The following is a 56,457-nucleotide window of genomic DNA, read 5'->3' on the forward strand; positions in this document are numbered from 1 at the left end:
GGCATCGATGCGCGATCCGTCCCCTTCCACCCGTTCCGGGGTGGCCACCCCGGAACGGGCATCTCATCCTGACCCAAACGGACAACAATGTCATAAGACAAGCATCGAGCGCAAAAGTGGGAACCGGTTTTGCGCCAAGAACGATGCGACAACAAAGAACTAGAGCGTTTTCTAAGCAGATAGAAACGGCAGTTCGGCGAAGCCAATCATCTGCTGACTCGGAAAACGCGGCAAAACAAAGGTCTAGAGCAGCCGATCCGATGCAATCGGGTCGGATTCTGCTCTAGAAAAGCGCATCCCGGACGATGGCCTGACGCGTGCAGTTCATCCGACCGCCGCCCGGGATGACAGCCGTTGCCTTGCTTGGAGAGTATGACAACGTTGTCTCAACGCTCTAACCTTTTGCCGAGGGTCGATCAAGGCCTTTCTTTCCATGCGCCTCGCGAGCATTTTCTGGGATGCTGCGATATTTACGCTTCCCGCACGAAATAGGAGGAGCGGGCAGGGCGCTGTCGCGGGTAAACGTTGTTTCCTTGCCCAGCCTTCCATGGCAAGAGCGGCGGATGCTCGTCCTTCGCTCCCCGCATCGCCGCTGATGCCCAGCATCCATGACGTCGCGGCGCTGGCCGGCGTATCGATCAAGACCGTGTCCCGCGTGGTCAACAAGGCGCCCAATGTCAGCGAGGAGCTGCGGGAGCGGGTGACAGCCGCGATCCGCCAGCTCGGATACCGGCCCAACCAGTCGGCGCGGCGGCTGGCGGGCGGCCGCTCCTTCATGATCGCCTTCCTCTACAACAACCCGGCCCCCTCCTATAATAGCGGCATCCAGTCGGGCGCGGCGAGCCGGTGCCGGGATCTGGGCTATCATCTGGTGGTCGAACCGATGCCGCTGGCGGGCGAGGAGCGGTTCGCCATTCTCGACCGGCTGGTCGCAGCGCTGCGGCCCGATGGCGTCTTCCTGGTGCCGCCGCTGTCCGACGACGCGCCCTTGCTCCAGCGCCTGTCCGAACTGAAGCTGCCCTGCGCCCGCATCGCCGGATCGGTGATGGCGGAAAGCTTCAACATCCCGACGCCCGAACGCGCGGGGGGGCGGATGATCGCGGATCATCTGATCGGCCTTGGCCATCGCCGCGTCGGCGTTATCACCCCGCCCGCCAGCCACAAGGCCGCCATGCAGCGTGTCGAGGGCTTTCGCGACGGTCTGGCCGCGGCGGACCTGCCGCTGGATGAAGCATTGTTCGTGGAAGGCGCGTTCGATTTCGAGTCAGGGATCAAGGCAGGCGAGCATCTGCTGATCCGAAGCGACCGCCCGACCGCTATCTTCGCCACCAATGACGATATGGCGCTCGGCGCGCTGACCGTCGCGCATCGGCTGAAATTGCGCGTGCCGGCAGAGCTGTCGGTCGTCGGTTTCGACGACACGCCCGCCGGCCTCACCGCCTGGCCGCCGCTCACCACCGTCAGCCAGCCGCTGGAGGCGATGGGCAGCGCGGTGATCGATGCCTTGGCAGGCGGCCCGGCAGATGCGCCGCAGTTCGACTTTACTCTGGTGCGGCGGGATAGTTCTGGGCCGGCGCCGGTTTAGGGTGGATTTCGGAAAGTCGGATTCGCGGTCGGCAGGATAAATAGCCGACATCGAATTGAGATGTATCTACCGCGCGTTCAAGGTGATAGCATCAATGAATGGCTGACTGGTTGGGTCCTGCACTTTCTGGAATATTCGAACTGGCTGGTTCGTTAATTCCTACAAGAAGAGGCGATCCCTTTTTCCGATCTGCACCACTTTGGAAACGTATTTCGGTTCTGATTTTGGTAGGCATATTTGCAGCCTTGGGATCGGTTTTAGTTTCTTATTTGATTTTCGCGTTTCTGGCTTTCATCTTAAAAGCGTTAGGCGTCGGAACTTAGAGATCAGCCCATGTCGTCCGTCGCTATTGCGGAATGGCCGTTTTAGGGACAGAAACGAGAAGCTGCCGAGCCGGTCCTAGAAAGGAAAAATTGGAGCCTAAGAGGCAACAAATGGTCGTCTGCTGCCCTGCCGATAAGCGAGCTTGGCGTTGCCGAAAACACGGGGTGCCGCGCCGATAGCTGGGGGCACGGAAATCAAGTGTTTTTCGTCAGCGTCCGCTTAAAGGTACAGCATGAAACTTACAGATGATCGGCTGTGATCGTTAGTGCCGCCTCGCCGTTGGTGCGAACCTAAGCAAGATCAATCCCGCTAATACTAACAGGCCGATCACCTGCTTTTCGTATCCAGCGAACAGGCGCCAACCCGCATATTCACTGCAAACGGCAGCAAGGAGTACCGCCACAAAAACGCCTGCAATGAGCCGATCACGTAAATTTGGCGGGCGAGGATGCCATTCGTATTGAGGGTCGCTCATGGCGGTGAATTTGCTGTAATGCATCAGACGACGCAACGCCTAATCTATCGTCCTCTTAACCGGAATATTTTGGCCAACAACGCTAGGATAGCGAACGACAGGAAGCAGAAATAGATCAACGCCGCACGAATGGTTTTACCGTCCAGCACATTTTCGGCGCACCACTTCCAATAGAAATAGGATATCGCCAGAAATATTACCCATACGGCTGTTATCCGTGCGCGCCTCACCCTCTTCTCCACTCTGTTCATTGATCTTATTCATTTCTTTGACTTGAAATCAAATGAGATTCGAGAGTCCGGTTTTGAGACGGCCGAATTCGCTGCCAAATGTCTCAAACTGGTCGCTAGCAGCCTGCACCTAACCCGCATATGGATAAGTCGGCAGGCCCTGCACGCGGGGGAAGACCTCAAAAAACGCCCCATCATATTCGCTCTCGGGCAAGCCGGTCGCCGCCGAGCTGACGAACATCCGGTCCAGCCTCTCCCCGGCGAAGCAGATGTTCGTCACCTGCTTGGCGGGTAGGGCGATCGACCGGTCCAGCTTCCCTTCGGGCGTGAAGCGGCTGATCCGTCCGCCGCCCCAATGCGCGACCCAGAGATGCCCTTGCGCATCCACGGTCATGCCGTCGGGATAGCCGTCTTCTTCGGCAAAGCGGATGAAAGGCTGGCGATCGGTCAAGCCACCCTCGGCCGTCCGGGCGAAGCGGTACATCTGCCGCCTGGCCGTATCGCTATGGTAGAGCCACTGGCCGCAGGGCGAGAAAGCCGGTCCATTGGGCACGCGATAGCCGCTGTCCATCACCGCCCAGTTCCCATCGGGATCGAGCCGGTAAAGCGCCCCCACATCCCGCTCTTCCGCCATATCCATGGTGCCGCACCAGATGGCGCCGCTGGCGTCCGCCTTGCCGTCATTCATGCGGCTGCCGGGCAGATGCGGCTCTGGGTCGCCCAGGGGCGTGATCGCCAGCGGATCGAGCGCGATCCGGGCAAAGCCGCTCTGGAACCCGCCGATGAAGCCGCCGCCCGCTCGCTCGACCACCCAGCCGAGCGGTTCGGGCATGGCCCAGCGCTGAATGGCGCCATCATCAAGCGACAGCCGGTTGAGCGCTTTGCCAAGAATATCGGTCCAGTAGACCGCATTCTCCCGCGCGGACCACAGCGTCCCTTCGCCCAGCGTGTCTCGCGCCTCGCGCTCGATCTTACGCCATTCAGCCATGGTCAGCCCCTCAGCGCTGGACCGACAGGCGATAGATCATCTGGTGATGATAAGGTTTGCCGGGGTCGACCCGCGCCGACAGGAATTGCGGCTGGTTGGGCGAGTTCGGGAATTTCTGCGGCTCCAGCGCGATGCCGTCGCCCATGCGGTAAAGGTGCCCCTGCTTGCCGACCAGCGTGCCGTCGAGGAAATTGCCTGCGTAGAATTGCACGCCGGGTTCCGTGGTCAGCACCTCCAGCACGCGGCCCGAAGCCGGGTCTTCCAGCCGCGCCGCCAATCCGGGCGTTTTGGTCGCGCCCTTGTCCAGCGCGAAATTATGGTCATAGCCGCGCCCGGCGACGATCTGCGCATCGCGGCCGTCGCGAATGCCGTCCGCCACGCGGCGGGGTGCGCGGAAATCGAATACGCTTCCTTCCACCGGCTGCAATTCGCCGGTCGGGATCAGGTTCGCGTCGACCGGGGTGAAGGCCTTGGCCGGGATGGTCAGCATATGGCCGAGCGCCCCATCCGCCGATCCTTCGCCCGCCAGATTGAAGATGGCGTGGTTGGTCATGTTGACGATGGTCGGCTTGCTGGTCTTCGCGTCGAAGGCGATGCCCAGATTGCCCGCCTCGTCCAGCGTATAGGTGACGGTGGCGTCGAGCTGCCCCGGATAGCCCGAATCGCCGTCCGGGCTGGTCAGCGACAGGACCAGCGTGGCGGTCGGCCCGCTTTTCAGCGACACGACCTTCCACGCCTGCTTGTCGAAACCCTTGCCGCCGCCGTGCAGTGAATTGACCTTGTCGTTGAGCGGCAACTGATAGCTCTTGCCGTCCAGCGTGAACTTGCCGCCCGCGATGCGATTGGCATAACGGCCCACGGTGACGCCGAAATAATTGGGATGGTCGACATAGCCGGCCAGATCGTCATAGCCCAGCAGCACGTCGGCCACTTTCCCGCTGCGGTCCGGCCCGGCCAGCTTCTGCAACGTCGCGCCATAGGTCAGAATGGTGGCCGACACGCCCTGCGCATTTTTGAGCGTGATCGCCTCGATCGCGGTGCCGTCGGCCAGCTTGCCGGCGGGGGCGCGGCCCGCTTCCGCCGCAAGAGCCGCGGTGCTTGTCATCATGAGGAGGCTGCCGTATGACAACGTTGCCAAGACTGATCTTTTCATAAAGGCCTTTCGCATGCAGTTCCTCCCCGACGCCATTGACGCGCCGCGGACGGGGATATACTCCTACATAATAATCGGACGCAACCCTGTTCCGGCGGCGCTCCGTTTCGACACTTCCGGAGAAGGATGAATGGCAGGACCCGTTTCCTCTGCAGCCGCGCCCACCGCGGCCTATAATCCCGGCACGCGCTACGGCCCTGCCCTGACGCTGCTCGCCAGCCTCTTCTTCATGTGGGGCTTCATCACCGTCATCAACAACACGCTGCTGCCGCATCTGCGCAGCGTGTTCGAACTCAGCTACACCCAGACGACGCTGATCGAATCGGTGTGGTTCATCGCTTATTTCTTCGCCTCCATCCCGTCGGCCAAGCTGATCGAGCGGATCGGTTACAAGAGGTCGATGGTGACGGGCCTGCTGATCATGGCGGCGGGCGCGCTGGGCATGATGCTGGCCGCGTCCATCCCCTCCTATGGCGTGACTTTGGTCATGCTGTTCGTCATCGCCAGCGGCATCACGCTGCTCCAGGTCGCGGCGAACCCCTATGTCGCGGTGGTCGGCAAGCCCGAAACCGCCTCCTCGCGGCTCAATCTGGTGCAGGCGATGAACTCTGCGGGCACCATGCTGGCTCCGATGTTCGGCGCCTATCTGATCCTCGGCCGGTCGAAGGGCGGCACGGCGCAGGGCGAAATCGTGCTGACCCAGGCCGAACGCCTGGCCGACGCCCAGTCCGTGGTCCTGCCCTATGCGCTGGTGGCCGTCGTGCTGGTCGTGCTGGCCGTGGTGATCGCGCGCTTCCCGCTGCCCGACATGGGCACCTCCACCTCGCGGCTTGCCAAGGAGGAACGCAAGCGTCTCTCGCTCTGGTCGCATCGCAATCTGGTGTTCGGCATTCCCGCGATCTTCATCTATCTGATCGCGGAAATCGGCGTTGCCAATCTGTTCGTGAACTTCGTCAGCCAGCCCAGCATCGCCAACCTCACCCATGAGCAGGCGGGCCGTTACCTGACCTTCCTCTGGGGCGGGATGATGGTCGGCCGCTTTGCCGGCAGCGCGATCATGCAGCGCTTCGACGCGGGCAAGGTGCTGGCGGCTTTCTCGATCGGCGCGTTCATCGTGATGATAACCACCGTCTTTGCCCATGGGCCGGTCGCCATGTGGTCGCTGATCCTGGTGGGCCTGTTCCACTCGATCATGTTCCCGACGATCTTCACCCTTGGCATCAAGGGGCTGGGGCCGCTGACGGAAGAAGGATCGGGCCTGTTGATCATGGCGATCGCCGGGGGCGCGCTGGTGGTGGTGCAGGGGTATCTGGCCGACCATTTCGGGTTGCAGACCAGCTTCCTGCTGACGGCGGTGTGCGAGCTTTACATCCTGTTCTACGCGCTGTGGGGGTCGAAGCCGACCCACGCGCTGCCGGATCAGCATTTGGCTTGAAGCTGTCTTGAGCCAATGGAAAAGGCCGGAGCGGACACCCTGCTCCGGTTTTTTTAAGCTCCGTGCTCCTGCGACGGCAGAAGCATGGCGGCCTGTTTCACCGCGCCATCGCGCTCGCCGTATCCTCCAGCGCGAGGTCGACCAGCACCCCCATCGCCTCGGCCGCCGCCGCCGCGTCGCCCGCCGCGATGGCGTCGAACACGCGCACATGGTCGGGGATCGGATTGCGCGGCAGGGCGCGGGAGCGTTGCTTGAACTGGGTCGTCCAGTTGACCGCGGCGCCGATGCTGGCCGACAGCGTCTGCAGCGCATCATTGCCGGTCGCGTTCAATATCGCATTGTGGAAATCGCGGTCCGCCGCCCGCCCGGCCTCGGTCGCCAGCGTATGGCGGCGCATCGCGGCCAGCGCGTCCTTCATCAGCCTGATGTCATCCTTGGTCCGCCGCGTCGCCGCCAGCCGCGCCGCCGCCGGTTCGACAATGGCGCGCAATTCGAACAGGTCGCGGACGAACTGCACATCCGGCTCACCGGCAAAGGCCCAGGCCAGCACTTCGGGATCGAGCAGGTTCCAGCGGTTGCGCGGCAACACCCGCGTCCCCGCTTTGGGCCGGCTTTCCACCAGCCCCTTGGCGGTCAGCACCTGAATCGCCTCGCGATAGGCGCTGCGCGACACTTCCAGTTCCTCGGCAAAGGCGACTTCGCCCGAGAGCACGTCGCCCGGCGCATATTGGCCGGACAAGATCGCCGTCCCCAACTTGTGCGCAATGGCGCCATGCAGCCGCCTGCCGGGCCCACGAGCCTCCTTGGCTGTACCCGCTTCGCCCCCGCCAGCTCCCTTCAAGAGCCGCTTTTCATCAGCCATTCTTGCTCCTCCGACCGCCTTCTTAGCAGTCGATCGGGCAAGGCGAAACACAATCATTGCCTTCCCCGACTTCCTGTAATATGTCGGAGTAATAAGGAGATTCACAGGACGGATAAAGCCCCGTCTTTCGAACCGCCGGGGCAGGCGGGATGGCGCGTGACAATCTTGCGCGCATGAAATGACTGACAATTCGACCTTTTGATGAAATTTAGCCAGCGCCGGCAGAGGCGCGCGGGAGGAGATTTTTTCATGACTTTGCGCCTGTTGCAGCACCGTGCCGACAGCGGTGCCCGTTCCGTCATCGCTGCCCAAGGCGATGCGGCGCATTTTCTTGTCGGTGTTGAGACCATCCGCGCCCTGGCGCTGGACGCCATCGCCAAGGGCGTTTCGCTGACCGAAATCGTCGCCGCCACCGCCAAGGGCGACGCCGTCGACATCGCCGCGGAATATGAGGCTGGCCGCCTGCTCGCGCCGATCGACCATGAGGACGCCGCGCATGTGCAACTGACCGGGACCGGCCTGACGCACCTCGGTTCCGCCGAAGGCCGCGACAAGATGCACCGCGAGGCCGCCTCCGCCGAGACCAAGACCGATTCGATGCGCATGTTCCTGGAAGGTCTGGAAGGCGGCAAGCCCACCCCCGGCGCCGTCGGTCAGCAACCCGAATGGTTCTACAAGGGCGACGGTTCGCAGCTTGTCGGCCCGACCGATCCGCTGACCATGCCCGCCTTCGCCCAGGATGGCGGCGAGGAGCCGGAAATCGCGGGCATCTACATCATCGGTCCTAATGGCCAACCCTATCGCCTCGGCCTCGCGCTCGCCAATGAGTTCAGCGACCATGTGACCGAGCGGCACAATTATCTCTGGCTTGCCCACTCCAAATTGCGTCAGGCGTCGCTTGGCCCGGAACTGCTGGTCGGCCCCGCGCCGGAGCATATCGAGGGCAGCAGCCGCATCCTGCGCAATGGCGAAACGATCTGGGAAAAGCCCTTCCTCTCGGGCGAGGGCAATATGTCGCACAGCCTGAGCAACCTCGAACATCATCATTTCAAATATGAGCTGTTCCGCCGCCCCGGTGATGTGCATGTCCATTTCTTCGGCACGGCTACCCTGTCCTTCACCGACGGCGTGGCGACACAGGAAGGCGATGTGTTCGAAATCCTCGCCGCGCCCTTCACCCTGCCGGTGCGTAATCCGCTCAAGCGCGCCGCGCCGGTCGAAGTGACGGTCCAAGTCCTCTAAGGCGATGGATCCGATCCGCATCGCTATCGTCGGCATCGGCAAGATCGCGCGGGACCAGCATGTCCCCGCGATCCGGGGCAACAGTGCCTTCAGCCTCGCCGCGACCGTCAGCCCGCAGGATGCGGGGCTCGACGGCGTGCCGCATCTCGCCAGCCTCGACGCTTTGCTGGCGGAGGGACCGGCGGTCGACGCCATCGCGCTCTGCACCCCGCCGCAGGTTCGGTACGAGCTGGCGTCGCAGGCCTTGGCGCGGGGCATCCACCTGTTCCTCGAAAAGCCGCCCGGCGCCACGCTGGCCGAAGTGGCCGCGCTCGAAGCACAGGCGGACAAGGTTGGCGTCAGCCTGTTCGCGGCGTGGCATTCGCGCTTTGCTGCGGGCGTAGCTCCGGCTCGCGCATGGCTGGCCGAACGGAAGATCGAAAAAGTGTCCATTGTCTGGCGCGAGGATGTGCGCGTCTGGCATCCGGGGCAGGCATGGATCTGGGAACCGGGCGGGTTGGGCGTATTCGATCCGGGGATCAATGCGCTCTCCATCGTCACCCATATCCTGCCGCGCCCCTTCTTTCTGAGGCAGGCGACGCTGGTGCTGCCCGAAAATCGCGCCGCGCCGATCGCCGCCGATATCGTCTTTCGCGACACGGCGGGCGCGGACATCCACATGGACCTCGACTGGCGCCAGACCGGCCCACAAAGCTGGGACATCATCGTCGAAACCGATGCAGGCATGCTGAAGCTGAGCCAAGGCGGCGCCGTGCTGTCGCTGCCCAGCGGCACCGAGCATGGCGAGGATATCGAATATGCGGGCCTCTACAGCCGCTTCGCCACGCTGATTCGGGGCGGACGGAGCGATGTGGACACAGCCCCGCTGCGGCTGGTTGCCGATGCCTTCCTGCGCGGTCGGCGCGAAACGACCAACGCCTTTTACGACTAATCTCAAGGGAGAGAGGAATGTTGAAAGCCCTGCGCCGCACGACTGCCGCGCTTCTGCTCTGCGCCACCGCGCTCACCGGCGCACAGGCCCAGACCGATGGCAAGCCGACGATGGCGACGATCCATGCCGACAAGCCCGGCCCAACCTATGACAAGGCGATCTTCACCCAGTTTGCCGAGCATCTGGGCAACGGCATTTATGGCGGCCTGTGGGTCGGCAATGACAGGTCGATCCCCAACACCAACGGCTTCCGCAACGATGTGGTCGCGGCGCTGCGCAATCTGTCCGTGCCGATCATCCGCTGGCCGGGCGGCTGTTTTGCCGACGAATATCATTGGCGCGAGGGCATCGGCCCCAAGAAGGACCGCCCGGTCAAGGTCAACACCCATTGGGGCGGCGTGACCGAGCCGAACTCGGTCGGCACCCATGAGTTTTTCGAACTGCTCCGTCAGGTCGGCGCGCAGGCCTATATTGCGGGCAATGTCGGCAACGGCACGCCGCAGGAAATGGCCGAGTGGGTCGAATATATGACCGCGCCCGCAGGCAGCCTAGCCGACCTGCGCGCCAAAAACGGGCATAAGGAGCCGTGGGCCGTCCCCTATTTCGGCGTCGGCAATGAGCTGTGGGGCTGCGGCGGCAATATGCGGCCGGAATTCGCGGCGGACGAAACCCGCCGCTATGCGACCTTCGTGAAGGCGCCGCGCGGCACGAAAATCATGAAGATCGCCTCGGGCGCCAATGTCGACGACTATAACTGGACCGAGACGATGATGCGGGTGGCGGGCGACCGGCTCGATGGCCTGTCATTGCATTATTATGTCCACCCAGCGGGCGGCTGGCCGCCGCGTGCGCCTGCGGTCGATTTTGACGAAACCGGCTGGGCGGATGCTTTGGCGGGCGCGCTCAAGATGGACGAGCTGATCACCAGGCACAGCGCGATCATGGACAAATATGATCCGAACAAGCGCGTCTTCCTGGCGGTCGATGAATGGGGCGCCTGGTATACGCAGGATCCCGGCACGCATCCGGGCTTCCTGCGCCAGCAGAACACGCTGCGCGATGCGCTGATTGCCTCGATCCACCTCGATCTCTTTGCCAAACATGCCGATCGAGTGCGCATGACCGCGATCGCGCAGATGGTGAATGTGCTTCAGGCGATGATCCTGACCGAAGGCAAGAAGATGGTGCTCACCCCCACCTATCATGTCTTCGAAATGTACAAGCCCTGGCAGGACGCCACGGTGCTGCCGATCGACATCGACACGCCCTGGTATCACAAGGACAAGTTCGTGATGCCCGCCGTCAGCGGCTCGGCGGTCAAGGGGAAGGACGGCAAGGTCCATGTCGGCCTGTCGAACCTCGACCCCAGCCAGACCAACATGGTGACGGTGAAGCTGGATGGGTTGAACGCGGCGAGCGTGTCGGGCCGCATCCTGACGGCCCCGGCGATCAATGCGCACAACAGTTTCGACGATCCGCAAGTGGTGAAGCCCGCCGCCTTCACCGGCGCGCAGGTGAACGGCGGCACGCTGACCGTCGCCTTGCCGCCCAAATCGGTGGTGGTGCTGGAACTGCAATAAAGCCCTTGGAGCGGGCGGAGGGTGGAATGGCCGCCCGCTCCATCCTTTTTAGGGGTTCCGTGTTCCTGCGAAGGCAGGAACCCAGTTGAAACGGCGGAACTGGGCTCCTGCCTTCGCAGGAGCACATGACGCCCAGAACCGCTGTCGAAGAGAGTCCGCATGGCGCTGTCAAATATGTTGAAAATGGCGAGCCTCGCCCTCCTCGCCTGCGCGAGCATCGCGGGGGCTGAGACGCTAAACAGCCGCCTTACGGGCGACCTGACGCCGACCCACGACCCCGTCATCATCCGCGAGGGCGACAGCTATCACGTCTTCAGCACCGGCCACGGCCAGCGCCTGATCGAAACCCGCACCTCGCCGGATCTGATCTACTGGACAGCGGGCGATCCGGTCTTCACCGCGCTTCCGGCATGGGCGACCAGAGCGATCCCCAGCAGCGACGGCATGTGGGCGCCCGACATCAGTTTCGTGAACGGCCGCTACCGGCTCTATTATTCGGTTTCGACCTTCGGTTCGAACCGTTCCGCCATCGGCCTCGCCACCAGTCCGACGCTCGATCCAAAGGCGCCGAACTATGGCTGGCGCGACGAGGGGCTGGTGGTGATGTCGACCAAAGCGGACGATTATAACGCCATCGACCCCAATTTCGTCATCGACCGCGAAGGCCGCCACTGGCTGACGCTTGGCAGCTTCTGGACCGGCATCAAGCTGTTCGAACTGAACAGGAAAACGGGGAAACCGTTGCATCCCGGCGAAAAGCCGATCTCCATCGCCCGCCGCCCCGCGCCAGCAGGCGGTCCGGCTCCGGTCGAGGCGCCGTTCATCGTTGATCACGGGGGCTATTATTGGCTGATGGCGTCCTACGACTATTGCTGCAAGGGCGTGAACAGCAGCTATTATACCGTGATCGGCCGGTCGAAGGCGATCACCGGCCCCTATCTGGGCAAGGATGGCAGCCCGATGATGCAGGGCGGCGGCACCATCTTCCTGCGCGCCGACCTTCAGGAACAGCAGCGCTGGCGCGGCCCCGGCCATGCGGGCTGGCTGCATGACCGGGATGGCAAGGAGTATGTCGTCTACCACGCCTATGACAAGCAGGCGAACGGCGCGCCCACGCTCAGGATCGCGCCGGTTCGCTGGGGTGCGGATGGCTGGCCCGTTGCAGATTATTGACAACTCGCCCTCACCCTTTCCCTCTCCCAGCGGGAGAGGGAGGGAGGCGCGAAGCGCCGGAAGGGTGAGGGCGACCCAAGAGGAGAGCTTTGAATGAACCCCATGAACCGCCGCCACTTCCTCGCTGGAACAGCCGCGTTGTCCGCAACACCACTCATTGCGCGCGCCGCCCAGCCAGCGCAACCTGCCCCGGTCCCGGTCAACCCGCTGGTGAAGCAGCGCGCCGACGCGCAGGTCTTCCGCCATGAAGACGGCTATTATTATCTCACCGGCTCCGTCCCCGAATATGACCGGCTGGTCCTGCGCCGATCGAAGACCCTGGCGGGCCTGACCACCGCCGAGGAACGCGTCCTCTGGCGCCATGAGAAGACCGGCCCGCTGTCGGGCTTCATCTGGGCGCCCGAACTGCACAGGATCGACGGGAGGTGGACCCTATATTTCGCCGCCGGTCCCAGCGGCGGCGGAGAGGATGTGTTCCGTATCCGCACCTATGCCGTGGTCTGCGATGGCCCCGACCCGATGACCGGCAAATGGACCGTCCTTGGCCAGTTCCAGGCGCCCTGGGACAGCTTCAACCTCGACTCCACCAGCTTCGTCCATTGCGGCCAGCGCTATTTAGCCTGGGCGCAGCGCGAGCCGGGGATCGAGACCAACTCCAACCTCTATATCGCCCCGCTGGCATCACCGCTGAAACTGGCGGCCAAGGCCACGCGCCTCACCATTCCGACGCTCGACTGGGAAATAGGCGGCTACAAGGTGGCCGAAGCCCCCGCCGTCCTCCACCGCAACGGCCGCCTGTTCATGACCTATTCGGCCAGCGCCACCGATGCGCGTTATTGCCTCGGCCTGCTCACGGCGGACGAAAATGCCGACATCATGGACCCCAATGTCTGGGTGAAGTCGCCGCAGCCGGTGTTCACCACCTGCAAGGAAACCAGCGTCTACGGCCCCGGCCACAACAGCTTCACCGTGGACGAAAAAGGCCGCGACATCCTCGTCTATCATGGCCGCGACTATGCGGCGATCAAGGGCGATCCGCTGTTCAACCCCGACCGCCATACCCGCATCCAACGCCTCTATTACAAGGCCGACGGCGCGCCCGATTTCGGCGTCCCCGTCGGCAACGGCCCACTGCCCGAGCGCTTTGCCTCCGCCGCCGATCCGAAGCTGCTGCTCGCCCATGAGGGCACCCGCCTGATCGCGGGCAATCCGTCTTTGCCCGCCACCCAGTTCCGCCAGACCGCAGGCCGTGCGGGGCCGCAGAGTGTGATGTTGTCCCCCATATTGCTGCCCGATCATTATCTGGTCGCGGCCAGGGACGGTTCCGTCGCCCTTACCAGGGACGACCGCAGCGCCGACTTCGCGATGCGCAGCCAGTTCGTCCGATTCCCCGACGACAAATCGGGCACGGTCCGCTTCGTATCGATCGCCGTCACCGGCAAGGCGCTCGGCTTGGCGAATGGGCAGGTCCGCCTCGTCGGCAGCCGCGACGCTGCTGCGCGTTGGATTGCCGACTGACCCACTTCTAAGTCTGACAAATAAAAGGAATAAATCTGTCTCCCTTCTCGGGGGACGGCTTCTTCATGCTGGCGCCATCCCGCATGAACCTCCATTTTTCGGGCTGAGACAAATTTGCCACAAGCGGATATTTTTTCTTAAGCAGCGGCACAGATTCCCTCTTGCCTTCTATTACTCCGAGAAATAATTAGTCTGAGTAATTCCAGTGCCCAACGCACCCAAATCTCCAAGGGGAGGATCAACCATGGCCATGAAGCCAGTCGCTTTCACGTCTGCATCCCTGCTCGCCCTTATGCTGGCGGGCGCCGCCCACGCCCAGTCTGAGGCCGCACCGCAGGCCGTCCCGCAGCAGGACGAAACCAATGACATCGTCGTCACCGGCGTCCGCGCCTCGATCGTCGGCGCGCTCAACGTCCGCAAGGAATCGACCCAGATCGTCGATTCGATCGTTGCGGAAGATGTCGGCAAACTGCCGGACAATAATGTGGTCGAGGCGCTCCAGCGCGTCACCGGCATTCAAGTCACCAACCGCACCGGCGGCGAAGCGGCGGCGATCTCGATCCGCGGCCTGCCCGATGCGCTGACCACCCTCAACGGCCGCAACATCTTCACCGCCGCCGGCCAGTCCTTCCAGTTGCAGGATGTGTCGGCCAACCTCGTCAAGCGCGTCGACGTGTTCAAGACCCGCTCCGCCGACCAGATCGAAACCGGCCTTGCGGGGCAGGTCGATGTCGAAACCCGGCGCCCGTTCGACTTTAACGGCTTCGCCATTTCCGGCCTTGCCCGCGGCATCTACAATGAGCAAGCCGACAGCTATAATCCGAACGTGGCGCTGCTGGTCAGCGACCGCTGGGAAACCGGCATTGGCGACATCGGCCTATTGGTGAACGGCAGCTACAGCCGCACCAAATATCGCGACCAGACCGTAACGGCAGGCGCCTTCGTGCCCTTCGCGACGATGACGCCGCCCGCCGGAACGGGCCTGACGGCTTTCCAGCGCATCTTCCCGGTCGGCCGCGACCCGATCACCGGAGAATTCGGCCGGGCGCCGGCGCTGGGCGCGTGGGATCCCGGCCTCAACAGCGGCCTTTCGACGGCGGCCGGCGCGACGATGGACGTCAACGGCGTCGAAACGCCCTATTATCTGTCGCGCGACGCGGCCTTCAGCTCCGATCTCTACGGCAAGCGCGAGCGCCCCTCCTTCAACATCGCGCTGCAATGGGCGCCCAACAGCAGCTCGGTCTACACCGCCGAGGTCTTCTATGCGGGATTCCGGGGCGAGACGTTCAACAGCTTGCAATTCAGCTTCGTCGACTATTGGGCCAACCCGCAAGCGCCCACGCTCTATGACGGCACCAACATCGTCAAGGCGCGCACCGCGAACAGCGTCTATGGCTTCAACAGCGGCGACTTCACCAAGACCAGCACCGACAGCTTCGTCTATGCGTTGAACGGCAAATGGGATCTGGGCGATCGCGGCAAGATCATCGGTGACATCGCCTATCAGACCAGCAAGGTGAAGACCTCCTTCCTCGCCATGCGGACGGATCGCGTCGCGAACTCGATCGACGTGGATTTCAACGCGGGCGGCGGCATCCCTTCCTATCATTTCGACGATGACAGCCTGCTGGCCGATCCCGGCGTCTGGAACGTCGCCCAGCTTTACGACAATGCCAATCGCGACAAGGGCAGCGCCATCACCGGCACGCTCGACGGCTATTATAGCTGGGACGAAGGCTTTCTGCGCCAGATCAAGGCAGGCATCCGCATCGACCAGCGCAAGGCGTCGACCGCCGTGCGTACCCAGGATGCCGGTGGCCCGCTGGTCCGGACCACGCTGACCGGGCTGGGCGAAGGCGCCGCCTTCACCAATTCCGACTTCTATCAGGGCCGCGCCGATGTGCCGTCCAGTTGGACCCTGGCCAATGGCTATTGGCTGTATGACAATGCCGACACCGTCCGCGGCCTTTATGGCCTGAAGACATCCGACCAGCTCGCGCTGCAAAAGACGTTCGACATCGATGAAAGCACCATCGCCATGTATCTGCAGGCCGATGGCGAGGTGTCGATCTTCGGCCGCCCGCTGAAATTGCAGGCGGGCGTGCGCTATGTGACGGTCGACACCGATTATAATTTCTTCGACCGTTACAATGGCGGCGCACAGACCCGCGTGTCGTCTGGGTCGGACCGCTTCCTGCCCAGCTTCACCGCGCGCTACGAGATTTTCGACAATCTGCGCCTGCGCTTCAACTATGGCGAAACCCTGCGCCGTCCGAATTTCAGCGACATCAACCCCAATTACAACCTGACCGGCGACCTCACCAATGTCGGCTATGGCAGCGGCACGGCGGGCACGGCGACGCTCAAACCCACCCATTCGAAGAATTTCGACGTGGCGCTGGAATGGTATTTCGAACGCAACAGCGCCATCACGCTGACCGGCTTCCGTCGCGAGATTCAGGGTCTGGTCGTGCCGCTGACGGTTCAGGAATATATTCCGAACAACGGCATCGTCGCCGGCGCGACGAACAATTTCGCCATCACCCGTCCGGTCAACGCATCGAACGGCGTGCTGAAGGGGCTGGAACTGGGCCTGACCTATTTCCCCAGCTACCTGCCGGGACCGCTCAATGGCCTGGGCTTCGTGGGCAGCGTCACCGTACTGGATTCCAAGCAGAATATTCCGGAAACCAACTCGGCGGGCGTCGTCACCGGCGAATCCACCTCATCCTTCTTCGGCGTGTCGGACCTCAGCTACAACGCGACGCTCGCCTATGATAACGGCCCGATCGGCGCGCGCCTGTCCTATATCTGGCGCAAGGAGTTTCTGGCGAACAACGAAGCCCGCCTGTTCGCCAACCCGATCGGCGTGTGGCGCAACCCCGAAAAGAGCCTGGACCTTCAGCTCACCTGGAACGTCAACGACCGTCTGGGCGTGACCTTCGACGCGGTGAACCTGACCAAGTCGAAGCAGCAGACCTATTACAAGTTCGAGGATGTCGGCGGCCCCGATCAGTTCAACCTCGGCACCACTCTGCTGGCGCGCACCTTCGCGCTGGGCGTCCGCTACACGTTCAAGTGAGAGCGGCCGATAAATGAGTGCCCGATGGGATGCGGTGTCTCCTCACCGCATCCCATTTCCATGGCGGCCGATCCGGGACCCTCTCCATCCCCGGACCGGCCGCCATTTTGTTTGTGACGACAGGGGGAGTGGAAAGATACGCGCTTTGGCGAAAGCCCTGCTGGCAGGGCGCGACGCTGATCGCGACCGGAGCCGCCCTGCCCCCTCCCGCGATGGACAATCACCGCATCGCCGTCCAGCGCTTCGGCAACGACGCGCCCTGGTATGAGCGGCGCATCCCCTTCTTCGAATCCGCCGACCCCGGGATCGACGCGGTCCATTATTATCGCTGGACCCTCTTCCGGGCGCACCAGCGCGACCTGGGCGAAGAAGGCTTCATCTCCACCGAGTTCCTGCGATGTCGACTGGCAACGGCATCCCTATGCCCGTCTGAACGACGCCACCGGCTTCCATCTGGCCGAGGGGCGCTGGCCCGCCGTCCGCACCGGCAAGGTCTGCCTGCTCCTGACCCAGCCAAGCGGCAAGGCGACCCGGCTTGTCGAGTTCAAGCTGTTCCCGGACTAGGCGCCGGCTTTAGGAAATTACTCAGGAAAGTGGCGGAGAGGGAGGGATTCGAACCCTCGGTACCGTTGCCGGCACGCCGCATTTCGAGTGCGGTGCATTCGACCACTCTGCCACCTCTCCGCAGAAGGTCCAGCGCATGCCGTCCCGGTCGAGCGGCGGCCATTAGCGAATGATTTCACCCTTGCCAAGCAGCGACGAGCATTTTTCTTGTTTCGCACCACAAGCATCCTAAATTGCGTCATATGAACGACATGAATCAGATTTTCGGACCCGATGTTACCGCCCCGCCGATCGTCCACGCCCGCTTCAGCATCGGTGACGTGGTGCAGCACCTGCGCTTCGGTTTTCGCGGCGTGGTGTTCGATATCGATCCGGTTTTCGCCAATAGCGACGAATGGTATCAGGCCATTCCCGAAGAGGCGCGGCCGGACAAGGACCAGCCCTTCTACCATCTGCTCGCTGAGAATGACGAAAGCAGCTATGTCGCCTATGTCAGCCAGCAGAATCTGATCGCGGACGACAGCGAGGAACCTGTCGACCATCCCGCCATTTCCGACATGTTCGGCACCTATGCGAACGGCAAATATCAGCTACGCCCGCTCCATCGCCATTAAGGGCGGCATCAAGGCGGGCCGGGCGCTGCTCGGGCTCGCCCTGCTGCTCGCGCCGGGCGGACTGGTGCAGGCCGCACCGCCGCTTCCAGCATCGGCGCTCAAGGTCAATCCCGATCCCGCCTTCCCCTTTTCGCGAGAGATCGAGGCCTTCGCCAAGGCCAATGAGGCGGGACCGGCCGTCACCGACGCCACGCTGTTCCTGGGTAGTTCCAGCATCCGCCTGTGGGACATAAGCGGCAGTTTTCCGGATGTCGGCACGGTCAATCGCGGCTTTGGCGGCGCGACCACGCCGGATGTGCTGCGTTATTACAAGCGCCTGCTGCCCAAGGCCAAGCCGCGCTCCATCCTGGTCTATGTCGGGGAAAATGATCTGGCCGCCGGAGCCGCCCCGGCCGAGGTCGCGAACAATATCCTGACCCTGCTGAGGCAGCTTCGCACCGATTATCCCAAGGCGCATATCGCCTATCTGTCGCTCAAGCCCAGCCCGATCCGCTGGACGCTCTGGCCGAAAATGGCGGCGGTCAACATGACGGTGGCGGCGCGGGCGCGCGTGACCCGCTTCGATTATCTGGATGTCGGCCGCGTGCTGCTGGCGGCTGACGGCCTGCCCGATGCATCCCTGTTCCGCCCCGACGGGTTGCATATGAACCCACGCGGCTACACGCTCTGGACCAAGCTGGTCGACGCCTATCTGGACGAGGCCGCCGCCGCCGACCTCAGGCCCATTTCTCCCTCCTGAGCACTTTCCGATTGATCCACGCTCAAGCAACATTATTACCGGACGTTGATAAAACAGCCGCAGGCAAGGGGACAGACCAGTGACAAGTGATTCGGCCAAGGCGGCCCCGATGGCGGAGCTGACGCTTCGCGGCGTCATATTGGGCGCGCTGATCACCTTGCTGTTCACCGCGGCGAACGTCTATCTGGGGCTGAAGATCGGCCTGACCTTCGCCACGTCCATCCCGGCGGCCGTCATTTCCATGGCGGTGCTGCGGCTGTTCGCGACCGGCACGATCCTGGAAAACAACATCGTCCAGACCATTGCCTCGGCCGCCGGCACGCTGTCCGCGATCATCTTCGTGCTGCCGGGGCTGGTGATCATCGGCTGGTGGCAGGGTTTCCCCTATTGGCTCAGCGCCTTCACCATCGCGCTGGGCGGCATATTGGGCGTCATGTATTCGGTGCCGCTTCGCCGCGCGCTCGTTACCGGCTCCGACCTGCCCTATCCCGAGGGCGTGGCCGCTGCCGAAGTGCTGAAAGTGGGCGCAGGCTCCCGCGAAGGGCTGGAGGAGAATAAGCGCGGCCTTGCCGCCATCATCGCCAGTTCGGTCGCTGCCGCCGCCTTCGCGATCCTCGCCAAGACCAGGCTGATCGCGGAGGAAGCCGCCACCTTCTTCAAATTCGGCGCGGGCGCCTCCAGTGTCTCCACTAGCTTTTCCATGGCGCTGATCGGCGTCGGCCATCTGGTCGGCCTGTCGGTGGGCGTCGCCATGTTCTTCGGCCTGCTGATAAGCTGGGTCGGCCTCGTCCCCTATCTCACCGCCCCGCTTCCCGCGGGCGCGGACCTTTCGGAACTGGTCGGCACCACCTTCCGCATGAAGGCGCGCTTCATCGGCGCGGGCACGATCGGCGTGGCGGCGATCTGGACCCTGCTCAAGATCCTTGGCCCCATCATCAGCGGCATCCGCTCCGCCCTCGCCGCCGCCAAGGTCCGCAAGGCGGGCAATGCAGGCCTGCTCGACATCACCGAGCGCGATCTGCCGATCGGCATTGTCGGCGGCACCATTCTCGCCTCGCTCATCCCCATCGCCATCCTGCTCTGGGTGTTCGCGCAGGGCGGGCCGATCGCACTCAACCCCGTGCCGATCATTGCGCTGACGCTGGCCTATATATTGGTCGCGGGCATCGTCATCGCTTCGGTCTGCGGCTATATGGCGGGCCTGATCGGCGCGTCGAACAGCCCGATCTCGGGCGTCGGCATCCTCGCCGTGCTGGGCGCATCGCTGATCCTCGCGGCGATCTACGGCTCGGGCGGCGACCCCAAGCAAAGCCAGGCGCTCATCGCCTATGCCCTGTTCACGACCGCGATCGTCTTCGGCGTCGCGACCATCTCCAACGACAATTTGCAGGACTTGAAGACCGGCCAGCTTGTCGGCGCGACCCCCTGGAAACAGCAGGTCGCTCTGGTCCTTGGCGTGATCTTCGGCGCCCTGGTGATCCCGCCGGTGCTGGACCTGCTCAACAGCGCCTTCGGCTTCGCAGGCGCGCCGGGCGCCAAGGCGAGCGCCCTCCCCGCCCCGCAGGCGGCGCTGATCTCGGCTCTGGCCAAGGGCGTGCTGGGCGGCGATCTCGACTGGAAGCTGATCGGCTTCGGCGCGGGGATCGGCGTGGTCGTCGTCGCCATCGATGAGCTGCTGGGCAAGGCGGGCAAGCTGCGCCTGCCGCCGCTCGCCGTCGGCATGGGCATCTACCTGCCCATGGCGCTGACCCTGCTGATCCCGGTCGGCGCGGCGATTGGGCATTTCTACAACCGCTGGGCGCTGCGCCAGTCCAACCCCGAATTTGCCGAGCGCATGGGCGTGCTGATGGCGACCGGCTTCATCGTGGGCGAAAGCCTGTTCGGCGTCGCCTTCGCCGGGATCGTCGCGGCGACAGACAGCGACGCGCCGCTGGCACTGGTGGCGGAGAACCCCTGGGCTGTGGTGCTTTCGGTGATCGCCTTCTTTGGCGTGATTGCGACGCTTTACGGGAGGCTAAGGCATTGGGCTAGCGCCCCGCTGGGGTGAAGCTGCCATTAAGCCCCTCCCCTTCAGGGGAGCGGTTGGGGTGGGGGAGTGCCCCATAGGCCGAGTTTGCGCGTGGAGCACGCCCCCACCCCTCAATCCCCTCCCCTGAAGGGGAGGGGAGGACTCACGCATCCGCAACTGACGATTTTCGGCCAAATCCTATGCGTCCTGGAATCCAACAAAAAGGGGGCCGCCCCAAGGCAGCCCCCTTCTCAATCCCATTCCGCCGGATCAGAAGTTGAACCGGATGCCGCCCGTATAGCGGCGGCCAAAGCGCTCCCACTCGATCGTTTGGTTGCTGGTGTTGGGCGCCTGCACACCGCTTGCGCGCAGCAGGCTGCCCGGATCGGAGAAGCGGCGGCCCGGATGGTTGAGCAGGTTCGACGCGTCGAAATAAATTTCGAAATTCTTCGTCACCGCATAGCGCGCCGAGAAATCCAGCTCGTCGTCCGAGTCCCAATAAGTGTCGCCGCCATCGGCCAGCGAACCGACCGTATCCAGCCATTTGCTGCGGTTCTGATATTGCAGGCGGATCGACAGGCCATATTTCTCGTAATAGCCGCCGATATTGTAGACGAAGTCCGACGTGCCGGGCAGGCGGAGCGTGCGGCCGGGCAGATTCACCTTGCTATTGTTAAGCGTAACATTGGCCGACACGCCGAAGCCGCCGAGGAATTCGGGCAGGCCCAGGCTGTCCGTCCATGGCTCAAGCTGCAACTGCGCGGCCGCTTCCAGGCCGTAGATGCGGCCCGAACCGCCGTTGACCAGGCCGCTGAACCTGTAGCCCGAACGATCGATGCCATTGCTGTTGAGCGCGCTCGAATTGAAAGTGCGTGAAGAGGTGTAGAGGAAATCCTCGATCTTCTTGTAGAAGGTGCCGATCATCAGATAGCCCTGCGGACGCAGATACCACTCGAAATAGGCGTCGACGCCATAGGCGCGCTCGGGCTTGATCGCCGGATTGCCGCCGGAAATCGTCTCGTTGCTGTCGTTGACGACGACATTGGGACGCAACTGGTCATAGTCTGCGCGGGCGGCGCCGCTGTTGAAGGAGAGGCGCAGCTTCTTCGTGTCGTCGATATTATAATTGATGTGCAGGCTGGGGAAGGCCAGCGTCTGCGTGGCTTCCGCCGTGACGAGACCGCTGACGCCCGCAACGGTGCCGACGGCCGAACCACGGTTCTTGATATGCTCGACGCGCACACCGCCGATGACCGAACCCCAGTCGTACCGGAATGTGCCCATCAGGAAGCCGGCAAGGATTTCCTCCCGCACGTCATAATTATTGCCGGTGTTCGGCGCGAAGGAGAAGGCAGCCTGGGCCGCTTTCGATGCGGCGCGCATCTTGTCCGTGTCGAAATAATGGAAGGTGTAGCCCATCGGGATCTCGCCCAGGAATTTCTGGTCGAGCGAGAACTGGTTATAGTCGGTGGGCATGATCGTCGCGGCCTGCGCGGCGGTCAGCGTGATCTGCTGTTCGTCGGCTATTTTGGTGCGGCGGTCATACTGGATGCCCGCCTTCAGCGTGGCATGCTCCAGCTCGCGCGCCAGCACCAAGCGACCGGTATAGGCCTTGGTCGTGTCGACCGCGTCCAGCACGGTGAAGCCCGAGAGCGGCTTGGTGAAGCTGTCGACGTCCGTGACCTGCGCACCGGCGGTGTAGCGTGTCGGGCTGGCGAGTTGCAGCGTGCGGTAAAGCGTCAGGCGCGACAGGTTCGGGTCGGAAAAATCATAGGCGACGGTCGGCCGCAGGTTGCGCGTGCTGGGGCTGTCCCAGGTCGCTTCACCGACGACCGAGCGGTCATCCTTCGATTCGGTGTAGTTGCCGACCCAGCTCAGCTTCCAGCCGTCGGCAAATTCATGGTCGCCCGCCAGCGTGTTGGTGAAGACCGACTGGCGGAAGGCACGCAGGGTCGAGCGCTGACGGATGTCGATGCCGTAGACCGTGCCCTGTTGCGGCGTGTTGCCGATGCAGATGTCGGCATAGCCGCTGTTGGTCGGCGTCGCGTTCGGCGTGATCGCGCAGGCCGCCGAGGAGGTCGAGCCGTCGCTCTGGCGGTCGTCCAGATCGAAGCGGTAATTGTCCCGCGCCTCGTCATCGGTGAAGATGGTGTAGATCGAACGCAGCGAGACCGTGTTCTGCGCGTCCGGCTTCCAGTCGACCCGGCCCGAGACGGACCAGTTCTTGCGGGTCAGGCGATACAGCTTGTTCTCGGCCTCGTGCGCCCAGAAACGGGTCTCGTTGCCGGGCCGGCTATCCTGTGCCCCTACCCGCTCATAATCGGTCTCGAAATTGTCGGTGACCATGTTGCGTTCATAATAGCTGCCCGACAGCAGCACGCCGATCTCCCCGATGCTGGTCTGGAAGCGGTTGGAAACGACCAGCGCCCCTTCATATTCCCGCTTGTCGCCAAGCTCGGCAAAGCCAAGGCCGCCCTTGCCCGCCAGATGGAAGCCGTCATAATCGAAGGCCGACCGGGTGATGACGTTGACATTGCCCGCAACCGTTTCGCCCGGCATGTCGGGCGTCACCGCCTTGGACACGATGATCTTGCCCGCGATGGCGGACGGGATGGAATCGAAGCGAGCGTCGCGACCTTCCGGGCTCACCACGTTGATGCCGTCGAACGACAGGGTGGTCCAGGTCTTGGGCGCGCCGCGCAGGTTGATGTAGCGGGCCTGACCCTGGTCGCGCTCGACGCTGATGCCGGGCAGGCGGCTGGCGGCCTGGGCGATATTCTGGTCGGGCAGGCGGCCCACGGAATCGGACGCGGCGACCGTGACCAGAGAATCGCTGTTCTTCTGGATTTCCAGCGCGGCGGCTTCGGATTCAGCGATCGGGCGGGTGCCGGTGACGACGATCTGGCCCATATCCTCTTCAGCGGCGGGCGCCGCCATTGCGGGTTGGGCCATGGCGTCGGACGATGCCACGCCCAGCCCGCAATACCGCATGCCAGGCTCAGGCGAACGAATGTGGCGCCGGCGCGGCGCCGGGCGAATTTATGCTGCATGATATCCCCCTGTTGGAACAGCCCTGTCGAAATGGCTTGGCGGGGCACCTAGGGCGGCAGGAATACAACCAGATGAAATTATGGTGACAGATCAGTGACATATGGACCAATATTTGCGCCTGTCCCGTCACATCCCTGTCATGGAGCATGTCCAGGAAGCATCTCGAAACGGGGGGGGAATCCATGACCAGATGCTCATTTGCCGGGCTTTGCGCCGTCCTTCTGCTCGGCGCCTGCGCCACCACGGCGACCGAACCGCCCTTGGCCCAGCGCATCGCCAACGCCACTCCCGCCGTGAACGTCACGGCACGGGGGGAAACAGCACCCGTCGGCACGGCCAATGCCGATGCGGCGGACGATCCGGCGATCTGGCGCAACGCCGCCGACCCTGTGCAGAGCCTGATCGTCGGCACCGACAAGAAGGCCGGGCTTTATGTCTATGGCCTCGACGGCAAGACCCGCGACTTTCTCGACGCGGGACGGGTCAACAATGTCGACCTGCGCGACAATGTGACGATCAACGGCCGGAACGGCATCCTCGTCGTCGCCAGCGACCGCAATGATGTGACGAATGCCAGGCTCGCCCTCTTCCGCCTCGACCCCGCCACCGCCCGGCTGACGACGCTCGGCAAGGTCGATGCGGGCAAGGGGGAGGCCTATGGCATCTGCCTCTATGGCGCGCCGGAAGCGACCTACGCCTTCGTCGTGCTCAAGGACGGCACGGTGAACCAGATCGCGCTCGAAACCTCGGGCGCCGCGCCGACCGGCAGGATCGTCCGGACCATGAAACTCGGCACCCAGTCCGAAGGCTGCGCGGTCGATGACCGCACCGGCATCCTCTATGTGGCGGAGGAAGATGTCGGCCTCTGGCGCTTCGACGCCCGGCCGACCGGCCCGGCCGCGCCGACGAAGATCGCGGCGGCGGACGGCAAGAACCTTGTCATGGATGCCGAAGGCGTCGCCATCGCGCCCATGGGCGAGAAAGACGGCTATGTCCTCGTCTCCAGCCAGGGCGACAACGCCTATGTCGCCTATCGCCTGAGCGACGACGGCTATGCCGGCCGATTCCGCGTGGTCGATGGCGCCATTGGCGGGTCGGAGGAAACCGACGGCATCGACCTGATGCTGGGGGATTTCGGGCCGAACTATCCCGGCGGGCTGTTCGTGGCGCAGGACGGCCACAACGCCACGGCGGCCCAGAATTTCAAGCTGGTCGCGTGGGACGACATCGCCAGGGCGCTCGGCATAGCCCGCTAAAGGCACCCTCCCTTCGGCGGGGTCGGGGGATGGCCTTTAAGGCCCACCCCCTACTTTCGTCGCCATTGCGCTCCCGTGCCAACAGCGCGACAATCTCCCAAAAGTCCGGGGAGAGTAGGATGCCCATCACAGAAAATTACCGCGCCAAGACCATGACCGCCGCGCAGGCGGCCGCGCTGGTCCCCGACGGCGCGAAGATGGTCGTCGGCCTCGCCGTCAGCTACCCGCCTGCCTTGATGGACGCGCTGGCCGACCGCGTCCGCTCCGGCGACCTCACCAATGGCACGCTCTACTGCATGCTCGCCTGCGCCAGCGCGAGCCAGTCGATCCTCTCGCCCGACCTCAGCGACCGCATCCGCCATGTCAGCCTCTTCCATGGCGGCGTCGAGCGCAACACGGACGCCCTGCGCGCCGGCACCACGCACAATCTTGTCGAGACGCTTCCCGTCCAGTTCCACCAGATTCCCCGCGTCCTGACCGAACATCTTCGCGTCGACACGCTGTTCGTCACCGTCTCGCCAATGGACGCCGACGGCTGCTTCAGCCTGGGCACCAACACCGACTATGCGCTGATGGTCGCGCGCAGCGGCGCCCGGCTGATCGTCGAGGTCAATCCCGCCATGCCCTATGTCCATGGCGACTGCAAAATCCCGCTCTCGGCAGTCACGGCGATCGTGGAAAACCACGCCCCGCTGGTGCAGATCCCGCCCCTGCCGCGCACCGCCAATGACGAAGCGATCGGCGCCATCATCGCGGAGATGGTGGGGGACGGCGCCTGCCTGCAAATGGGCATCGGCGCCGTGCCGGACGCGGTCTGCGCCGCGTTGATGGATCATCGGCAGCTCGGCATCCACACCGAACTGCTCACCCCCGGCCTCGTCAGCCTGATCAAGGCGGGCGTGGTCGACAACAGCCGGAAAAGCATCCATCCGGGCCGCTCGGTCTTCACCTTCGCCATGGGCGACCAGGGGCTTTACGACTTCCTGCATGATAATCCGGCACTGGCGGCGCATCCGGTCGAGCATGTGAACGCACCGCACATCATCGCGCAAAACGACCGGGTGATTTCGGTCAACGCCACCATTCAGGTCGACCTGAGCGGCGCCTGCAATTCCGAATATATGAATGGGCGCCAATATAGCGGCACTGGCGGCCAGCTCGATTTCGTGCGCGGCGCCTATGCGTCGAAGGGCGGCCGGTCGATCATCGCCTGCCACTCGACTGCGGCCAAGGGGACGGTTTCGCGGATCGTGCCCTGGCTCGCTGGGCCGGTGACGACGCCGCGCACCGATACGCATATCGTCGTCACCGAATATGGCTGGGTCGACATGAAGGGCAAGACGCTATCGGAACGCGCCCGCGCACTGATCGGGATTGCTCATCCCGATTTCCGGGAAGAGCTGGAACGGGGCGCGTTTGAGCGGCGGTTGCTGTAGCGCGCTCCAAGAAGAAGGGCGGCAGATCGCTCCACCGCCCCCAATCTCACTTCTTGGCGAACCAGGCCAGCAGCGCGGGCTTGAGCCGTGCCCGCGTCTCGATCCGCGTCTTGATCGCGGCGATGGAGCGATCCACCACCTTGCGCGATTCCGGCGTCAGATACTGGCTCGCATAGCCATCCAGCTTCGTCACCATCGCCGGATCGGCGGAATTGCCGCCCAGCCGCGCGATCGCCTGGGACCGCGCCGACACGTCGATCATCGCCTCATATTGCTGGCGATGCGCCAGCACATAGTCGACCGCCAGCATCGAATGCTCCCCGCCCACGGCGGAGATGATCGCCGCGCTGGTGGTCTTGCCCGGCTCGTCGGTCATGGCGAGGTCGAGCGCCTTGCCCGCCAGCGCCTCATCCTTCGCGACGCCCAGCAGCGCGAAGGTCGTACTCTTTTCAAGGTCCGTCTTCGCCCCATTGGCGAGGCCACGCAGCTTCTCCCAGGTCGCCGCATCGGCATTTTCCGCGATGATCCGCAGCCAGACATTGCGCAGCGGCCCATCCAGCGCCGCCGGATTGCCCGCCAGCGCGGCAAAGCGCTTGTTCGCCTCGGCCACCACGGCCTTGTCGCCCATGCCGCCCAGCGTCGACACCAGCGCCGAACGCAGCACCGGCACCTGCGGATTTTCACCCGGCTTCGCGTCGAAGCCGACGGTCGCCAGCACTGGACTGAGCTTCTTCGAGGCATAGGCCGCGACCCGCGCCTGCGCCGCCTTGTCGCTCTCCAGCATGCTATGCGCGCTGTCGAGATAGCCCGGCACCTCGGCCAGCACGGCTGGGCTGGCATTGACGGGCACGGCGTCGATCAGGTCGAGCGCCAGACCCATGGGCTGGTAGCCGCCCAGCCCCAATTGGAAATTATCCGCCAACAGGCCGATCTGATCCATGGAGGCGAGCTTGGTGAAGTCCTTCGCCAGCGCCTTGACGTTCGTTTCCGGATAGAGCGAGCGATAATAGCCCGTCTGCCCCGCATTGATCACATAAGCGCCGCAACCGGGCAGCGTGACCTGCGCGCTGCCATTGAGGATCAGTTGCTGCTGGGTTCCGCCGATGGTCTGGGCCATGACCGGCACATTCCAGCGAAGCGGCGTCTTGTCCTTGCGATCGCGGCTGAACTCGCCTTGGCTCAGCGACAGCAGGGTCGAACCGCCCTGGCATTGGGCCGAGTCCACCTTCACCAGCGGAATGCCCGGCTGGCTGGTGAAGTCATGCGCGATGCCGACCACGCCCTTGGCGCCCGCGCCCTCGACCGCCTTCCAAAGATCGTCGGTCACGGTGTTCCCATAGGCATGCTGCTTCATATAGGCGCGGATGCCCGAGCGCCACGCATCCTCCCCGGCAAAGCCCTCCAGCATGGTGATGACCGCCTCACCCTTTTCATAGGTGATGTCGTCAAAGGCCTGATTCACCTCATCGACGGTATGGATCTTCTGGAGGATCGGATGGGTCGTCACCAGCGAATCGAGGCTCATCGCGCGCTCGCGGCCGTTGACGCGGGAGAGCAGCATTTCCCATTCGGGGTTCAGCTTGTCCGTGACCTTGGTCGCCATCCAGCTTGCAAAACCTTCGTTCAGCCAGAGATCGTCCCACCAGGCCATGGTGACGAGGTCGCCAAACCACTGGTGCGCCATTTCATGCGCGACGATGGAGTAGATCACCCGACGCGTGCTTTCGGAGGTAAAGCGCGGATCGACCAGCAGTGCGCGTTCGAAGGTGAAGATCGCGCCCCAATTCTCCATGGCGGAGAAGAACTGGCTCTGTCCCGGCCCGGCGACGTTATCCAGCTTGGGCAGCGGGAAGGGCACGCCGAAATAGTCGTTATAATAAGGCAGGATCGCCGCCGACGCGTCGAGCGCCAGTTGCGCCTTGTCGGTATTGCCCTTGCCGGTGATCACGCCGACTTCGGTCGCGCCTGCTTGTTTTGTGGCGCGCTCCAGCTCGCCCAGGCCGAAGAATAGCAGATAGGAGGACATTTTGGGGGAGGTGCCGAAAGTGACCAGCTTCCTGCCGCCGGCCGCATCGGTGCTGCTCTTGACCGGCATGTTGCTGACCGCAAGCTGATCGGCGGGGATGACGGCGCTCAGGTCGAAGGTCGCCTTGTAGCTCGGTTCGTCGAAGCTCGGCACGAAGCGGCGGGCATCGGGCGCCTCGAACTGGGTGAAGAGGGCACGCTTCGCCTTGCCGTCATTGTCGGTATAGTCGAGCGCGAACAGGCCGTTCGCCTGCGTGTTGATGATGCCCGCATAATCGATGGCGAGCTTGTAGCTGCCAGGCTGGACCGGCTTGCCGAAATCGAAGGTCACGGTCTGCGCATCGGCGTCGACCTTGGCGGTTCCCTTCACCGCCTTGCCCTTTGCGGGGGTGAGCGTGACGCCGCTCACCGTCAGATCGGCGGCGTTCAGCACCAGCGCGGGCATGGCCTGCGCCACGGTGATGTCGATCGTCACCTTGCCGGTGAATTTGAGGTTCGCCGCATCGGGCGTGACCTGAATCGCATAATGGCTGGGCGCGGCGCCACGCGGCAATTGGGTGGTGACGCCGGCAGCGGGGCCGGCAGGCGCCGTCTGCGCCAAGGCCGGCACCGCCATGGCAAGGGGCGCAGCCGCCAGCATCAGCGGAAGAATCTTCGAAAAGGACATGAGGTTCGCAACTCCGACACGTTGGAACGGCGCGGCGAAGGGCGCGCGCCATGATGACAGGGGGATCGGCTGTTTCGGCCTGTCGGTCAAGCCGGGCGTCCCGCCGCCGATGTCGTTGGTCGAATGTTGTTGTCCGTTTGTCAAACAACAGGCCGGGCCGCAAATATCCCGTGCTCCTGCGAAGGCAGGAGCACGATTCTCTTCGGGCGAACTTACCCCCGCCCGCGATAGCCCGGCACATCCTGCGAAGGCAGCCAAAGTCCGGCGGGCGGCTCCCCCGACTGCCAGAACACGTCGATCGGAATCCCGCCACGCGGATACCAATAGCCGCCGATGCGCAGCCAGAGCGGATTCATCTCCACGAACAGCCGCTCCCCGATTCCCACGGTGCAATCCTCATGGAAAGCGGCATGGTTGCGGAACGCCCCCAGGAACAGCTTCAGCGATTTCGATTCGACGATGGTCGCGGCGGGCGCATAGTCGATCACCAGATGCGCGAAATCCGGCTGCCCCGTCACCGGGCAGAGCGAGGTGAATTCGGGCGCGGTGAAGCGCACCAGATAGGGCTTTCCCGGCCTGGGATTGGGCACATAGTCCAGCACGGCGTCTTCGGGACGTGCGGGCAGGGCACTGGTCTGGCCCAGATGGAGCGGAGTCGGCATGTCAGTCATGGGCAGGCCATCTACGCGATTGCACGGCATATGTCATCGCCCAGCAACCTCTGGTCTCCTCTCTTGCCTTTCGTTCATGGCGGGTTCACTGGGGCTTATGCCTTGGCTGCGACCCATGGGGTTCCGTTTCTCGCTTCTGTTCGCCACGCCACTGATGCTGGCCACGTCCGCCCTCGCCCAGCAGGAAAACGCCGCCGATCCGGTCTTCAACCTGCCGCGCACGACGCAGCCGCAAACGACCAATCCCAACCGGCAAGGCCCGGAACTCGACGTCTTTCGCGGCGCGCCCGCGACGGTGACGCCGCCTCCGATCGTCGCCCCGACGATCCAGGTGCCGCCCGCCGTCATTCCCACGCCGCAGCCTGCGCCCCAGCAGCCGCAGCAACGCCGCCCGGCCGAACCCCAACGCGCGCCTCGACCGGCGCCTCAAAGCCAAACGCCGCCCGAGAGCGCCGCGCCCGGCGAACCCATATCAGCACCCCAGGCGGTCGAGAACCAAGCCCTCCCGCCCGCCGACAATGGCGCAACTCCTGCACCTCAAGTGGCTCCGCTGGCGCCCGCGGAAGAGCCCGCCGCCAACTGGCGCTGGATCGCCGTCGCAGCCGGTGTCGCCCTGCTGATCGGCGCCTTCCTCTGGCTGCGCCGCCGCAAGCCGGAAGAGGTCGAGGAAGCCTATTACGAACCCGAACCAGCCCCCCCGCCGCCAGCGCCCCGGCCCGCGCAGCCCAAGGCGGCTCCCGTCCCTCCTCCAGCCCCGGCCAAGCCAGAACCCGCGCCCGCCGCCACCGACCGCCCCTGGCTTGACCTCGCCATGGACGTGCAGGCCGCCCGCCTGACACTCATGGGCGCAACGATCGGCTACATGCTGACGCTCCACAACCGGGGCACCCAGACAGCGGAGGACATTCTCGTCCGCAGCCTGATCGCGAATGCCGACGCGCAGCAACAGGCGCTGTTCCAACAGTTTTTCGCGGGCGAAACCGGGCTTCCCGTCCATTCCATCGTTTCGATCGCACCGGGCGAGACGCAGAAGCTGACCGGCGAGATGCGGCTCAACGCCCAGGAAATTGCAGCGGTCCAGATGGGCCAGCGCGCCCTTTTGATCCCGCTGATCGCCTTTGACGCGCAATATCGCTGGACGGGCGGCAGCGAAGGAATCGGCCGCACCGGCCGCGCCTTCATCGTGGGCGAGGAACAATCGCCGCCGGTCGAACGCCTCTCGCCCTTCCGCCTGGACCTTGGCCCGCGCCAATATCGCACCCCCGGCAGCCGCGCGACCGCGCTTTCCCTCGCCAGCTAAGGTCGATCGGCCCTTCCCACCTTCGCCTGCCGATCCTAAAAAGGAGGCAAGCACAGAGGAAAAGGCCGCATGAACATATTGGTATCCACCGACTGGCTGGCGAACGAGCTGGGCAAACCCGACCTCAAAATCGTCGATGCCAGCCTTTTCCTCCCCGGCACCCCCCGCGACCCGAGGGCCGAGTTCGAAGCCGCCCATATCCCCGGCGCGGCCTTTCTCGACCTGCCGACGCTGGCCGATCCGGACGATCCGCGCCCCGGCATGCTGCCGACCGACGCCTTCATGACCGAGCGTTGCCGGCAGCTTGGCATAGACGCCGACAGCCGCATCATCGTCTATGACAACAGCCCCACCCACAGCGCTGCGCGCGGCTGGTGGATGATGCGCCTCTTTGGGCTGGGCAAGAGCGCCGCGATCCTTGACGGCGGCCTCGTCAAATGGCTGGCCGAAGGACGCCCCACGGAAAGCGGCATTCCCACCCCGCCACGCGGCAATGCCATCGCCCGCCGCGCCCCCGGCCAGGTGCGCACCAAGGAAGACCTTCTGGCCAATCTCGAAACCCAGTCCGAACAGGTGCTCGACGCCAGGGGCGCGCCGCGCTTCACCGGCGAGGAAAAGGAACCCCGGCCCGGCATGGCGTCGGGCCATATCCCGCACAGCCGCAACATCCCCTCTTCCGCCTTCTACAATGCCGACAACAGCATGAAACAGGGCGAGGAGCTTCGTCGCCTCTTCCTCGACGCGGACACGGATTTTGCGCGCCCGATCATCACGAGCTGCGGCAGCGGCGTGACGGCGGCGATCATCCTCTCTGGGCTCGAACTGCTCGGCAAGACCGACGTCACCCTCTATGACGGAAGCTGGTCGGAATGGGGTCTGGACCCCGCCACGCCGAAAGCGACAGGCGCCGCATGAGCAAGGATCGCAAGCCCCTCACGCAACTGGCGCAGGCCGGACGCAAGCCCGAATGGACCGGCATGCCCGGCCAGCCCGGCGGCATCGTCAGCCCTCCGGTCTGGCGCGCGTCGACCATCCTCTATGACGATGTCGCGCATCTGCGCAGCGCGGCGGGCCGCAGCACACACGAGCGCCTGTTCTACGGCCGCAAGGGCACGCCGACGTCATGGAGCCTGGCCGACGCCCTCACCGAAATGGAGCCGGGCGCCGAAGGCACGATGCTCTATCCTTCGGGCGTCGCGGCCATCGCCTGCGCGCTGATGGCGGTGCTGAAGCCCGGCGACCAGTTGCTGATGGTCGACAGCGCCTATGATCCGACCCGCAATTTCTGCGAACAGATGCTCCGCCCGCTCGGCATAGAAACGGTCTATTACGATCCGACCGTCGGAGCGGGAATCGCGGACCTCATCACCGACGCGACTCGCGCCATTTTCATGGAAAGCCCCGGCAGCCTGACCTTTGAGGTGCAGGACGTCCCCGCCATCGCCGCCATAGCGCGGGAAAAGGGCATCGCAACTCTGATCGACAATACCTGGGCCACGCCCTATTTCTTCCCCGCCCTGGCCCATGGCGTCGACATCAGCATCCTCGCCTGCACCAAATATATTGTCGGCCATAGCGATGTGATGATGGGATCGGTGACGGCCAGCCCGGCCTTCTTCCCGAAAATCCGTCAGGCCGCCTATCTGTTCGGCCAGATGGCCAGCCCCGACGATGCCTGGCTCGCCGCACGTGGCCTGCGCACATTGGGCGTGCGTCTGAACCAGCATCAGGTGAGTGCGCTCCAGATCGCGCAATGGCTGTCTAAGCAGCCCGATGTCGCCCGCGTGCTGCACCCGGCCCTGTCTTCCTGCCCCGGCCACGACCTCTGGCGACGCGATTTCACTGGCTCCAGCGGGCTGTTCAGCTTCGTCCTCAAGGGCGGCGACGAACAATCCCGCGCCGCCCTGATCGACGGCCTCGCCCATTTCGGCATCGGCTATAGCTGGGGCGGCTTTGAAAGCCTCGCGCTGCCGGTCGACCCGGCCCGCTACCGCACGGCCACCGTCTGGCAAGCCGAAGGCCCCGCCGTCCGCCTGCAAATCGGCCTGGAAGACCCCGACGACCTGATCGCTGATCTCGACGCGGGCCTCGCCCGCTTCCGGGCCGTGCGCGGATGATGCCGGGCCTGCCCGAGCTGCTGTCCCGGCTGCCCGGTGATCCCGCCATCGTTCATCCCCTGATAGCGCTGGCGCTGGCCGTCGCCCTCTATCTGGTCGCTGGCGCCGTCTCCCGCTTCGCCTCGCCGCGGCTGCGCCGCCGCTTCCGTGGCTTGGGCGAAGCGCTGGCGGGGCATTTGCGGCCAATCCTGCACCATATCATCGCCGCCGCCATGATCGCGGTCGCCGTCGCCTTCTGGCCGATCGGGGATTTCGCGCATCTCATCCTGGGCGCGGCGCTTGCCCTGTCGCTTTCGCTGCTTGCCGTGCATATCCTGCGCAGCCTCGCCATAGCGCGCCTCGCCGTCCTGCCCATCGCCCTGCTGCTCTTCGTCATGGTCCTTTCGGGCAGCAGCGGCGGCTTTGCCCCGGTGGCCGACATGCTCGACGGCGTCGGCCTCGACCTCGGCAAGCGGCGCGTCACCCTGCTCGGCCTGGTCAGCATGGCCGCCATCTGCGTCGCGCTCTTCGCCCTGGTGCGCCTGACCAACCGCATCGTCGGGCGCAGCATCACCCGCGCCCATGGCCTGGACGCCACGCAAAAGCTGCTGGCCCAGAAACTGGCCGCCATCGTCGTAGTCGTCGCCGCCTTCTTCATCGGCGTCGACCTGCTCGGCATTGACCTCACCGCCTTCGCGGTCTTTTCCGGCGCGCTGGGGCTGGCGGTCGGCTTTGGCCTGCAAAAGACCTTCGGCAACCTGATCGCCGGGATCATCCTGCTGATGGACCGTTCGATCAAGCCGGGCGATGTCATCGTCGTGGGCGACAGCTTCGGCTGGGTGAACAAGATCGGGGTGCGCGCTGTGTCCGTCATCACCCGCGACGGCAAGGAACATCTGATCCCGAACGAGAATCTGATGACGCAGGAGGTGGAGAACTGGTCCTATTCCGACCGCAATGTCCGCGTCCGCATCCCCGTCGGCATTGGCTATGACAGCGATCTCAAGCTTGCGCAGGAACTGATGCTCCGCGCCGCGCAGGAAAGCCCCCGCGTGCTGCGCAGTCCCAAGCCCAATGTCTGGCTCACCGCCTTTGGCGAGAACCGCGTCGAACATGACATATTGGTGTGGATCAGCGACCCGGAAAGCGGCGTGGGCAATGTGAAGTCCGATGTGTTGGGCCGGCTGTGGCTGCTGTTCCGCGAGCATGGCATCACCATCCCCTATCCGCAGCGCGTCATTCACGCGCCCCGCGATGTCACGCCGCTGCGATAGCCGCTTTCCCGCGACAATTACGGCGAAAAGCGCGCGAAACGCCGCGCAGCGCCATAATCATGCCTGATTTTGTTGCAGGCCAGCAACATTGAAGAAGCAAACGACACGCAACGGCAATAAATTCTTGTGCGCCGCAACGGGGAAAGGCATTTCCTCAATCGTTGAGGCAACCCGGTCCATCCCGTGCAGGGCGATAGAGACTTGGGACCATGACGCAGGCGGGACGATCGCAGATAACCATCAAGGGGAAACCATATGCGTAAGTCCATTCTCGGCCTATCGGCCCTCGCTTTGGCTGCCGCCGTGTCGGCACCGGCCTTCGCCCAGGATGAGCCCACTCCGGCGCTCACCGTCACCGGCAATGCGGCTGTCGTCACCGACTATCGCTTCCGCGGCATTTCGCAGACCGACAAGCGCTTCGCGCTGCAGGGCGGCATCACCGTGACCCATGAATCGGGTTTCTATGTCTCGGTTTGGGGTTCTTCGATCGATGATTATGTCTACAATGGCGGCGACCAGGAACTCGATCTGATCGCTGGCTATTCGAAGACGGTCGGTGCGGCCACCTTCGACGCAGGTGTGCTGTACTACTACTATCCCGGCACCGGCGGTATCAATTCCGACTTTTTCGAACCCTATGCCTCGGTCAAGGGTACCTTCGGCCCGGCAACCGCCAAGCTGAGCGCTGCCTATGCGCCAAAGCAGGCCGCGATCGGCCTTGGCAGCCAGATTCCTGGCGGCGGCCCCAAGGAAGACAATCTGTACGTCGCCGGTGACCTGTCGGCCAGCATCCCGAACACCCCGCTGGGCGTGTCGGCGCACCTTGGCCACAGCTTCGGTCCCAGCTACCTGACCATCGGCAAGGAATATACCGACTGGAACGTCGGCGCGACCTATACCTGGAGCCACCTGACCTTCGGCGTCTCCTATGTCGACACCGACAAGTCGCTCTACAGCCCCAGCGGCCGCAACATCAGCAAGGCCGGTGTGGTCGGTTCGATCACCGCATCCTTCTGACAAAGTGATTTCGAAGCGGGGGAAAGCTGGCTTGCCCCCGCCGACTCGGAAATCACGACAGGCAGACGTCTGAAAAGTCATGAAAGGGGCCGCGATCCATTGGGTCGCGGCCTTTTTCTTGTCCTTTGCGGGTCGCCTGAGCGCGGGCCTCGCCCTATAGTGGCCACATGAACGCCCTGCTGCTCGCCCTGATCTTCCTCGCCACGGTCGCCGCGATGGAGGGCTTCGCCTATCTCATGCACCGCTGGGTGATGCATGGGCCGGGCTGGTTCCTGCACGCCAGCCACCACCGGGAGCGTCCCGGCCGGTGGGAGGCGAACGATCTCTATTTCGTGATCTTCGCCATGCCCTCGATCCTGCTGCTGCTGGGCGGCGTGCAATGGCATTGGGGCGATTGGGCGACGGCGGTTGGCGCAGGCGTGGCGGCCTATGGCGCCATCTATCTCGGCTTCCACGACATCATCGTCCACCGCCGTGTCGCGCACCGCTATGTCCCTCGCTCGGCCTATATGAAGCGGATCGTCCAGGCCCACCGCCTGCATCATGCGGTCGAGAGCAAGCAGGGCTGTGTCAGCTTCGGCTTCCTCGTGGCGCCCCGCCCGGAAGAGCTCAAGCGCGAACTCGCGGCGAACGGCAAGGCTGGCCTGCGCGCGGCGAAGGGTGGTTTGAAGGGTTGAGGGGGGTGAATAGGGGACGGTCTACTTGCGCCGTTTCCTTGGAACGCATCGTGCTCCTGCGAAGGCAGGAGCCCAGTTCCCGCGCTGCGATGATCCACAAACGGCGGGACTGGGTTCCTGCCTTCGCAGGAACACGGATGCGCTTAATGGCGGAAAATGGCCAAAACTGGCCATCCATTTCAGCAACCGGACAGCCCTGAAAACCTCAGCGGCTCCATCGCGCCCAGATCGCGGTCGGCAGCATCAGCCCGCGGGCTTCCTCACGCACCGCCAGTTCGCCCGCTTCCACCGTGCCGGGCAGATCGGCAAAGGCTTGGCTCAACAATTCCCCGATCGCCAGCGCCGACATCCGGACCGCATAAACCGTCAGGAACAGAAAGCGGCTGTCCTCATCCAGCAACTGCCGGCAATTGGCGATGAGCCCCGGCAGATCTTCTTCAAGCCGCCAGACCTCGCCATCCGGCCCGCGCCCATATTTGGGCGGATCGAGCAATATGCCGTCATAGCGCCGCCCCCGTCGCACTTCCCGCGCCACGAACTTGGCCGCGTCATCGACGATCCAGCGGACCGGCCGGTCCTCCAGCCCCGATAGCGCCGCATTGGCCCGCGCCTGCGCCACCGACTTCTTGGAAGCGTCGACATGCACCATCTGCGCACCCGCCGCCGTCATCGCCAGCGTGCCGACGCCGGTATAGCCGAACAGGTTCATAACCTGAGCCTGATCTTTCCCGGCGATCTTGCCGCGCATCCAGTCCCAGACCGGCGCCATATCGGGAAAGAAGCCCAGATGGCGGAAAGGGGTGCAACTCGACTGGAACGTCACCTCGTTCCAGTGCAGCGGCCAGCCCTCGGCCGGCACGGGCCGCTCATAGAACCAGCGGCCGCCGCCTTCCTCATCGGAACCGGGAATGAATTCGCCGTCCGCCATCCAGTCGTCCTGCGCCGGCGCCCACATGGCCTGCGGCTCGGGCCGGATGAAGCGGAAGCGGCCATAGCGCTCCAGCTTGCGCCCATGGCCCGAATCGATCAGGCCATAATCGGCCCAAGGCTCGCCTATGAGGGTCTGAAGGTCCAAGCCTCAGCTCCTCGGCGTCGCCCGCTCCGCGACATAGGCGGTGACCGCGTCAAAGGTGCCGGGCAGCTTGGCATAGGCCTCTTCCCGCGCGAACAGGTCGCCCACGCGCGAGGGCAGCGAAGGACGGATGCCCGTGGCGCGCTCGACCGCCGTGGGGAACTTCGCCGCATGCGCCGTCGCCAGCGTGACCACAGGCACCGCCGGATCGAGATCGATCGCCCGCGCCGCCGCCAGCCCGACCGCGCTGTGCGGATCGATCACCTGCCCCGCCGCGTCATAGGCCCAGCGCATCGCCATGGTCATGCTGTCGGCATCGACCCGGGCGGAAGTGAAGAGCGCCGACGCGCCGTCGCGCTGCGCATTGGTGAGGCGCATCGCCTTGCTCGCCTCGAAACCCTTCATCTGTTCGGCCAGCGCCTTGCCGTCGCGCCCGCCCGCATCGAACAGCAGCCGCTCGAAATTGGAGCTGACCTGGATGTCCATGCTGGGCGTCGCGGTCGCCACGACCTGACCCTGGCTATAATCGCCTTCGGACAGTGCGCGATGGAGGATGTCGTTGACATTGGTCGCCACCATCAGCTTCGCGACCGGCAGCCCCATCTTCGCCGCGACATAGCCCGCGAACACATCACCGAAATTGCCGGTGGGCACGGAAAAGGCGATCGCCCGCTCCGGCGCGCCCAGGCGGACGGCGGCGTAGAAATAATAGACGACCTGCGCCATCAGCCGCGCCCAGTTGATGCTGTTCACTGCCGACAGGTTGAAGCGGCGCGCGAAGGCCGCATCGTTGAACATCGCCTTCACCAGCGCCTGCGCGTCGTCGAAGCTGCCGTCGATGGCGATATTATAGACATTGGGCGCCAGCACCGTGGTCATCTGGCGGCGCTGGACGTCCGACACGCGGCCTTCGGGGTGCAGCATGAAGATATCGATCTTCTCGCGGCCCGCAACGGCATCGATCGCCGCCGACCCGGTATCGCCGGAGGTCGCTCCGACGATGGTCAGATGATCCTCGCGGCGCGACAGGAAGCGCTCGAACAATTGGCCGAGCAGTTGCAGTGCGACGTCCTTGAACGCCAGCGTCGGCCCGTGGAACAGCTCCAGCAGCCAATGCTGGTGGTCGAGCTGCACCAGCGGCGTCACCGCGTCATGGCTGAACCGGCCATAGGCGGTGGTGCATAGCTCGCGCAGTTCCTCCTCGCTGAGCGACCCGGCGACGAAGGGCGCCATGACCCGCACTGCCGTTTCGACATAGGACAGGCCCGCAAGCGCGCGAATATCGTCTGCGGAAAAGCCAGGCCAGCTTTCCGGCAGATAGAGTCCGCCATCGGACGCCAGCCCAGCCAGCGTCACATCCTCGAACCCGAGCGCGGGCGCGCTCCCCCTGGTGCTCACATATTGCATGATGGGGTAGCCCGGTAGCGCTGGACGCGCCTTCGGGCAAGCTTTTAAGGCAGCGGGGTCCGTTTGCGCAGCGCGAGCAGATAGATGACCACCGCGATTGCGGCGAAGAAAAACCACTGCACGGCATAGGCCAGATGGTTGTTGGGCACGTCCGCGGCGGTGGGCGGCGCGAGCGGCTTGAAGCCCGGCACGGCCTCTCCGGCGATCAGCATCGGTCGCAGGGGCATTGCCTTGCCACTGATCCGCGACAGGAGCGAGCGATGATCGGGCTCTTCCCCTATCCACCCGCGCATCTGGCCGCCGCGCCATTGGGGCTTCGCGTCCGGCGTCCGGGCCACGCCCGCGGCCACCAGCACGCCGGGGCCCTCCGCGCCAGTCGCACATTCGGCAATGTAACGGTAGCCGACCGAGCCATCGGCTGCGCGCCCCGCTTCGCTGTGCCAGCGGACCACGCGCAAGCAATGGGTGGACGAGCGACGGAACAACAGTTCGGATGGCACGGGCGGATAAGCGGGAAAGGCGACCGGCGGCTTGCCCGGATTGGAGGCGACCAGATCCAGCATCGCGTCCTTTTCGGCCCGGCGCTGCAATTGCCAGACGCCAAGGGCGATCATCACCAGCACCGCCGCCGCGACGATCAGCGTCGGAATCAGGGGGAAGCGGCGGCTCATGCTTCGCGATCCGGCGGGGTCAGGCGCCCCTCCCGCGCCTTGTTGCGATATTCCAGAATCAGCAACGCGCCCTTGGCCACCCGCAGGCTCCCGATCACGGCGGCCACGGTCAACGGCGTCCAAAGCAAGATGTGCAGCCAGAGCGGAGGGTGGACCTTCAATTCCAATATCAGCGCCATCGCCACCATCAGGGCGCCGATGATCAGGGTCAGAAACGCCGCAGGACCGTCCCCGACGTTGAACTGGCCATAGTCCAGTCCACAGGAGCGGCAAGACGCCGCAAAACGGACCGGCCCCGCAAACAGGGTCTGCGCGCCGCATTGCGGACAAGCGCCCATGGCCGCAGCAGCCAGCAAGGGCTGCGGCGCGGGGGATTGAGGCTCAGGCGATGGCATGGCGTCAGGCATAATGCCCGCTCCTCAAAAAGAAAACGGCCGGAACAGGTCCGGCCGTCATTCGCGTAATCATCAGCGGAAGGATCAACCGCCGTGGACCGGCGCGCCCCAGCCGCCCCAGACATAGATGGCGACGAAGAGGAACAGCCACACCACGTCGACGAAATGCCAGTACCAGGCAGCGGCCTCGAAGCCGAAATGCTGGCGCGGGGTGAAATCGCCCTTATGCGCGCGGATCAGGTTCACCAGCAGGAAGATGGTGCCGATCAGAACGTGGAAGCCATGGAAGCCGGTCGCCATGTAGAAGGCCGAGCTATAGGGGCTGCCGCCGAACGGGAAAGGCGCATGGGCATATTCATAGGCCTGGATTGAGGAGAAGAGCACGCCCAGAATGACGGTCAGCGTCAGCCCCCTCTTCAACCCTTCGCGGTCGCCATGGATCAGCGCATGATGCGCCCAGGTGACGGTCGTGCCCGAGCAGAGCAGGATCAGCGTGTTGAGCAGCGGCAGTTCGAAGGCGTTCATCACCTCGATGCCCTTGGAGGGGAACATGCCCTCGATCGGCGCCAACTGGCTGGGGAAGAGCGAGAAGTCGAAGAAGGACCAGAACCAGCCCACGAAGAACATGACTTCCGACGCGATGAACAGGATCATGCCGTAGCGCAGGTGGAGCTGAACCACCGGCGTGTGATCGCCGGCATGGGCCTCTGCAATGACATTGGTCCACCAGCTATACATGGTGAACAGCACGCCCGCGACGCCGATCAGAAAAACCCAGCCGCCGCCGGCCGGCATCGCATCGGCATGCATCCACATGATCGCGCCGAAAGCCATGACCAGCACCGACATGGAGCCAAAAAAGGGCCAGATGCTGGGCGGAAGAATATGATAATCGTGGTTCTTGGCGCCTGCCATGACGTTTCTCATCCCCGTTCGCGTTATAATTGAGCCTTAGCTTGGCTTTTTATCCTGCTCAACAGGATAGAAGGTGTAGCTGAGCGTGATTTCCTGCGTGTCCTTATTGTCGGCATCCGTCAATATCTTCGGATCGACATAATAGATCACCGGCATGCGCACCTGCTGTCCCGGCTGAAGCGTTTGTTGGGTGAAGCAGAAGCACTGGATCTTGGTGAAATAAGCGCCCGCCTGCAAAGGCGTGACGTTGAAGCTGGCGGTGCCGGTGACCGGCTTGTCCGACATGTTCTTCGCGACGAAGATCGCCATGTTGCGCGCGCCGATCGTCACCGTGCGGGTGTGATGCTCGGGATAGAATTGCCACGGCATGCCCGGCGTCACGTTGGAATCGAAGCGGATCGACACGCGGTGTCCCACCGCTTCGCTGACCTGGACATTCGCGGCGGCGCGCTGCGTGGTGCCGCCAAAACCGGTTCGCTCGCAGAACATGCGATAGAGCGGCACCGAGGCGAAACCGAGACCCAGCATGGCAAGGCCCACGCCCGCCATGGCGATCATCGTCCGCCGATTGCGGCGATCCCGGTCGAAGGGTGAAGGGGGGAGGCTCGCCATCAATGCCCGCCACCGATTTTGGCGATGGTGATCGCGTAAAAGAGGATGACCAGCGCACCCAATAACAGCCCCGTCACGATGGCGCGGGATTTCTGCCGGGCGCGGACCTGCCTGTCTTCTTCTGGAGTCATGCGAACACCCACCGGTCGACGACTACCGCGCCAAAGAGCAGAAAGAGATAGAGGATCGAATATTTGAACAGCCGTCTTTCCGGCGCCATGCGCGCGGGGTCGCTCTCGCGCCGGCGCAGGATCTGAAAGGCCATGATCACGAAGAGTGCGGTGCCCAGCAGAGCGGTTGTTCCGTAAATCGGCCCGGTCAAATGCATCAGCACCGGCGCCATCGCCGCCACCGCCATGATCGCGGTGTAGAACCAGATCTGGCGGCGCGTCACCACTTCGCCGGAGACGACCGGCAGCATGGGAATGCCTGCTGCGGCATAATCCGTCTTCACGAACAGGGCGAGCGCCCAGAAATGCGGCGGCGTCCAAAAGAAGATCAGCATGAACAGGGCGACCGGCAAGGCGCTGATGTCACCCGTCACCGCCGCCCAGCCGATCACCGGCGGAAACGCGCCTGCCGCGCCGCCGATCACGATATTCTGCGCGGTCCGGGGTTTGAGCCAGATGGTGTAGACGAAGACGTAGAATAGGATCGACACAGCCAGCACGGCCGCGGCCAGCCAGTTGGTCGCAATGCCCATGAGCAGCACGGAGAAGAAGGATAGCCCGACGCCGAAATGCAGCGCGGACTGCCGGTCCATCCGGCCCGCAGGCAGCGGACGGTTGGCCGTGCGTTTCATCTTCGCGTCGATGTCCGCCTCATACCATTGGTTGAGCGTGGCCGCCGCGCCTGCACCGAGCGCGATGCAGAGAATCGCCGTGAAGGCCAGAACCGGATGGATGTGACCTGGCGCCGCGAGCAGACCGCAAAGCCCGGTAAAGACGACCAGCGTCATCACCCTGGGCTTCGTCAGCGCGACGAAGTCCCGCCAATGCGCGGGAATCACGGAAGCCGAACCTTCGGACATGATCGGCGTACTTGCCATAGTCTCCTCATGCGGCACCCGGCACGATGACCGCGCCGGGATCGCCCTGTTTCCAGGAATTGGCGGCCTTTACGCCAATCCCGGCGTTCCGGCAAACCGGAACGCCCGTCGTCGCGATCAGTCGATGACCGGCAACGTTTCGAACTGGTGGAAAGGCGGCGGGCTCGGCAGCGTCCATTCGAGCGTGGTGGCGCCTTCGCCCCAGGGATTGCCTTCCGCCTTCTTGCCGGCGACCAGCGACCAGACAAGGTTGACGAAGAAGATCAGCATGCCAACCGCCATGATCTCATAGCCGTGGCTCGCGACCTTGTTCCAATAAGCAAAGGCCTCCGGATAGTCGGGATAGCGGCGCGGCATGCCCGACAGGCCCAGGAAGTGCATCGGGAAGAACAGCATGTTCACGCCGACGAAGAACACCCAGAAGTGCAGATGGCCGAGGAATTCATTGTACATCCGGCCCGACATTTTCGGGAACCAGTAGTAGAAGCCCGCGAACAGGCCGAACACCGCGCCCAGCGACAGCACATAGTGGAAGTGCGCCACCACATAATAAGTGTCGTGCAGCACGTCGTCGACGCCGCCATTGGCCAGCACCACGCCGGTGACGCCGCCCACGGTGAACAGGAAGATGAAGCCCAGCGCCCAGACCATCGGGGTCTTGTAGCTGATCGAACCGCCCCAAATCGTCGCGATCCAGGAGAAGATCTTGATGCCGGTGGGCACCGCGATCACCATCGTTGCGGCGGTGAAGTACATCTTCACATTCACCGACATGCCGGTGGTGAACATGTGGTGCGCCCAGACGACGAAACCGACGACGCCGATCGCGACCATGGCGTATGCCATGCCGAGATAACCGAAGACGGGCTTACGGCTGAAGGTCGAGACGATCTGGCTGATGATGCCGAAGCCCGGCAAAATCATGATGTACACTTCGGGGTGGCCGAAGAACCAGAAGAGATGCTGGTACAGCTCCGGATCGCCACCGCCGGCGGCATCATAGAAGGTCGTGCCGAAATTGCGGTCGGTCAGCAGCATGGTGATCGCGGCGGCCAGAACCGGCAGCGCGAGCAGCAGCAGGAAGGCAGTGACCAGCACCGACCAGACGAACAACGGCATCTTGTGCAGGGTCATGCCCGGCGCACGCATGTTGAGGATGGTGGTAATGAAGTTGACCGCACCCAGGATCGAGCTGGCGCCCGCGATGTGGAGCGAGAGGATCGCCATGTCGACCGCCGGACCCGCCGACCCACTGGTCGAGAGCGGCGCATAGACCGTCCAGCCGGTGCCCGCGCCGTTGCCGGTGCCGCCGGGGACGAAGGTCGATCCGAGCAGCAGGGCGAAAGCCGGGATGAGCAGCCAGAAGCTGATATTGTTCATCCGCGGGAAGGCCATGTCCGGCGCGCCGATCATGATCGGCACGAACCAGTTGCCAAAGCCGCCGATCATCGCGGGCATCACCATGAAGAAGACCATGATGAGGCCGTGAGCGGTGATCAGCACGTTCCAGAGGTGATAGGCCTGATCCAGCGTGGCGCTCGGCCCGTCGCTATACTGCGCCCAGGCCTGGAGATACTGGATGCCCGGCGCGGCGAGTTCCGCGCGCATCAGGCCCGAGATTGCGCCGCCGATGATGCCGGCGACGATCGCGAAGATCAGATAGAGGGTGCCGATATCCTTGTGGTTAGTCGACATGAACCAACGCTGGAAGAAGGCCGGCTTGTGGTCGGCGTCATGATGCTCATGCACATGATCGCCGTGATGATCTGCGGTAATGGTGGTCATGGCGTCTATGCCCTTACATCAAAGCTTGGCGGGGGCGGCGGGCGCGGGAGCCTCGGCCGTGGTCGCTGCGGCAGCGCCCTGAAGCTTGCCGCCCTGCGAAAGCAGCCACTGGTCGAACTGCGCGGGTTCCAGCGCCTCGATCGCGATCGGCATGAAGCCGTGGCGCGCGCCGCAAAGCTCCGAACACTGGCCGTAATAGACGCCCGGCTTCTCGATGGTGAAGCTCTTCTCGTTGAGGCGGCCCGGCACCGCGTCCATCTTCACCCAGAGCGAGGGAACCGCGAAGCTGTGGATCACGTCGGCGCCGGTGATGATCAGCTTGATCGGGCGGCCGACCGGCAGAACCAGGCGATTGTCCGGCGCCAGCAGATAGGGCTCGCCATTCGCCTCCGCCTTGTCCCTGGGCAGCAGGTTGGACACGAATTCCGGAATGGCATTGTCGGGATATTCATAGCCCCAATACCATTGATAGCCGGTGACCTTGACGGTCAGCGCATCCTTGGGCGCGGGCTTGTACTGGTCCGCGAGCAGGCCGATCGAGGGCACCGCGATCGCCAGCAGGATCACCACCGGCACCACCGTCCAGATCACCTCGATCACCGTATTGTGCGAGGTTTTGGAAGGCGTCGGATTGGCGCTGCGGCGGAAACGGACCATCACATAGAGCATCAGGATCAGCACGAAGACCGAGATGATGGTGATGATCGGCAGCAGCAGCACGTCATGCAGCCAGCGCGCTGTGTGGCCGGTTGGCGAGAACTGCTTCTGAAGGGTGATTTCGCCCGGCATCGGCATGCCAATGCCCAGCGTGGGCTTCATGCGCGGCGGGGCGGCCACCTTGGCGGCGGGAGCAGCGTCTGCGGCGGGCGCCGCGGCATTGCTGGCCGAATCGGCGGCAGCAGCCTCATTCCCGGTGGCTGGAGCCGCGACCGCGGCATTCTCCTGGGCCAGCACCGGACCGTTCATCGCGAGCGTGGGCGCGAAGGCCAACAACCCGACAAGAACGAGCGATTTCACCTTTTTCATAGCGTCTTCTTACCCCGTAACCCCTTGGCGCCGCTGCAACGAAGACACACGCATGCACGTCCCCCCGCCCGTTTCGGTCTGCCGCGGCTTATAAGCATCTTTTTTTACGCCTCAAGGTTCCCCAACCAGATTTTCTTCGCTGTTGCAACGCCTAGTTGGTGAGCCTATCTCGCTTCCCGCGCACAGGGGCGCGATCACGGGGTGACTTGTGACAGGGAAGGCATGCCGTCTTGCAAGCCAGCGGACGGCATGGGCGAATGGATCGAAGACACGGATGACCGACGAGGAAGTATTAGCGGAATTCAGGGCTGCGGGCGCGTTGCTGGAGGGGCATTTCATTCTGTCCTCGGGCCGCCGCAGCGCCAATTACCTCCAATGCGCGCGCGTACTGATGAACGCGGAGCGCGCGGGCCGGCTGGCGCGCGCGACCGTGCAGAAATTGCCGCGCGAGCTGCGGCAGGAAATCGACCTTGTGGTTTCGCCCGCCATGGGCGGCCTCATCATCGGTCATGAAATCGGCCGCGCGCTCGACAAGGATGCCGTGTTCCTCGAACGGCCCGAAGGCACATTCGAACTGCGTCGCGGTTTCGCGATCACGCCGGGGCAAAAGGTGCTGATGGTCGAGGATGTGGTGACTACGGGCCTCTCTTCGCGCCAGGCGATCGAAGCGGTCGAGGCCGGAGGGGGCATCGTCCTGGCCGAAGCCGCGCTGGTCGACCGATCGGCCGGCGAGGTGGAATTGGGCGTGCCCTTCTACCCGCTCGTCAGCATCAACTTCCCGGTCTACGATGCCGACCAGATCCCGCCCGAGCTGGCGGCGATCCCGGCGATCAAGCCCGGCAGCCGGAAGCAATAGAGTCTCATGCCCCACTCCCCTTCCCCTTTGCGCCTGGGCGTCAACATCGATCATGTGGCGACCATCCGCAACGCGCGGGGGGGGGCGCATCCCGACCCGGTCAAGGCCGCGCTGCTGGCGGCCAAGGCGGGCGCCGACGGCATCACCGCTCATCTGCGCGAGGATCGGCGGCATATCCGCGATGAGGATATTGCCACGCTGATGGCGGCGCTGACCGTGCCGCTCAATCTGGAAATGGCGGCGACGCAGGAGATGCTGGGCATCGCGCTCAAGCATCGGCCGCACGCCGCCTGCATCGTGCCGGAAAAGCGGGAGGAGCGGACGACCGAGGGCGGCCTTGACGCCGCAGGGCAGATCGAAGCGTTGCGGCCGATCGTCGGCGCGCTGGGCCAGGCGGGCGTCCGCGTCAGCCTGTTCATCGAGCCGGATGCGGCGCAGATCGAGGCGGCGATTCGCCTCGGCGCGCCGGTGGTTGAGCTGCACACCGGGCGCTATGCGCATCTGGAGGGTTCGGAACGGGCCGAGGAACTCCGCCGGCTGGCCGATGCGGCGGCACTGGCTGCCAAAAACGGCATAGAACCGCATGCGGGCCATGGCCTGACCTTCGACAATGTCGGGCCGATCGCCGCCATTCCGCAGGTCGCAGAACTCAATATCGGCCATTTCCTGATTGGTGAGGCGATCTTCAGCGGACTGGAGAGCAGCATCCGCGAAATGCGCCGCCAGATGGATCTGGCCCGTTGATCATCGGCCTGGGCTCCGACCTCTGCAATATCGAGCGAATCCAGAATTCGCTCGATCGCTTTGGGGAGCGGTTCGAGAATCGCGTGTTCACCGATGTCGAGCGGGCCAAGGCCAATCGCCGCCCCTTCACCAAGGCGGGAACCCTCGCCAAGCGCTTCGCCGCCAAGGAAGCCTTTTCCAAGGCCGTCGGCACCGGCTTCAGGAAGGGCGTGTTCATGAAGGATATCGGCGTCGTCAACGGCCCCAGCGGCGCGCCGACGCTGCACCTGACCGGCGGGGCGCTCGCCCGGCTGGATTCGCTGGTTCCGGCGGGACATCGCCCGGTCGTTCACTTGACGCTAACCGACGATCATCCATGGGCACAAGCCTTTGTGATCATCGAAGTTCTGCCGTTATAAACGCAGTGCTTCTTCAGCCGGAAATCCTCCCATGACGGCAGCCGACATGACCCAGAACGACCCTGCCCCCTCCGAACAGCCGGCCCCGGCATCCGAACCGGAAAAGACCTCGGTCGACTGGTGGCAGGAGGTCAAGAGCATCACCCTGCTGATCCTGGCTGTCCTGGCTTTCCACAGTCTCGTCGCCAAGCCCTTCTACATTCCCAGCGAATCGATGATGCCGGTGCTGCTGAAGGGCGACCGGCTGGTGGTGAGCAAATTTCCCTATGGCTGGTCCTATGTCTCGCCCAGCTTCCACCCGCTGCCGTTCCTGAAAGGGCGGATTTTCGGACGCATGCCGGAACGCGGCGACATCGTCATCGTTTCGCCGCAGAACAAGCGGGAGGATTATATCAAGCGGGTCATCGGCCTGCCGGGCGATATAGTGGAGGTGCGCAGTGGCCAGGTCGTGCTGAACGGCGTGCCGGTGTCGCAGAAGGTGCTGAAACCGATCCGCATTCCGGTGGACGGCAATGCCCCCTGCCCGCCCACGCAATTCCCCGGCGCGCTGGTGACGGACGTGAACGGCAAAGGCTGGTGCGAACTGCCGGTGCGCCAGGAAGTGCTGCCCAATGGAAAGACCTATGTCACCATCGACATGGGGCCGAGCACGCTCGACTGGTATGGGCCGGTGCGCGTCCCGGCGAATCATGTTTTCCTGATGGGCGACAATCGCGACAATAGCGCCGACAGCCGCGCGCCGCTGGAGGAAAATGGGCTGGGCGGGCCGGTGCCGTGGGAAGCCATTGGCGGCCGGGCGGAGTTCATCACCTTTTCCCTGGATGGCGATTCGTCCTGGAACCCGTTGAGCTGGCTGCATGCCTTCCGCGGCGGACGCGCGGGGAACAGCCTGCGCCCGGCGAGCGTTACTCCGCCGAAATAAGCTTTTCGGATAGGGGCTTGGGTTGAGCGGGACGAAAACCGCATCGAGGAACCCGGCCCCAGCGAATGGCGCTGCTCGTTCTGCTAGAGCGTTTTCTAAGCAGATAAAATCATCTGCTGATTCGGAAAGCGCGGCAAAACAAAGGCCTAGAGCAGCCGATCCTGCTGATCATGGGCGCCGAGGGCTGAGAGGAGTGCGGCTCCTGTTCCGGGATAGCCGTTGAGAACCGCGTGCTGCTGCGAAGACCCCCGAACGAAACAAGTGTCGGATCGGGCGGCAGAACTGGGTTCCTGCCTGCGCAGGAACACGGGTCACACCGAACAGGAGACATTCCAAGAAAAAAGGGCCGGGAAATCCCGACCCTTTTGGCTTTTCCAACTATGCCGAACTCAGTGGCCCGGCATGCCCTGCGGCATCCCGCCCTGCTGCTGCATCATCTGCTGCATCCGCATGATGTCCGCCTTGGACTTGAAATCATGCAGTTGGACGTCGAACACCAGCACCGAATTGGCCGGGATCGGACCAGCCGCCTGCTCGCCATAGCCAAGCTGCGGCGGAATCCACAGGCGGTACTTGCCGCCCTTCTTCATCTTCTGCAGGCCTTCGGAGAAGCCGGGAACCACGCCGTCGACCGGCATCGCGGTCTGCGGATTCTCGTCGAACACCGTGCCATCGAGCAGCGTGCCCTTATAGCCCACCAGCGCCACGTCGGCGGCGGTCGGGCTGGGACCGGCGCCTTCCTCCAGCACCTTGTACTGCAGGCCCGATTCGGTCGTCACCACGCCCTCTTCGCCGCCATTATGCACCAGGAAGCTGGTGGGCGAGGGCTTCACGCCCTGCTGCCCGGCCCAGGCCAGACCACCGGCAGCCAACGCGACCGCGGCGACACCGATCCAGAGACGCGTCAGCGACCCCTTGGCGATAGGACGAAGGGGAACGGCCGTGGTGGACATGCGCTATGCCTCGCGGATTGATGCGGGTGACGTTTTCAGCAGGAGAACGGGACGATCAGGCGACCGTCCCGAAAACGGCAGTCCTTAACGGACGCCGTCGCGCTCGGCGCGCTTACGCTCCAGCTTGCGGGCGCGGCGAACGGCGGCCGCCTTTTCGCGGGCACGCTTTTCCGAGGGCTTCTCATAGTGACGGCGCAGCTTCATCTCGCGATACACGCCCTCACGCTGCAGCTTCTTCTTGAGCGCGCGCAGGGCCTGGTCGACATTGTTGTCGCGAACGATGATTTGCATAAGCCAGTCAAACTCCAGTCGAAAACGGACGGATCGCCAGGAAATAACCCTTCCCGACGGGCCACCCGAATGAAATAGCGGTGAGTCGCCGCAGGTCACCCTGCGCCGTGTGGGGCGCGCCCTACCAGCAGAGTCGCGCAAATTCAACCCAAAAGCCGTCCCCCTCGACACAGCCCGGCGCAAGGGGGATAGTCGGCACCATAAAATAGCAAGGAGGATCGCCATGGCAACCGCCGCCAAGACCGCCGCCAAACGCCCCGACATGTCAGCATCGGAATGGGCCGCCCGCCAGCAACTTGCCGCCTGTTACCGCATTTTCGATCATCTGGGCTGGTCGGAGCTGATCTACAACCACATCACCCTGCGCGTGCCGGAAGAGAAAAACGCCTTTCTGATCAACCCCTTCGGCCTGCTCTACAGCGAAGTGACCGCGTCCAGCCTCGTCAAGATCGACATTGACGGCCATGTGCTGGACGGCAGCCCCTATCCGGTCAATCGCGCCGGCTTCACCCAGCACAGCATCTTCCATCGCCATCTGCCCGACGCCCATTGCATCATCCACACCCACACCACCGCCGGCATGGCGGTGAGCGCCACACGCGAGGGGCTGACCCCCACCAATTTCTACGCCGCGGCCTTCACCGGCCGAATCGCCTATCATGACTTCGAAGGCGTCACGATCCGTCCCGAAGAGGGCGAGCGGCTGATCGCCCATCTGGGCGCCCGCCGCATCATGATGCTGCGCAATCACGGCACGCTGGTCATGGCGAAGTCGCTGCCGGAAGCCTTTCTGACCCAGTGGATGCTCCAGCGCGCCTGCGAGATTCAGGTGGCGACCGGCGCGGCGGGAACCCCGATGGAGATTCCGCCCGAGGTCGTCGCCGTGCATCAGCGCGACCTGAGCGGCGTGCAATTGCCCGCCGGCCCCGGCGTTCCCGATTTCGAGGCGATGGTCCGCCGGATCGACCGCATCGATTCGAGCTGGCGGGATTAGGCCGCTCGGCTGCACCTGAACGTCGCGCCGCCCACCACCCAATATGAGCTTTTTCCGTGAGTCGCCCGCATTTTGCCGTTGATCGATGCGAGCGTTCATGTTTTCCTTGTCCGACGCAAGGAAGGGGTCGGTTTTTTGGCGACGAAGTGGAACGATGGCGCAACCCGCCGCACGGGTCATTCCCGGCGGATGAGCACCCATCTGGCCGCCGCCCTGGTCGTTTTCTGCGTGCTTCAGATTTTCATCGTCGCCAAGATGGGCGGATCGCTGCTGCTGCATCTGGGCATCATCATCGCGATCGGCGGCTTCGCCGTCGCGGCGCGGGGGCTGGAACGGCGCTGGGAAATGCTCGACCGGAGCGGTCTGTCCACGCATGGCTTGGCGGTGCGCTTCCGCCGCGACCTGGTGCAGCTCTGGTCCGCCAGCGTTATCGGCGGGCTGCTCTGGATTCCCGTCGCGATCATCTTTCGCGCCCTTTTCGGCTGAACCCAAAGCCGCGATCCATCGTTGTTCCTTCCTGACGAGAAGGAGCATGTCCATGGCCGACGCCAGCATTTTCGACCGATTGAAACAGGATCATGACGCGCATCGCCAGCTATTCGACAAGATGGCCGATGCGAAGGGCCAGCCCGACCGGCTGGAAAAGCTGTTCGAACAGTTCAAGGTGGAAGTGACGGCCCATGCGGCGGCGGAGGAAGAGACGCTCTACTCCACCATGCTGGCGCGGCCCGATCTGCGCGAAGATGCCCAGCACAGCGTTTCCGAGCATAAGGAAATCGACGATTATCTGGAAGAGATGGCCGGGCTTTCCTTCAATGGCGAGGAGTGGAACGGCGTCTTCGTCCAGCTCAAGAAGCGCTATCTTCACCATATCGATGAGGAAGAGAAGGAGATGTTTCCCAACGCGGCCAGGGAGCTGACCGCCGAGGAGGAGCAGAAGCTGGCGGCGCTGTTCGCCATGCGCAAACCGGCGGAATTGCAGCGCGCGGAAGCGGATGAGTAGAGCCATCTGCGCGAGGAGAGTCCCTGGGCGCTACGGCGGCCTGCGCGGTGCGCCGATCGCTTTGGAGAGCGGCACCCAAGGCTCCAGCTATCTGCCGCGAGTGCCGGATGAAACGCGCAAAATGGAGGAACGAGCGCGCTTCGTGAAGGAGTTGCGAGAGATTGGAGAGCAGGTGAAGATGCTCGTCTGATGACCAGCATGCTCCTGCGAAGGCAGGAGCCCAGTTCAGACGGCGGGACTGGGTTCCTGCCGCAGGAACACGGCAACCAAGACCTTACAGCAATCCCAACCGCGACAGCTCCCCCAGCAACCTGGTCGGCATCGCATCCAGATCATCGGCCTCGCCCGCACCCAGATCGGGCGGGGCATCTTTTCCCTCCAGATAGCGCCAGCCCTGATGGGCGCGCTTGGGCTGCGCGCGGACCGGGATCAGGCGCGGTTCGAGCCTAATCCAATAGCGGCCCTGCCCGGTTTCCTGAAAGCCCAAGATCGGACTGCGGCCCACAAGCTGATGCCCGTGAATCCAATAGAGCGAGCCGCCCGCCAATTCCTCCAGCCGCTTGGGCAGATAGCGCGTGGTCAGGCGCGCTTCCTCTGCATGGCTTTCCAGCCAGGCGCGGAGCGTGGCGGGGCTTTCGCTCTGAAAGGCGATCTTGGTGAGGTGGAGCGGCATGAAGCGAAGATGGGCGCTGACCGGCGGCGGTCAAGGCCCGTTACAAACCCCAGACCGTTGCAAGACCAAGGAAGGAGAAGAAACCCATCACGTCCGTCATCGTGGTCACGAACACGGCGGATGACACGGCGGGATCGACATTCACCCGATCCAGCGCGACCGGGATCAATATGCCCGACAAACCCGCCACCAGATTGTTGATGAGCATGGCCAGCGCAATGACGATGCCCAGATCATGATTGCCGTAGATCAACCCCACCGCGACGCCGATCAATATGCCCAGCGCCATGCCGTTGGCGCTGGCGATGCGGAATTCGCGGACGATCTGGCGGATGGTGTTGGAACTGGTGAGCTGATTGGTGGCGAGCGCGCGCACCGCCACCGCCATGGTCTGCGTCCCCGCATTGCCGCCCATGCCCGACACGATCGGCATCAGCACGGCGAGCACGACATATTTGGAGATGGTCGCCTGGAACAGCCCGACCACCGATGCCGCGAGAATGGCCGTGCCCAGATTGACCACCAGCCAGGACAAACGCGTGCGCACGGTTTCCAGAATCGGCTGGTTGATGTCGCCCTCGCCCGCGCCCGACAGGCGGAGAATGTCCTCGCCCGCTTCCTCGGAGATGATGTGGACGATGTCGTCGACCGTGATCATGCCGACCAGCCGTCCGCTGGCGTCCACGACGGCGGCGGAGATCAGCGCATATTTCTGGAAGCGCAGCGCCACCTCTTCCTGGTCCATGTCGACCGGGATCAGCGTCTGTTCGCGCTTCATCAGGTCGGCCATGGCGACGCTGCGCGGGCAGGTCAGCACCCAGCTCAACTGGCAGGTGCCGATCGGCTTATGCGCTTCGTCGACGACGAAGATTTCCCAGAAATCCGACGTCAGGTCGCGATTGTCGCGCAGATAGTCGATCACCTGCCCGACCGTCATATGTTCCGGCACCGCGACCAGGTCGCGCTGCATCAGGCGGCCGGCGGATTCCTCCGGATAGGACAGCGCGCTTTCGATCGCGGCGCGGTCTTCCGGTTCCATCGCTTCGAGGACGGCCTGCTGGTCGGCCTCCTCCATATCCTCGATGATGGCGACCGCGTCATCGGTGTCGAGTTCGGCGGCGAACTCCGCCACCTGCTCGGGCAGCAGCGCGTCGAGAATATCCTCCCGGACATAGTCGTTGAGTTCGGAAAGAACCTCCGCGCCGACCAGATCGCCCAGCGCCGCCGCCACCGCCCCGCGCCGTTCGGACGGGGTGAGTTCGAGAAGATCGGCAATGTCGGCGGGGTGCAGCGGCGAGACCAGTTCGCGCGCGCGGTCGCGATCATCCTCCTCCACCGCGTCGAGCACGGCGGAGACGAATTGCCCCTTCAGCCGGTCATCCTCGTCATGGCGGGATTCGGCCTGTTCAGCGGCAATATCGCCCAATTCGTCCGGCCGGGGTTCGGCCATATCGGCTCGTTCGCTCATCGCGTCCCCTACTGTCCGGTTCCTGTAACATTCGCCCGCTTTTGCCGATGCTCGTCATAATTGCAATGCCCCAAGACGCTTCCATCCCGGCCTTAACGCTTTATATGGTCGATCATTCCCATTTTCCCCCAAGAGAGGATTTTTCATGGCTGACGATACCCTGACCCTTAGCCTCGACAGCGGCGGCGACGTCGTCATCAAGCTGCGCGCCGACCTTGCCCCCGGCCATGTCGAGCGCATCACCACACTGGCCAAGGAAGGCTTTTATGACGGCGTCGTGTTCCACCGCGTCATCCCCGGCTTCATGGCCCAGGGCGGCGACCCGACCGGCACCGGCATGGGCGGTTCCAAGCTGCCCGACATCAAGGCCGAATTCAGCCGTGAACCGCATGTCCGCGGCGTCTGCTCCATGGCCCGCGCGATGAACCCGAACAGCGCCAACAGCCAGTTCTTCATCTGCTTCGACGACGCCACCTTCCTTGATGGCCAGTACACCGTCTGGGGCGAAGTCACGTCCGGCATGGAACATGTCGACGCCCTGCCCAAGGGTGAGCCGCCCAAGACCCCCGGCAAGATCCTGAAAGCTACGGTTTCCTAAGAAGCCCATCGGTGGCGGAGATGGCATTGCCCGTCTCCGCCGCTTCCTCCGCAGGCGGTTCATAGGGACCGATGCTTTCGATGTGCCAGCGGCGATCCGCCTCGCTGGAGCCGGGCACGTCATTGGCCCGCCGCAGTGTCACCTGACGCAACCGATACCAGGGCTTCCCGTTCGCCGCGATGCGGCCATAGACCTGCACCGGCACGGTCACGAACAGCGATCCTGCCGCGCCCTCCATCTGCCCCGGTGCGCCGACATGGGCGTGAACCTCGCTGAACCCGCGGAAGCGGGCGGCGAAACGAACATCATCCTCGGCGCCGATGGCGCTGTTGTCGTTCCAGAGATCCTGCGCGTCGTCATAGCGCTTTTCCTCCAGCAGACCATAATAGCCCTGCACGACCTGGGCGGCGCCCTGCGCGCCCTTGGGGTCGACGGAATCTTCCTCCACCACGGGCTGGGGGTCGACCGGCAGGCCGCCGGGCGTGCCGGGCGCGGGCGGATTGAGCGGCTCCAGCGCCGCCTGCGCCTCCGCCCGGACATTATTTTCGACCTGCGCCGCGTTCGCGCCATTGGCCAGATTGTCGATCGCGCTCTCCTCCCGGCCGTCGCAGGCCGCGAGCAGGAGCAGGCATAGGGCCGCGCTGTACCGGACCCGCATCAGTCGCGCCGGCCTCGCCAGCCGTCACGCCGCGACCTGCCGCCGCCATCGGAGCGCGCACCGCCATCGGAGCGCGCGCGCGGCGCATCGCCCCAATTGCGTTCCGGCCGTGATGTCGTCATATCCCCTTGCCCCCTTCCTGGCTGCGGCGCCGGAGCGCCCGCGGAGGGATTGCCCTGACGGGCATTCCTCCAATTTCCGTTCCACCGATTGCCGTCGCCACCGGAACGCTCCCGCCAGCTCCGGCGCGGCGCGCCATCGTTCCAGTCGCCGCGCCTGCCCTCTTCGCGGCGGGTTTCACGGCGGCCTTCCCAATAGCGGCGCTGACCGTCGTTCCAGCGTTGGCGCTGGCCGCTGCGGTTGTACACATAATAGCCGCTGCCGGGATAGTAATAGCCGTCATACCAGCCGCTATAATAGCCGGGACGATAATAGCCCGACCCCCAGGCATCGTCATAATAGCCGCCGCCATAATAGCCGCTGCCGACACTCACGCCGCCATAATAGCCATCGTCATAAGCGCAGCCGCCCAAAGCCAGCGCGCCGGCAAGGCCGATCGCGGCGAGGAACCTCTGTCCGGTCCAGGCCATCGCCTTTCTCCTTAATCCTGCATCCATTCCATGCATAACGCGGGCTGTTTGAATTGGTTGTGAATGGCTGAGATTTGGGTGGGATTTCCTGCCGGTCAAAGAGCCGGATTGGATCTGACGTGGATCAGAGGCTGCAGGATGGGAAATTGGGTAGGTGGGACAGGGTTTGGCCATTTCCGGACATTTTCGAAGTTCGTTATCCCCGCGAAGGCGGGGATCCATCTCCTGACCTAACGCTTGATGCAACGCTGGGAGATGGATTCCCGCCTTCGCGGGAATGACAAAACAGGAAGCGTCCGCCTTCCTCCCCTATCAGCCGCTGTTCCTCAGAGCCGTCGCAATCGCGTTGATCGACAGTTCGATGCCTTCCTTGATGCGCGGGTCGTCTTCGCCGCTGCGGTGGCGCTTCATCAGTTCGACCTGGAGCAGGTTCAACGGCTCGATATAGGGCAGGCGCAGGCGGATCGACGTGTCCAGCTTAGGATTCTTCTCCAGCAGGCGCGACTGGCCGGTGGCGGCGAGCAGGCCGTCATGGGTCATGTCCCAGCCTTCGCGGATGCGGTCGAAAATCTCGGTCCCCCGTGCCTGATCCTCGACCAGCGGCAGATAATGGGCGGCGATGCCGAGGTCGGACTTGGCCAGCACCATCTCCAAATTGGCGAGCGCGGATTGCAGGAAGGACCAGTGCTGCGCCATGTCGGCCAGCAGCGCCTTGTCCTCAAAGGCGTTGAGCGCATGGCCCACGCCATACCAGCCCGGCAGCATCACGCGGGCCTGCGCCCAACTGAACACCCAGGGGATGGCGCGCAGATCCTCTATCCGGGTGCTTTTCGTGCGGCTGGCAGGGCGCGAGCCGATTTTGAGGCCGGAGATTTCCTGGATCGGCGTCAATTGCCGGAAGAATTCCTTGAACCCCTCCGTCCCGTAGACCAGGCCGCGATAGGCGGCGAAGGCGGTTTTCGACAATTCATCCATGGCGGCGGCGAAACGGGCGGCGTCGCGGTCAGAGATCGCTTCGGGTTCCAACGACGCGAGCAAGGTCGCGCTGGTCATCGCCTCCAAATTGGTCATGGCGACGTCGCGGGTGCCGAATTTGGCGGCGATCACCTCGCCCTGTTCGGTGATGCGGATGCGGCCCTGCACAGTGCCCTTGGGCTGGGCCTGGATCGCCGCGAAGGAGGAGCCGCCGCCGCGCCCGACCGCGCCGCCGCGACCGTGGAAAAGCTGCATCGCGGTGCTGGCGTCGGCAAAGACGGGCGCGAGCGCCTTGCTCGCCTGGAACAGCCCCCAGGTCGAGGTGATATAGCCGCCGTCCTTGTTGCTGTCCGAATAGCCGATCATCACTTCCTGATGGCCACGTGCCTGCACCACCCCCGCGATTTCGGGCAGGCCGAAATAGGCGCCC

General features: G+C 64.0%; 53 protein-coding genes and 1 tRNA gene (1 of these 54 only partly in view). 30 read left to right on the top strand and 24 right to left on the bottom strand.

Going from position 1 to position 56,457, the window contains the following annotated elements; all coding sequences use genetic code 11:
* The first annotated feature begins 595 nt into the window (after nt 1–595).
* Together HHL26_RS20870 and HHL26_RS20875 are read left to right on the top strand one after the other, a co-directional pair.
* A complete protein-coding gene (locus HHL26_RS20870; protein ID WP_066554310.1) occupies nt 596–1,585 on the top strand; it encodes a LacI family DNA-binding transcriptional regulator in 990 nt (329 codons plus the stop codon).
* Between the two features lie 98 nt (nt 1,586–1,683).
* Complete coding sequence (locus HHL26_RS20875) at nt 1,684–1,908, top strand: hypothetical protein (RefSeq protein ID WP_140404589.1); 225 nt, start codon at nt 1,684–1,686, stop codon at nt 1,906–1,908.
* Between the two features lie 836 nt (nt 1,909–2,744).
* Here HHL26_RS20875 and HHL26_RS20880 read toward each other — a convergent pair.
* Nucleotides 2,745–3,602 (bottom strand): SMP-30/gluconolactonase/LRE family protein, encoded by an 858-nt coding sequence (locus tag HHL26_RS20880; protein WP_066554304.1) that lies wholly within the window; start codon nt 3,600–3,602, stop codon nt 2,745–2,747.
* Nucleotides 3,603–3,612: 10 nt separating this feature from the next.
* Nucleotides 3,613–4,710 carry an aldose epimerase family protein gene (locus HHL26_RS20885; protein ID WP_145907186.1) on the bottom strand — a complete coding sequence of 366 codons (1,098 nt, stop codon included), beginning with the start codon at nt 4,708–4,710 and terminating at the stop codon, nt 3,613–3,615.
* Nucleotides 4,711–4,885: 175 nt separating this feature from the next.
* Here HHL26_RS20885 and HHL26_RS20890 point away from each other — a divergent pair, with 175 nt between their 5' ends.
* Nucleotides 4,886–6,190, top strand: coding sequence for a sugar MFS transporter (locus HHL26_RS20890; RefSeq protein ID WP_066554299.1), 1,305 nt, complete (start codon nt 4,886–4,888; stop codon nt 6,188–6,190).
* 97 nt (nt 6,191–6,287) lie between these two features.
* On the opposite strand, the gene HHL26_RS20895 is transcribed toward HHL26_RS20890, so the two are convergent.
* Nucleotides 6,288–7,052, bottom strand: a complete 765-nt coding sequence (locus HHL26_RS20895) for a FadR/GntR family transcriptional regulator (protein ID WP_237229947.1) — start codon at nt 7,050–7,052, stop codon at nt 6,288–6,290.
* Between the two features lie 249 nt (nt 7,053–7,301).
* On the opposite strand from HHL26_RS20895, the gene araD1 reads away from it, so the two are divergent.
* The 7 genes from araD1 (at nt 7,302) to HHL26_RS20930 (ending at nt 17,142) form a co-directional block, all read left to right on the top strand.
* Nucleotides 7,302–8,294 (top strand): AraD1 family protein, encoded by a 993-nt coding sequence (gene araD1 / locus HHL26_RS20900; protein WP_066554298.1) that lies wholly within the window; start codon nt 7,302–7,304, stop codon nt 8,292–8,294.
* Between the two features lie 4 nt (nt 8,295–8,298).
* Entirely contained in the window at nt 8,299–9,225 is a 927-nt protein-coding gene (locus HHL26_RS20905; RefSeq protein WP_066554297.1) for a Gfo/Idh/MocA family oxidoreductase, read from the top strand.
* Nucleotides 9,226–9,242: 17 nt separating this feature from the next.
* Nucleotides 9,243–10,805, top strand: coding sequence for an alpha-L-arabinofuranosidase C-terminal domain-containing protein (locus tag HHL26_RS20910; RefSeq protein ID WP_066554295.1), 1,563 nt, complete (start codon nt 9,243–9,245; stop codon nt 10,803–10,805).
* Nucleotides 10,806–10,979: 174 nt separating this feature from the next.
* A complete protein-coding gene (locus HHL26_RS20915) occupies nt 10,980–11,978 on the top strand; it encodes an arabinan endo-1,5-alpha-L-arabinosidase (protein WP_066561355.1) in 999 nt (332 codons plus the stop codon).
* 93 nt (nt 11,979–12,071) lie between these two features.
* Entirely contained in the window at nt 12,072–13,496 is a 1,425-nt protein-coding gene (locus HHL26_RS20920; RefSeq protein ID WP_066554293.1) for a glycoside hydrolase family 43 protein, read from the top strand.
* Nucleotides 13,497–13,740: 244 nt separating this feature from the next.
* A complete protein-coding gene (locus HHL26_RS20925; RefSeq protein WP_066554292.1) occupies nt 13,741–16,578 on the top strand; it encodes a TonB-dependent receptor in 2,838 nt (945 codons plus the stop codon).
* A gap of 264 nt (nt 16,579–16,842) precedes the next feature.
* Nucleotides 16,843–17,142: a hypothetical protein gene (locus tag HHL26_RS20930; protein ID WP_066554289.1), complete on the top strand. Its 300-nt coding sequence runs from the start codon at nt 16,843–16,845 to the stop codon at nt 17,140–17,142.
* A gap of 30 nt (nt 17,143–17,172) precedes the next feature.
* Here the strand turns inward: HHL26_RS20930 and HHL26_RS20935 are convergent.
* Nucleotides 17,173–17,262: transfer RNA gene (locus tag HHL26_RS20935), tRNA-Ser, on the bottom strand.
* A gap of 122 nt (nt 17,263–17,384) precedes the next feature.
* Here HHL26_RS20935 and hspQ point away from each other — a divergent pair.
* The 3 genes from hspQ to HHL26_RS20950 all read left to right on the top strand — a co-directional run bounded on the left by hspQ (nt 17,385) and on the right by HHL26_RS20950 (nt 20,542).
* On the top strand, nt 17,385–17,756 hold the full coding sequence (hspQ, locus tag HHL26_RS20940) for a heat shock protein HspQ (RefSeq protein ID WP_066554047.1): 372 nt from the start codon (nt 17,385–17,387) through the stop codon (nt 17,754–17,756).
* On the top strand, nt 17,713–18,495 hold the full coding sequence (locus HHL26_RS20945; protein ID WP_066554040.1) for a GDSL-type esterase/lipase family protein: 783 nt from the start codon (nt 17,713–17,715) through the stop codon (nt 18,493–18,495). The genes hspQ and HHL26_RS20945 overlap by 44 nt, the downstream gene beginning before the upstream one ends.
* Nucleotides 18,496–18,574: 79 nt before the next feature.
* A complete protein-coding gene (locus HHL26_RS20950; RefSeq protein ID WP_066554037.1) occupies nt 18,575–20,542 on the top strand; it encodes an oligopeptide transporter, OPT family in 1,968 nt (655 codons plus the stop codon).
* Nucleotides 20,543–20,773: 231 nt separating this feature from the next.
* Here HHL26_RS20950 and HHL26_RS20955 read toward each other — a convergent pair whose 3' ends face one another.
* A complete protein-coding gene (locus HHL26_RS20955; RefSeq protein ID WP_066554034.1) occupies nt 20,774–23,494 on the bottom strand; it encodes a TonB-dependent receptor in 2,721 nt (906 codons plus the stop codon).
* A 242-nt stretch (nt 23,495–23,736) separates the two neighbouring features.
* Here HHL26_RS20955 and HHL26_RS20960 point away from each other — a divergent pair, with 242 nt between their 5' ends.
* Together HHL26_RS20960 and HHL26_RS20965 are read left to right on the top strand one after the other, a co-directional pair.
* Complete coding sequence (locus HHL26_RS20960) at nt 23,737–24,810, top strand: phytase (RefSeq protein ID WP_066561349.1); 1,074 nt, start codon at nt 23,737–23,739, stop codon at nt 24,808–24,810.
* Nucleotides 24,811–24,929: 119 nt separating this feature from the next.
* Nucleotides 24,930–26,246 carry an acetyl-CoA hydrolase/transferase C-terminal domain-containing protein gene (locus tag HHL26_RS20965; protein ID WP_066554031.1) on the top strand — a complete coding sequence of 439 codons (1,317 nt, stop codon included), beginning with the start codon at nt 24,930–24,932 and terminating at the stop codon, nt 26,244–26,246.
* A 46-nt stretch (nt 26,247–26,292) separates the two neighbouring features.
* On the opposite strand, the gene HHL26_RS20970 is transcribed toward HHL26_RS20965, so the two are convergent.
* Nucleotides 26,293–28,938 (bottom strand): M1 family metallopeptidase, encoded by a 2,646-nt coding sequence (locus HHL26_RS20970; RefSeq protein ID WP_066561347.1) that lies wholly within the window; start codon nt 28,936–28,938, stop codon nt 26,293–26,295.
* Nucleotides 28,939–29,150: 212 nt separating this feature from the next.
* Complete coding sequence (queF, locus tag HHL26_RS20975) at nt 29,151–29,609, bottom strand: preQ(1) synthase (RefSeq protein WP_066554028.1); 459 nt, start codon at nt 29,607–29,609, stop codon at nt 29,151–29,153.
* 115 nt (nt 29,610–29,724) lie between these two features.
* On the opposite strand from queF, the gene HHL26_RS20980 reads away from it, so the two are divergent.
* From HHL26_RS20980 to HHL26_RS21005, 6 genes are all read left to right on the top strand, one after another.
* Complete coding sequence (locus tag HHL26_RS20980) at nt 29,725–30,909, top strand: hypothetical protein (protein ID WP_066554026.1); 1,185 nt, start codon at nt 29,725–29,727, stop codon at nt 30,907–30,909.
* 69 nt (nt 30,910–30,978) lie between these two features.
* Complete coding sequence (locus HHL26_RS20985; protein WP_066554023.1) at nt 30,979–31,824, top strand: sulfurtransferase; 846 nt, start codon at nt 30,979–30,981, stop codon at nt 31,822–31,824.
* On the top strand, nt 31,821–33,026 hold the full coding sequence (gene metC, locus HHL26_RS20990; RefSeq protein ID WP_066561345.1) for a cystathionine beta-lyase: 1,206 nt from the start codon (nt 31,821–31,823) through the stop codon (nt 33,024–33,026). The genes HHL26_RS20985 and metC overlap by 4 nt, the downstream gene beginning before the upstream one ends.
* Entirely contained in the window at nt 33,023–34,279 is a 1,257-nt protein-coding gene (locus tag HHL26_RS20995) for a mechanosensitive ion channel domain-containing protein (RefSeq protein WP_066554019.1), read from the top strand. Before metC ends, HHL26_RS20995 begins: the two co-directional genes overlap by 4 nt.
* 255 nt (nt 34,280–34,534) lie before the next feature.
* Nucleotides 34,535–35,296: a TorF family putative porin gene (locus HHL26_RS21000; protein WP_066554016.1), complete on the top strand. Its 762-nt coding sequence runs from the start codon at nt 34,535–34,537 to the stop codon at nt 35,294–35,296.
* 167 nt (nt 35,297–35,463) lie between these two features.
* Nucleotides 35,464–35,973 carry a sterol desaturase family protein gene (locus HHL26_RS21005; protein WP_066554013.1) on the top strand — a complete coding sequence of 170 codons (510 nt, stop codon included), beginning with the start codon at nt 35,464–35,466 and terminating at the stop codon, nt 35,971–35,973.
* A 205-nt stretch (nt 35,974–36,178) separates the two neighbouring features.
* Here HHL26_RS21005 and HHL26_RS21010 read toward each other — a convergent pair whose 3' ends face one another.
* The 10 genes from HHL26_RS21010 to coxB all read right to left on the bottom strand — a co-directional run bounded on the left by HHL26_RS21010 (nt 36,179) and on the right by coxB (nt 44,904).
* Nucleotides 36,179–37,048 carry a class I SAM-dependent methyltransferase gene (locus HHL26_RS21010; RefSeq protein WP_066554011.1) on the bottom strand — a complete coding sequence of 290 codons (870 nt, stop codon included), beginning with the start codon at nt 37,046–37,048 and terminating at the stop codon, nt 36,179–36,181.
* Between the two features lie 3 nt (nt 37,049–37,051).
* Nucleotides 37,052–38,452 carry a threonine synthase gene (gene thrC, locus HHL26_RS21015; protein ID WP_066554010.1) on the bottom strand — a complete coding sequence of 467 codons (1,401 nt, stop codon included), beginning with the start codon at nt 38,450–38,452 and terminating at the stop codon, nt 37,052–37,054.
* 44 nt (nt 38,453–38,496) lie between these two features.
* Nucleotides 38,497–39,123 (bottom strand): SURF1 family protein, encoded by a 627-nt coding sequence (locus HHL26_RS21020; protein ID WP_066554003.1) that lies wholly within the window; start codon nt 39,121–39,123, stop codon nt 38,497–38,499.
* Nucleotides 39,120–39,530, bottom strand: coding sequence for a DUF983 domain-containing protein (locus HHL26_RS21025; protein WP_066554001.1), 411 nt, complete (start codon nt 39,528–39,530; stop codon nt 39,120–39,122). Before HHL26_RS21025 ends, HHL26_RS21020 begins: the two co-directional genes overlap by 4 nt.
* 72 nt (nt 39,531–39,602) lie before the next feature.
* A complete protein-coding gene (locus HHL26_RS21030; RefSeq protein ID WP_066553999.1) occupies nt 39,603–40,433 on the bottom strand; it encodes a cytochrome c oxidase subunit 3 in 831 nt (276 codons plus the stop codon).
* Between the two features lie 36 nt (nt 40,434–40,469).
* A complete protein-coding gene (locus tag HHL26_RS21035) occupies nt 40,470–41,045 on the bottom strand; it encodes a cytochrome c oxidase assembly protein (protein WP_066553996.1) in 576 nt (191 codons plus the stop codon).
* Nucleotides 41,045–41,176 carry a hypothetical protein gene (locus HHL26_RS24545; protein WP_254911587.1) on the bottom strand — a complete coding sequence of 44 codons (132 nt, stop codon included), beginning with the start codon at nt 41,174–41,176 and terminating at the stop codon, nt 41,045–41,047. The genes HHL26_RS21035 and HHL26_RS24545 overlap by 1 nt, the downstream gene beginning before the upstream one ends.
* Nucleotides 41,173–42,093: a heme o synthase gene (locus HHL26_RS21040; protein ID WP_066553995.1), complete on the bottom strand. Its 921-nt coding sequence runs from the start codon at nt 42,091–42,093 to the stop codon at nt 41,173–41,175. Before HHL26_RS21040 ends, HHL26_RS24545 begins: the two co-directional genes overlap by 4 nt.
* A gap of 117 nt (nt 42,094–42,210) precedes the next feature.
* Nucleotides 42,211–43,878, bottom strand: coding sequence for a cytochrome c oxidase subunit I (ctaD, locus tag HHL26_RS21045; protein WP_066553993.1), 1,668 nt, complete (start codon nt 43,876–43,878; stop codon nt 42,211–42,213).
* Between the two features lie 18 nt (nt 43,879–43,896).
* Nucleotides 43,897–44,904, bottom strand: a complete 1,008-nt coding sequence (gene coxB / locus HHL26_RS21050; RefSeq protein WP_066553992.1) for a cytochrome c oxidase subunit II — start codon at nt 44,902–44,904, stop codon at nt 43,897–43,899.
* 274 nt (nt 44,905–45,178) lie between these two features.
* Between coxB and pyrE the strand changes: the two genes are divergently transcribed.
* The 4 genes from pyrE to lepB are packed head-to-tail and all read left to right on the top strand — an operon-like array spanning nt 45,179 to nt 47,824.
* The gene (pyrE, locus tag HHL26_RS21055) at nt 45,179–45,760 is read left to right on the top strand and encodes an orotate phosphoribosyltransferase (protein WP_066553991.1); all 582 of its coding nucleotides are present in this window, start codon (nt 45,179–45,181) and stop codon (nt 45,758–45,760) included.
* 6 nt (nt 45,761–45,766) lie between these two features.
* Nucleotides 45,767–46,504, top strand: a complete 738-nt coding sequence (locus HHL26_RS21060) for a pyridoxine 5'-phosphate synthase (RefSeq protein WP_066553990.1) — start codon at nt 45,767–45,769, stop codon at nt 46,502–46,504.
* Nucleotides 46,501–46,902, top strand: coding sequence for a holo-ACP synthase (acpS, locus tag HHL26_RS21065; RefSeq protein ID WP_066553988.1), 402 nt, complete (start codon nt 46,501–46,503; stop codon nt 46,900–46,902). Before HHL26_RS21060 ends, acpS begins: the two co-directional genes overlap by 4 nt.
* Before the next feature lie 31 nt (nt 46,903–46,933).
* Entirely contained in the window at nt 46,934–47,824 is an 891-nt protein-coding gene (gene lepB, locus HHL26_RS21070; protein ID WP_066553985.1) for a signal peptidase I, read from the top strand.
* Nucleotides 47,825–48,213: 389 nt separating this feature from the next.
* On the opposite strand, the gene HHL26_RS21075 is transcribed toward lepB, so the two are convergent.
* Nucleotides 48,214–48,777: an FKBP-type peptidyl-prolyl cis-trans isomerase gene (locus HHL26_RS21075; protein WP_066553982.1), complete on the bottom strand. Its 564-nt coding sequence runs from the start codon at nt 48,775–48,777 to the stop codon at nt 48,214–48,216.
* 84 nt (nt 48,778–48,861) lie between these two features.
* Nucleotides 48,862–49,068, bottom strand: a complete 207-nt coding sequence (rpsU, locus tag HHL26_RS21080) for a 30S ribosomal protein S21 (protein WP_004208618.1) — start codon at nt 49,066–49,068, stop codon at nt 48,862–48,864.
* A 223-nt stretch (nt 49,069–49,291) separates the two neighbouring features.
* Between rpsU and HHL26_RS21085 the strand changes: the two genes are divergently transcribed.
* The 4 genes from HHL26_RS21085 (at nt 49,292) to HHL26_RS21100 (ending at nt 51,255) form a co-directional block, all read left to right on the top strand.
* Nucleotides 49,292–50,062: a class II aldolase/adducin family protein gene (locus tag HHL26_RS21085; protein WP_066553980.1), complete on the top strand. Its 771-nt coding sequence runs from the start codon at nt 49,292–49,294 to the stop codon at nt 50,060–50,062.
* Between the two features lie 135 nt (nt 50,063–50,197).
* Nucleotides 50,198–50,548: a hypothetical protein gene (locus HHL26_RS21090; RefSeq protein WP_066561344.1), complete on the top strand. Its 351-nt coding sequence runs from the start codon at nt 50,198–50,200 to the stop codon at nt 50,546–50,548.
* Nucleotides 50,549–50,600: 52 nt separating this feature from the next.
* Nucleotides 50,601–51,065 carry a hemerythrin domain-containing protein gene (locus HHL26_RS21095; protein ID WP_169576697.1) on the top strand — a complete coding sequence of 155 codons (465 nt, stop codon included), beginning with the start codon at nt 50,601–50,603 and terminating at the stop codon, nt 51,063–51,065.
* Nucleotides 51,058–51,255, top strand: a complete 198-nt coding sequence (locus HHL26_RS21100) for a hypothetical protein (RefSeq protein ID WP_066553975.1) — start codon at nt 51,058–51,060, stop codon at nt 51,253–51,255. Before HHL26_RS21095 ends, HHL26_RS21100 begins: the two co-directional genes overlap by 8 nt.
* A gap of 84 nt (nt 51,256–51,339) precedes the next feature.
* Here the strand turns inward: HHL26_RS21100 and HHL26_RS21105 are convergent, their stop codons facing one another.
* Nucleotides 51,340–51,738 (bottom strand): DUF1489 domain-containing protein, encoded by a 399-nt coding sequence (locus tag HHL26_RS21105; protein ID WP_066553972.1) that lies wholly within the window; start codon nt 51,736–51,738, stop codon nt 51,340–51,342.
* 40 nt (nt 51,739–51,778) lie between these two features.
* Nucleotides 51,779–53,206 carry a magnesium transporter gene (gene mgtE, locus HHL26_RS21110; RefSeq protein WP_066553969.1) on the bottom strand — a complete coding sequence of 476 codons (1,428 nt, stop codon included), beginning with the start codon at nt 53,204–53,206 and terminating at the stop codon, nt 51,779–51,781.
* Nucleotides 53,207–53,351: 145 nt separating this feature from the next.
* On the opposite strand from mgtE, the gene HHL26_RS21115 reads away from it, so the two are divergent.
* Nucleotides 53,352–53,804, top strand: a complete 453-nt coding sequence (locus HHL26_RS21115; RefSeq protein ID WP_066553966.1) for a peptidylprolyl isomerase — start codon at nt 53,352–53,354, stop codon at nt 53,802–53,804.
* Here the strand turns inward: HHL26_RS21115 and HHL26_RS21120 are convergent.
* The 3 genes from HHL26_RS21120 to ppc form a co-directional block, all read right to left on the bottom strand.
* The gene (locus tag HHL26_RS21120) at nt 53,791–54,462 is read right to left on the bottom strand and encodes a hypothetical protein (RefSeq protein WP_066553964.1); all 672 of its coding nucleotides are present in this window, start codon (nt 54,460–54,462) and stop codon (nt 53,791–53,793) included. The genes HHL26_RS21115 and HHL26_RS21120 overlap by 14 nt on opposite strands.
* Entirely contained in the window at nt 54,462–55,052 is a 591-nt protein-coding gene (locus tag HHL26_RS21125; protein ID WP_066553962.1) for a hypothetical protein, read from the bottom strand. The genes HHL26_RS21120 and HHL26_RS21125 overlap by 1 nt, the downstream gene beginning before the upstream one ends.
* Before the next feature lie 312 nt (nt 55,053–55,364).
* Nucleotides 55,365–56,457: the final stretch of a phosphoenolpyruvate carboxylase gene (gene ppc / locus HHL26_RS21130; protein WP_066561343.1), read on the bottom strand. It continues 1,607 nt past the right edge of the window; only the last 1,093 of its 2,700 coding nucleotides appear in the window; the start codon falls outside the window, past its right edge; its stop codon occupies nt 55,365–55,367.

The sequence above is a fragment of the Sphingobium sp. TB-6 genome, assembly GCF_012927365.1.
In the GTDB taxonomy this organism is placed as follows: domain Bacteria; phylum Pseudomonadota; class Alphaproteobacteria; order Sphingomonadales; family Sphingomonadaceae; genus Sphingobium.

Bases quoted from the DNA above. Each gene is read 5' to 3' on its own strand.
- HHL26_RS20870 (WP_066554310.1), top strand. From the start codon at position 596: ATGCCCAGCATCCATGACGTCGCGGCGCTGGCCGGCGTATCGATCAAG.
- HHL26_RS20875 (WP_140404589.1), top strand. From the start codon at position 1,684: ATGGCTGACTGGTTGGGTCCTGCACTTTCTGGAATATTCGAACTGGCT.
- HHL26_RS20880 (WP_066554304.1), bottom strand. From the start codon at position 3,602: ATGGCTGAATGGCGTAAGATCGAGCGCGAGGCGCGAGACACGCTGGGC.
- HHL26_RS20885 (WP_145907186.1), bottom strand. From the start codon at position 4,710: ATGATGACAAGCACCGCGGCTCTTGCGGCGGAAGCGGGCCGCGCCCCC.
- HHL26_RS20890 (WP_066554299.1), top strand. From the start codon at position 4,886: ATGGCAGGACCCGTTTCCTCTGCAGCCGCGCCCACCGCGGCCTATAAT.
- HHL26_RS20895 (WP_237229947.1), bottom strand. From the start codon at position 7,052: ATGGCTGATGAAAAGCGGCTCTTGAAGGGAGCTGGCGGGGGCGAAGCG.
- araD1 (WP_066554298.1), top strand. From the start codon at position 7,302: ATGACTTTGCGCCTGTTGCAGCACCGTGCCGACAGCGGTGCCCGTTCC.
- HHL26_RS20905 (WP_066554297.1), top strand. From the start codon at position 8,299: ATGGATCCGATCCGCATCGCTATCGTCGGCATCGGCAAGATCGCGCGG.
- HHL26_RS20910 (WP_066554295.1), top strand. From the start codon at position 9,243: ATGTTGAAAGCCCTGCGCCGCACGACTGCCGCGCTTCTGCTCTGCGCC.
- HHL26_RS20915 (WP_066561355.1), top strand. From the start codon at position 10,980: ATGTTGAAAATGGCGAGCCTCGCCCTCCTCGCCTGCGCGAGCATCGCG.
- HHL26_RS20920 (WP_066554293.1), top strand. From the start codon at position 12,072: ATGAACCCCATGAACCGCCGCCACTTCCTCGCTGGAACAGCCGCGTTG.
- HHL26_RS20925 (WP_066554292.1), top strand. From the start codon at position 13,741: ATGGCCATGAAGCCAGTCGCTTTCACGTCTGCATCCCTGCTCGCCCTT.
- HHL26_RS20930 (WP_066554289.1), top strand. From the start codon at position 16,843: ATGAGCGGCGCATCCCCTTCTTCGAATCCGCCGACCCCGGGATCGACG.
- hspQ (WP_066554047.1), top strand. From the start codon at position 17,385: ATGAACGACATGAATCAGATTTTCGGACCCGATGTTACCGCCCCGCCG.
- HHL26_RS20945 (WP_066554040.1), top strand. From the start codon at position 17,713: ATGCGAACGGCAAATATCAGCTACGCCCGCTCCATCGCCATTAAGGGC.
- HHL26_RS20955 (WP_066554034.1), bottom strand. From the start codon at position 23,494: ATGCGGTATTGCGGGCTGGGCGTGGCATCGTCCGACGCCATGGCCCAA.
- HHL26_RS20960 (WP_066561349.1), top strand. From the start codon at position 23,737: ATGACCAGATGCTCATTTGCCGGGCTTTGCGCCGTCCTTCTGCTCGGC.
- HHL26_RS20965 (WP_066554031.1), top strand. From the start codon at position 24,930: ATGCCCATCACAGAAAATTACCGCGCCAAGACCATGACCGCCGCGCAG.
- HHL26_RS20970 (WP_066561347.1), bottom strand. From the start codon at position 28,938: ATGTCCTTTTCGAAGATTCTTCCGCTGATGCTGGCGGCTGCGCCCCTT.
- queF (WP_066554028.1), bottom strand. From the start codon at position 29,609: ATGACTGACATGCCGACTCCGCTCCATCTGGGCCAGACCAGTGCCCTG.
- HHL26_RS20980 (WP_066554026.1), top strand. From the start codon at position 29,725: ATGGGGTTCCGTTTCTCGCTTCTGTTCGCCACGCCACTGATGCTGGCC.
- HHL26_RS20985 (WP_066554023.1), top strand. From the start codon at position 30,979: ATGAACATATTGGTATCCACCGACTGGCTGGCGAACGAGCTGGGCAAA.
- metC (WP_066561345.1), top strand. From the start codon at position 31,821: ATGAGCAAGGATCGCAAGCCCCTCACGCAACTGGCGCAGGCCGGACGC.
- HHL26_RS20995 (WP_066554019.1), top strand. From the start codon at position 33,023: ATGATGCCGGGCCTGCCCGAGCTGCTGTCCCGGCTGCCCGGTGATCCC.
- HHL26_RS21000 (WP_066554016.1), top strand. From the start codon at position 34,535: ATGCGTAAGTCCATTCTCGGCCTATCGGCCCTCGCTTTGGCTGCCGCC.
- HHL26_RS21005 (WP_066554013.1), top strand. From the start codon at position 35,464: ATGAACGCCCTGCTGCTCGCCCTGATCTTCCTCGCCACGGTCGCCGCG.
- thrC (WP_066554010.1), bottom strand. From the start codon at position 38,452: ATGCAATATGTGAGCACCAGGGGGAGCGCGCCCGCGCTCGGGTTCGAG.
- HHL26_RS21020 (WP_066554003.1), bottom strand. From the start codon at position 39,123: ATGAGCCGCCGCTTCCCCCTGATTCCGACGCTGATCGTCGCGGCGGCG.
- HHL26_RS21025 (WP_066554001.1), bottom strand. From the start codon at position 39,530: ATGCCTGACGCCATGCCATCGCCTGAGCCTCAATCCCCCGCGCCGCAG.
- HHL26_RS21030 (WP_066553999.1), bottom strand. From the start codon at position 40,433: ATGGCAGGCGCCAAGAACCACGATTATCATATTCTTCCGCCCAGCATC.
- HHL26_RS21035 (WP_066553996.1), bottom strand. From the start codon at position 41,045: ATGGCGAGCCTCCCCCCTTCACCCTTCGACCGGGATCGCCGCAATCGG.
- HHL26_RS24545 (WP_254911587.1), bottom strand. From the start codon at position 41,176: ATGACTCCAGAAGAAGACAGGCAGGTCCGCGCCCGGCAGAAATCCCGC.
- HHL26_RS21040 (WP_066553995.1), bottom strand. From the start codon at position 42,093: ATGGCAAGTACGCCGATCATGTCCGAAGGTTCGGCTTCCGTGATTCCC.
- ctaD (WP_066553993.1), bottom strand. From the start codon at position 43,878: ATGACCACCATTACCGCAGATCATCACGGCGATCATGTGCATGAGCAT.
- coxB (WP_066553992.1), bottom strand. From the start codon at position 44,904: ATGAAAAAGGTGAAATCGCTCGTTCTTGTCGGGTTGTTGGCCTTCGCG.
- pyrE (WP_066553991.1), top strand. From the start codon at position 45,179: ATGACCGACGAGGAAGTATTAGCGGAATTCAGGGCTGCGGGCGCGTTG.
- HHL26_RS21060 (WP_066553990.1), top strand. From the start codon at position 45,767: ATGCCCCACTCCCCTTCCCCTTTGCGCCTGGGCGTCAACATCGATCAT.
- lepB (WP_066553985.1), top strand. From the start codon at position 46,934: ATGACGGCAGCCGACATGACCCAGAACGACCCTGCCCCCTCCGAACAG.
- HHL26_RS21075 (WP_066553982.1), bottom strand. From the start codon at position 48,777: ATGTCCACCACGGCCGTTCCCCTTCGTCCTATCGCCAAGGGGTCGCTG.
- rpsU (WP_004208618.1), bottom strand. From the start codon at position 49,068: ATGCAAATCATCGTTCGCGACAACAATGTCGACCAGGCCCTGCGCGCG.
- HHL26_RS21085 (WP_066553980.1), top strand. From the start codon at position 49,292: ATGGCAACCGCCGCCAAGACCGCCGCCAAACGCCCCGACATGTCAGCA.
- HHL26_RS21095 (WP_169576697.1), top strand. From the start codon at position 50,601: ATGGCCGACGCCAGCATTTTCGACCGATTGAAACAGGATCATGACGCG.
- HHL26_RS21100 (WP_066553975.1), top strand. From the start codon at position 51,058: ATGAGTAGAGCCATCTGCGCGAGGAGAGTCCCTGGGCGCTACGGCGGC.
- HHL26_RS21105 (WP_066553972.1), bottom strand. From the start codon at position 51,738: ATGCCGCTCCACCTCACCAAGATCGCCTTTCAGAGCGAAAGCCCCGCC.
- mgtE (WP_066553969.1), bottom strand. From the start codon at position 53,206: ATGAGCGAACGAGCCGATATGGCCGAACCCCGGCCGGACGAATTGGGC.
- HHL26_RS21115 (WP_066553966.1), top strand. From the start codon at position 53,352: ATGGCTGACGATACCCTGACCCTTAGCCTCGACAGCGGCGGCGACGTC.
- HHL26_RS21120 (WP_066553964.1), bottom strand. From the start codon at position 54,462: ATGCGGGTCCGGTACAGCGCGGCCCTATGCCTGCTCCTGCTCGCGGCC.
- HHL26_RS21125 (WP_066553962.1), bottom strand. From the start codon at position 55,052: ATGGCCTGGACCGGACAGAGGTTCCTCGCCGCGATCGGCCTTGCCGGC.